General features: G+C 60.6%; 50 protein-coding genes, 1 tRNA gene and 1 pseudogene (1 of these 52 running past the window's edge). 25 read left to right on the top strand and 27 right to left on the bottom strand.

The window, feature by feature from the left end:
- From C1896_08585 to C1896_08540, 10 genes are all read left to right on the top strand, one after another.
- On the top strand, window positions 1-555 hold the 3' portion of the coding sequence (locus C1896_08585; protein ID AZZ44959.1) for an alkyl salicylate esterase. 207 nt of this gene lie to the left of the window's left edge; 555 of the gene's 762 nt are visible here — the last part of the coding sequence; the start codon falls outside the window, past its left edge; its stop codon occupies window positions 553-555.
- A gap of 40 nt (window positions 556-595) precedes the next feature.
- Entirely contained in the window at window positions 596-1,576 is a 981-nt protein-coding gene (locus C1896_08580; protein ID AZZ44958.1) for a sulfonate/nitrate transporter, read from the top strand.
- Between the two features lie 4 nt (window positions 1,577-1,580).
- Window positions 1,581-2,381 carry an ABC transporter gene (locus C1896_08575; protein AZZ44957.1) on the top strand — a complete coding sequence of 267 codons (801 nt, stop codon included), beginning with the start codon at window positions 1,581-1,583 and terminating at the stop codon, window positions 2,379-2,381.
- Window positions 2,371-3,144 (top strand): ABC transporter permease, encoded by a 774-nt coding sequence (locus C1896_08570; GenBank protein AZZ44956.1) that lies wholly within the window; start codon window positions 2,371-2,373, stop codon window positions 3,142-3,144. The genes C1896_08575 and C1896_08570 overlap by 11 nt, the downstream gene beginning before the upstream one ends.
- Before the next feature lie 37 nt (window positions 3,145-3,181).
- Window positions 3,182-3,652 carry a nucleoside deaminase gene (locus C1896_08565; protein ID AZZ44955.1) on the top strand — a complete coding sequence of 157 codons (471 nt, stop codon included), beginning with the start codon at window positions 3,182-3,184 and terminating at the stop codon, window positions 3,650-3,652.
- Between the two features lie 127 nt (window positions 3,653-3,779).
- Window positions 3,780-4,517 (top strand): oxidoreductase, encoded by a 738-nt coding sequence (locus C1896_08560; GenBank protein AZZ47583.1) that lies wholly within the window; start codon window positions 3,780-3,782, stop codon window positions 4,515-4,517.
- A 10-nt stretch (window positions 4,518-4,527) separates the two neighbouring features.
- Window positions 4,528-4,983, top strand: a complete 456-nt coding sequence (locus tag C1896_08555) for a carboxymuconolactone decarboxylase family protein (protein AZZ44954.1) — start codon at window positions 4,528-4,530, stop codon at window positions 4,981-4,983.
- 243 nt (window positions 4,984-5,226) lie between these two features.
- Window positions 5,227-6,771, top strand: coding sequence for an ABC transporter (locus C1896_08550; protein ID AZZ44953.1), 1,545 nt, complete (start codon window positions 5,227-5,229; stop codon window positions 6,769-6,771).
- A gap of 10 nt (window positions 6,772-6,781) precedes the next feature.
- Window positions 6,782-7,888 carry a sugar ABC transporter permease gene (locus tag C1896_08545; protein ID AZZ44952.1) on the top strand — a complete coding sequence of 369 codons (1,107 nt, stop codon included), beginning with the start codon at window positions 6,782-6,784 and terminating at the stop codon, window positions 7,886-7,888.
- A gap of 55 nt (window positions 7,889-7,943) precedes the next feature.
- Complete coding sequence (locus C1896_08540) at window positions 7,944-8,870, top strand: ABC transporter permease (GenBank protein AZZ44951.1); 927 nt, start codon at window positions 7,944-7,946, stop codon at window positions 8,868-8,870.
- An 84-nt stretch (window positions 8,871-8,954) separates the two neighbouring features.
- Here C1896_08540 and C1896_08535 read toward each other — a convergent pair whose 3' ends face one another.
- Window positions 8,955-11,669 carry a carbonate dehydratase gene (locus C1896_08535; GenBank protein AZZ44950.1) on the bottom strand — a complete coding sequence of 905 codons (2,715 nt, stop codon included), beginning with the start codon at window positions 11,667-11,669 and terminating at the stop codon, window positions 8,955-8,957.
- A 201-nt stretch (window positions 11,670-11,870) separates the two neighbouring features.
- Here C1896_08535 and C1896_08530 point away from each other — a divergent pair, with 201 nt between their 5' ends.
- The 3 genes from C1896_08530 (at window position 11,871) to C1896_08520 (ending at window position 15,037) form a co-directional block, all read left to right on the top strand.
- Entirely contained in the window at window positions 11,871-12,551 is a 681-nt protein-coding gene (locus C1896_08530; GenBank protein AZZ44949.1) for a short-chain dehydrogenase, read from the top strand.
- A gap of 267 nt (window positions 12,552-12,818) precedes the next feature.
- Window positions 12,819-13,910, top strand: coding sequence for a BMP family ABC transporter substrate-binding protein (locus C1896_08525; GenBank protein ID AZZ44948.1), 1,092 nt, complete (start codon window positions 12,819-12,821; stop codon window positions 13,908-13,910).
- Between the two features lie 152 nt (window positions 13,911-14,062).
- Window positions 14,063-15,037, top strand: coding sequence for a 2OG-Fe(II) oxygenase (locus C1896_08520; GenBank protein ID AZZ44947.1), 975 nt, complete (start codon window positions 14,063-14,065; stop codon window positions 15,035-15,037).
- 119 nt (window positions 15,038-15,156) lie between these two features.
- Here C1896_08520 and betA read toward each other — a convergent pair whose 3' ends face one another.
- From betA to C1896_08505, 3 genes are all read right to left on the bottom strand, one after another.
- Window positions 15,157-16,833 carry a choline dehydrogenase gene (betA, locus tag C1896_08515; GenBank protein AZZ44946.1) on the bottom strand — a complete coding sequence of 559 codons (1,677 nt, stop codon included), beginning with the start codon at window positions 16,831-16,833 and terminating at the stop codon, window positions 15,157-15,159.
- A gap of 55 nt (window positions 16,834-16,888) precedes the next feature.
- A complete protein-coding gene (locus C1896_08510) occupies window positions 16,889-18,361 on the bottom strand; it encodes a betaine-aldehyde dehydrogenase (GenBank protein AZZ44945.1) in 1,473 nt (490 codons plus the stop codon).
- Between the two features lie 96 nt (window positions 18,362-18,457).
- Window positions 18,458-20,524, bottom strand: a complete 2,067-nt coding sequence (locus C1896_08505; protein AZZ44944.1) for a high-affinity choline transporter BetT — start codon at window positions 20,522-20,524, stop codon at window positions 18,458-18,460.
- Between the two features lie 415 nt (window positions 20,525-20,939).
- Between C1896_08505 and tsaA the strand changes: the two genes are divergently transcribed.
- On the top strand, window positions 20,940-21,638 hold the full coding sequence (tsaA, locus tag C1896_08500; GenBank protein AZZ44943.1) for a tRNA (N6-threonylcarbamoyladenosine(37)-N6)-methyltransferase TrmO: 699 nt from the start codon (window positions 20,940-20,942) through the stop codon (window positions 21,636-21,638).
- A gap of 95 nt (window positions 21,639-21,733) precedes the next feature.
- Window positions 21,734-22,333 carry a DJ-1/PfpI family protein gene (locus tag C1896_08495; GenBank protein AZZ44942.1) on the top strand — a complete coding sequence of 200 codons (600 nt, stop codon included), beginning with the start codon at window positions 21,734-21,736 and terminating at the stop codon, window positions 22,331-22,333.
- A 42-nt stretch (window positions 22,334-22,375) separates the two neighbouring features.
- Here the strand turns inward: C1896_08495 and C1896_08490 are convergent, their stop codons facing one another.
- The 8 genes from C1896_08490 to C1896_08455 form a co-directional block, all read right to left on the bottom strand.
- A complete protein-coding gene (locus C1896_08490; GenBank protein ID AZZ44941.1) occupies window positions 22,376-24,913 on the bottom strand; it encodes a penicillin acylase family protein in 2,538 nt (845 codons plus the stop codon).
- A 61-nt stretch (window positions 24,914-24,974) separates the two neighbouring features.
- Window positions 24,975-25,439, bottom strand: coding sequence for a DUF2489 domain-containing protein (locus C1896_08485; protein ID AZZ44940.1), 465 nt, complete (start codon window positions 25,437-25,439; stop codon window positions 24,975-24,977).
- Between the two features lie 7 nt (window positions 25,440-25,446).
- Window positions 25,447-25,644, bottom strand: coding sequence for a zinc chelation protein SecC (locus C1896_08480; protein AZZ44939.1), 198 nt, complete (start codon window positions 25,642-25,644; stop codon window positions 25,447-25,449).
- Window positions 25,645-25,652: 8 nt separating this feature from the next.
- A complete protein-coding gene (locus tag C1896_08475) occupies window positions 25,653-26,108 on the bottom strand; it encodes a hypothetical protein (protein AZZ44938.1) in 456 nt (151 codons plus the stop codon).
- 235 nt (window positions 26,109-26,343) lie between these two features.
- The gene (locus C1896_08470) at window positions 26,344-27,081 is read right to left on the bottom strand and encodes a 5'-methylthioadenosine phosphorylase (protein ID AZZ44937.1); all 738 of its coding nucleotides are present in this window, start codon (window positions 27,079-27,081) and stop codon (window positions 26,344-26,346) included.
- A gap of 14 nt (window positions 27,082-27,095) precedes the next feature.
- Complete coding sequence (locus C1896_08465) at window positions 27,096-28,094, bottom strand: beta-N-acetylhexosaminidase (protein AZZ44936.1); 999 nt, start codon at window positions 28,092-28,094, stop codon at window positions 27,096-27,098.
- A 16-nt stretch (window positions 28,095-28,110) separates the two neighbouring features.
- Window positions 28,111-28,635, bottom strand: coding sequence for a hypothetical protein (locus tag C1896_08460; protein AZZ44935.1), 525 nt, complete (start codon window positions 28,633-28,635; stop codon window positions 28,111-28,113).
- 39 nt (window positions 28,636-28,674) lie between these two features.
- The gene (locus C1896_08455; protein AZZ44934.1) at window positions 28,675-29,382 is read right to left on the bottom strand and encodes a TetR/AcrR family transcriptional regulator; all 708 of its coding nucleotides are present in this window, start codon (window positions 29,380-29,382) and stop codon (window positions 28,675-28,677) included.
- A gap of 195 nt (window positions 29,383-29,577) precedes the next feature.
- Here C1896_08455 and C1896_08450 point away from each other — a divergent pair, with 195 nt between their 5' ends.
- On the top strand, window positions 29,578-30,186 hold the full coding sequence (locus C1896_08450; GenBank protein AZZ44933.1) for a repressor LexA: 609 nt from the start codon (window positions 29,578-29,580) through the stop codon (window positions 30,184-30,186).
- Window positions 30,187-30,196: 10 nt separating this feature from the next.
- Window positions 30,197-30,676 carry a cell division protein gene (locus C1896_08445; GenBank protein ID AZZ44932.1) on the top strand — a complete coding sequence of 160 codons (480 nt, stop codon included), beginning with the start codon at window positions 30,197-30,199 and terminating at the stop codon, window positions 30,674-30,676.
- A gap of 76 nt (window positions 30,677-30,752) precedes the next feature.
- Here C1896_08445 and C1896_08440 read toward each other — a convergent pair whose 3' ends face one another.
- Window positions 30,753-30,989 carry a hypothetical protein gene (locus C1896_08440; protein ID AZZ44931.1) on the bottom strand — a complete coding sequence of 79 codons (237 nt, stop codon included), beginning with the start codon at window positions 30,987-30,989 and terminating at the stop codon, window positions 30,753-30,755.
- Window positions 30,990-31,166: 177 nt separating this feature from the next.
- Here C1896_08440 and C1896_08435 point away from each other — a divergent pair, with 177 nt between their 5' ends.
- Entirely contained in the window at window positions 31,167-32,006 is an 840-nt protein-coding gene (locus C1896_08435) for an EamA family transporter (GenBank protein ID AZZ44930.1), read from the top strand.
- Window positions 32,007-32,044: 38 nt separating this feature from the next.
- Here C1896_08435 and C1896_08430 read toward each other — a convergent pair whose 3' ends face one another.
- From C1896_08430 to C1896_08405, 6 genes are all read right to left on the bottom strand, one after another.
- Window positions 32,045-32,563, bottom strand: a complete 519-nt coding sequence (locus tag C1896_08430; GenBank protein AZZ44929.1) for a PasA protein — start codon at window positions 32,561-32,563, stop codon at window positions 32,045-32,047.
- A 76-nt stretch (window positions 32,564-32,639) separates the two neighbouring features.
- On the bottom strand, window positions 32,640-35,252 hold the full coding sequence (topA, locus tag C1896_08425) for a type I DNA topoisomerase (GenBank protein ID AZZ44928.1): 2,613 nt from the start codon (window positions 35,250-35,252) through the stop codon (window positions 32,640-32,642).
- 303 nt (window positions 35,253-35,555) lie between these two features.
- A complete protein-coding gene (locus C1896_08420) occupies window positions 35,556-35,783 on the bottom strand; it encodes a DUF1653 domain-containing protein (protein AZZ44927.1) in 228 nt (75 codons plus the stop codon).
- 79 nt (window positions 35,784-35,862) lie between these two features.
- The gene (gene fadA, locus C1896_08415; GenBank protein ID AZZ44926.1) at window positions 35,863-37,038 is read right to left on the bottom strand and encodes an acetyl-CoA C-acyltransferase FadA; all 1,176 of its coding nucleotides are present in this window, start codon (window positions 37,036-37,038) and stop codon (window positions 35,863-35,865) included.
- Window positions 37,039-37,055: 17 nt separating this feature from the next.
- On the bottom strand, window positions 37,056-39,203 hold the full coding sequence (gene fadB, locus C1896_08410; GenBank protein AZZ44925.1) for a fatty acid oxidation complex subunit alpha FadB: 2,148 nt from the start codon (window positions 39,201-39,203) through the stop codon (window positions 37,056-37,058).
- Window positions 39,203-39,535 (bottom strand): hypothetical protein, encoded by a 333-nt coding sequence (locus C1896_08405; GenBank protein ID AZZ44924.1) that lies wholly within the window; start codon window positions 39,533-39,535, stop codon window positions 39,203-39,205. Before C1896_08405 ends, fadB begins: the two co-directional genes overlap by 1 nt.
- 122 nt (window positions 39,536-39,657) lie before the next feature.
- On the opposite strand from C1896_08405, the gene C1896_08400 reads away from it, so the two are divergent.
- Both C1896_08400 and C1896_08395 read left to right on the top strand, forming a co-directional pair.
- Entirely contained in the window at window positions 39,658-41,691 is a 2,034-nt protein-coding gene (locus C1896_08400; protein ID AZZ44923.1) for a peptidase S9, read from the top strand.
- A 121-nt stretch (window positions 41,692-41,812) separates the two neighbouring features.
- Complete coding sequence (locus C1896_08395; GenBank protein ID AZZ44922.1) at window positions 41,813-42,172, top strand: DUF2892 domain-containing protein; 360 nt, start codon at window positions 41,813-41,815, stop codon at window positions 42,170-42,172.
- Window positions 42,173-42,453: 281 nt separating this feature from the next.
- Here C1896_08395 and C1896_08390 read toward each other — a convergent pair whose 3' ends face one another.
- The 5 genes from C1896_08390 to C1896_08370 all read right to left on the bottom strand — a co-directional run bounded on the left by C1896_08390 (window position 42,454) and on the right by C1896_08370 (window position 47,284).
- On the bottom strand, window positions 42,454-43,446 hold the full coding sequence (locus C1896_08390) for a succinylglutamate desuccinylase (protein ID AZZ47582.1): 993 nt from the start codon (window positions 43,444-43,446) through the stop codon (window positions 42,454-42,456).
- A gap of 10 nt (window positions 43,447-43,456) precedes the next feature.
- Window positions 43,457-43,744 (bottom strand): topoisomerase II, encoded by a 288-nt coding sequence (locus C1896_08385; protein AZZ44921.1) that lies wholly within the window; start codon window positions 43,742-43,744, stop codon window positions 43,457-43,459.
- A 69-nt stretch (window positions 43,745-43,813) separates the two neighbouring features.
- The gene (locus tag C1896_08380) at window positions 43,814-45,034 is read right to left on the bottom strand and encodes an aspartate aminotransferase family protein (GenBank protein AZZ44920.1); all 1,221 of its coding nucleotides are present in this window, start codon (window positions 45,032-45,034) and stop codon (window positions 43,814-43,816) included.
- A gap of 118 nt (window positions 45,035-45,152) precedes the next feature.
- Window positions 45,153-45,848, bottom strand: coding sequence for an enoyl-CoA hydratase (locus C1896_08375; GenBank protein AZZ44919.1), 696 nt, complete (start codon window positions 45,846-45,848; stop codon window positions 45,153-45,155).
- Between the two features lie 131 nt (window positions 45,849-45,979).
- Window positions 45,980-47,284, bottom strand: a complete 1,305-nt coding sequence (locus C1896_08370; GenBank protein ID AZZ44918.1) for a DUF3391 domain-containing protein — start codon at window positions 47,282-47,284, stop codon at window positions 45,980-45,982.
- A gap of 225 nt (window positions 47,285-47,509) precedes the next feature.
- Between C1896_08370 and C1896_08365 the strand changes: the two genes are divergently transcribed.
- From C1896_08365 to C1896_08355, 3 genes are all read left to right on the top strand, one after another.
- Window positions 47,510-47,599: transfer RNA gene (locus C1896_08365), tRNA-Ser, on the top strand.
- A gap of 687 nt (window positions 47,600-48,286) precedes the next feature.
- A complete protein-coding gene (locus C1896_08360; protein AZZ44917.1) occupies window positions 48,287-48,655 on the top strand; it encodes a sulfurtransferase in 369 nt (122 codons plus the stop codon).
- Between the two features lie 133 nt (window positions 48,656-48,788).
- Window positions 48,789-49,910: a mechanosensitive ion channel protein MscS gene (locus tag C1896_08355; protein ID AZZ44916.1), complete on the top strand. Its 1,122-nt coding sequence runs from the start codon at window positions 48,789-48,791 to the stop codon at window positions 49,908-49,910.
- A gap of 45 nt (window positions 49,911-49,955) precedes the next feature.
- On the opposite strand, the gene acs is transcribed toward C1896_08355, so the two are convergent.
- Window positions 49,956-51,914, bottom strand: a complete 1,959-nt coding sequence (acs, locus tag C1896_08350; GenBank protein AZZ44915.1) for an acetate--CoA ligase — start codon at window positions 51,912-51,914, stop codon at window positions 49,956-49,958.
- A 254-nt stretch (window positions 51,915-52,168) separates the two neighbouring features.
- Between acs and C1896_08345 the strand changes: the two are divergent.
- Together C1896_08345 and C1896_08340 are read left to right on the top strand one after the other, a co-directional pair.
- A pseudogene (locus C1896_08345) lies at window positions 52,169-53,513 on the top strand (DUF2254 domain-containing protein).
- Between the two features lie 288 nt (window positions 53,514-53,801).
- The gene (locus C1896_08340) at window positions 53,802-55,004 is read left to right on the top strand and encodes a formyl-CoA transferase (protein ID AZZ44914.1); all 1,203 of its coding nucleotides are present in this window, start codon (window positions 53,802-53,804) and stop codon (window positions 55,002-55,004) included.
- 133 nt (window positions 55,005-55,137) lie between these two features.
- Here C1896_08340 and ihfB read toward each other — a convergent pair whose 3' ends face one another.
- The gene (gene ihfB, locus C1896_08335) at window positions 55,138-55,422 is read right to left on the bottom strand and encodes an integration host factor subunit beta (GenBank protein AZZ44913.1); all 285 of its coding nucleotides are present in this window, start codon (window positions 55,420-55,422) and stop codon (window positions 55,138-55,140) included.
- A 447-nt stretch (window positions 55,423-55,869) separates the two neighbouring features.
- Entirely contained in the window at window positions 55,870-57,531 is a 1,662-nt protein-coding gene (locus tag C1896_08330) for an ATP-dependent RNA helicase (protein ID AZZ44912.1), read from the bottom strand.
- Window positions 57,532-57,671 lie beyond the last annotated feature (140 nt).

The following is a 57,671-nucleotide window of genomic DNA, read 5'->3' as shown; positions in this document are numbered from 1 at the left end:
CCCGTGCAGTTGGTGGCGCACTCCGGCGGGGGGATGACGGCGACAGCCGTGGCCGAAAAGCGCGCCGAACGCATCGCAGGCGTCACCTATGTAGCCGGCATGATGTTGCCCAGCGGCCTGTCCTTTGCCGATGCCTGCGCAGAGCTGGTCAGCACGGCGCCGGAAGTGTCCGGTGTGGGGCCGTTCCTGCAACGCAGCGCTGACGGACTCGGCACTCGCGTTCCCGCCGAGATTGCCTGTGCGCTGTTCTTCCATGACGTACAGCTGCCGCAAGCATTGGCCGCCGCGCAACGGCTGGGCTCACAACCGGACGGCGGGCGCGCAGTCGTGGCGCGCTGGACAGCCGAGCGCTTTGGTCGCCTGCCACGCCTGTACATCGAATGCGGTACGGACCGCTCGGTAGTCCCGGCCGTTCAGCGCTGGATGCAAGAGCTGGTGCCGGGCGCAGAGCGGGTCACCCTCGACTGTGGGCACGCACCGCAACTGGCCGCCCCGGAGTTATTGCTCGCCAGCTTGCTGCCGTTCTTTTCACGTCATCCCAACCCCGTTTTCTGATCGACACCCTCTCGTGACGCCTATCAAGGAGCGACGCCCCATGTTCAAGAAAACCCTGATCGCCAGTTCACTGCTGGCCCTGTTCTCCCAAGCGGCGCTGGCGGCCGATAACGTGCGCTGGTTGAACGACTGGCTACCTGCTGGCGACAAGGCGGTGATCTATCTTGGTGTCGACAAGGGCCTGTTCGCCGAGCAAGACATTGAAGTGGAAATCGCCAGTGCACGCGGCGGCAGCGACGTGGTCACCAAGCTGGCAACCGCCAGCGCTGACTTTGGCAGCGCTGGGCTGGCCTCGGTGCTTCAGGCACGGGCGCAGGGGCCGGTGCCGGTGGTCGCCGTGGCACCGATCTACAACAAACAACCAGACGCCTTCTTCACCGCCGAAGGCTCGGGCATCGAACAGTTCAAGGACATCGCCGGCAAGACTGTCGCCACCCCAACCTTTTCTGCTTCGAATGTGGTGTTTCCGCTGGTCCTGGAAGCCAACGGCATCCCTCGCGATGGGGTAAAGCTGCTCAAGCTGGACCCCGGCGCGCTAGCGCCCATGCTGGCCACCGGCAAGGTTGACGCGACCATCAACTGGGTCACCGTCGCGCCCGGTTTTGCCCGTTCGATGCAGGAAGCTGGGAAACAGCTCAAAGTCATCCCGTGGTCGGACTATGGCTTCGACGGCTATGGCCTGTCGTTGATCGCCTCCGAGCGCTTCCTGAAGGACAAACCCGAGGTCGCCAAGAAATTCATCAAGGCCTACCGCCAGGCCCAAGAAATGGCTATTGCGGACCCGGCTGCAGCCGCGGCTGCGCTCAAGAAAATGGTCCCGGAGATCGACGAGCAGCAGGCCGTGGAGCAGTTCGAGGCGTCAGTTCCGCTGATGCAGAACGAGATCAGTGAAGCCGAGGGCACTGCCAAGTTCGATGCCAAGCGCCTGGAGACCACTTGGCAATGGGTCGCCCGCGCACAGAACCTGCCGAGCGACAGCCTCGACCCGGCTCAGGTCATTGCCAACGGCTTCGTCGAGTAATCGCATGAATCAGACCGAAACCCGCTCGGCTGCCCGGCCGAGCATCACCTTCGAGCAGGTTCGGCAGGTGTTCACCGCCTCGGACGGCAGCGAAGTAGTCGCCCTCGACGACACCAGCTTCGCCATCGATCGCCACGAGTTCATCGCGGTGATCGGCCCTTCGGGCTGCGGCAAGTCGACGTTGCTGCGAATCCTCGCTGGCCTCATTCGTCCCACTAGCGGCCAGGTGAGCATTTACGGCAAGAAACTCGATGGCCCGCGGGACGAAGTCGGCATCGTGTTCCAGAAGCCCACCCTGCTGCCCTGGTTGACGATCCGCGACAACCTGACCTTTCCGATGAAGCACAAATACGGCAGGGTCACCGCGCAAGAGCGTGAGCGCGGCGAAGAATTGCTCGAGCTGGTCGGCCTAAAGGAATTCGGAGGGAAGCGCCCGGACGAGCTGTCCGGCGGAATGCAGCAGCGCGCCGGAATCGCCCGCGCGCTGCTACACGACCCCGAAATCCTGCTGATGGACGAGCCTTTCTCGGCGCTTGATGCTCTGACGCGCGACGAGCTCAGTCTGGAACTGCTGAACATATGGACCCAGCGTCCGAAGACGGTCTTGTTCATCACCCATTCGATCCCCGAAGCGCTGCTGCTGGCTGACCGCATTCTGGTGATGTCGGCGCGCCCAGGGCGGATAACCGAGATCATAGATGTCGAACTGCCACGGCCACGGTCCCTTGACACCCTTACCGAGCCCCGCTTCAACGAGCTCGCCAACCATATCCGTCGCAAGGTGTTCAGCCGCCATGGCCTTTAATCGAGCAATGGGCGAACGCTTCGCCCCAGGGCTGGCGCTGCTCGGCCTGTTACTACTCTGGGAAGCGGCCTGCTGGGCGTTCAGCCTGCCCGCTTTCGTGCTGCCCTCCCCCAGCGCCATCCTCACCGCTACCTGGAAACTTGACCCAACGATCTGGGCCGAGCACATTTTCGCGACCCTGCGCGTCACCCTGCTCGGCTATGGCCTGTCGATTCTGATCGGCATTCCGCTGGCCATCGCCCTCGCCTCGTCCAGGCTGTTGTCTCGCACCCTCTACCCGCTGCTGGTGATCGTCCAGTCCACGCCGATTGTCGCCGTCGCGCCGATCATTGTCGTGGTGATGGGCGCTGGTGACTTGCCACGGGTGTTCATCACCTTTCTGATCGCCTTTTTCCCGATCGTGGTGTCGACAGTGACCGGCCTGCTGGCGACGCCGCCGGAGCTGATCGAACTGTCGCGCTCGCTGGGCGCATCCCGGGCACGCGAGTTCCGCAACATCCGCCTGCCCTATGCGATCCCTCACCTGTTCTCGGCACTGCGCATCTCCATCACCTTGGCCGTGATCGGTGCAGTGGTCGCCGAGTTCGTCGCGGCGGACAAAGGGTTGGGTTACTTCATCAACTTCTCGACGTCGATGTTTCAGGTTCCGCAGGCGTTCGCCGCTCTGATGATGCTGGTGATCATCAGCCTGGGCCTGTTTCAACTGGTCGGCCTGGTGCAGCGCCTGCTGTTCACCTGGAGCGTGCCGAAGAACGAAGGCTAACCCCGCCGCCTCTTTACTATTCCATGGACATTTCGACATGCCCTTAGACGACGCTGCCCTGCTACGCAAAAGTTTCGATGTCGCCCGTCGCGCCCTGGCCGAGGGCACGCACCCCTTCGGCGCCATCTTGGTGGGCCCCGACGGTGAAACTCTGCTCGAACAAGGCAACGCCTACATGCCCGATCACGACATGACCGGCCACGCCGAACGCGTGCTGATGACGCGCGCCTCGACCCGCTACACACCGGAATTTCTCTCCCGCTGCACCATGTACACCTCCGCCGAGCCCTGCGCTATGTGCGCCGGCGCCGCGTACTGGGTGGGCCTTGGGCGGGTGGTGTACGGCCTCTCCGAACGCAGCCTGAAAGCCATTACCGGTAACCATCCGGAAAACCCGACGCTGGATCTGCCCTGCCGCGTGGTCTTCGAAGCCGGCCAACGCAAGGTCGAAGTGATCGGTCCTCTGCTTGAAGAGGAAGCGGCTGCATTGCACGACGGTATCTGGTGAGCTGCACAGGGCCAGAATCAGGCAAGCCCTCGGCAGGATCGACATAACGCCAGGTGCGACCCTCTGCCTAGCATTCAAATCACGGCGCATGGGCGTCGATTCGAATGACCTAGCGGAGGTGCTGCACATGTCAAACAGCAACGGAAAAATCGTACTCATCACCGGCGCCAGCAGTGGTATCGGCGAAGCGACGGCGCGGCTGCTGGCCGCCGAAGGCGCCACGGTCGTACTGGGCGCACGACGCGTCGAACGACTAGAGAAACTTGTCGCCAGCATCACCGAAACAGGCGGTATCGCGGCCTGTCGTGCATTGGATGTGACCCGCCGCGAGGATACCCAGGCCTTCGTCGATTTCGCCGAGCAGCGCTTTGGTCGGGTCGATGTGATCATCAACAACGCCGGGGTAATGCCCTTGTCGCGCCTCGATGCCCTGAAGGTCGACGAATGGGACCGGATGATCGACGTGAACATCCGTGGCGTGCTGCATGGCATCGCGGCCGGCCTTCCGCTGATGCAGCGCCAGCGTTCAGGTCAGTTCATCAACATCGCCTCCATCGGTGCTTACGCGGTCAGCCCTACCGCCGCCGTCTACTGCGCCACCAAGTACGCGGTACGCGCCATTTCCGAAGGGCTGCGTCAGGAGGTCGGCGGGGATATTCGCGTCACGCTGGTGTCACCCGGCGTCACCGAATCGGAACTGGCCGAAAGCATCTCCGATGAGGGCGCGCGGGCAGCCATGGATGACTTCCGCCGGATTGCCATTCCCGCCGAGGCCATCGCTCGGGCCATCGCCTACGCCGTCGAGCAACCGGCTGATGTCGATGTCAGCGAACTGGTGGTTCGTCCGACCGCCAGCCCCTACTGAGGACGCCGCGATGAATCTACTCACTGGTAACGCATTGAGCGCGGTCTGCCTGGGGTTGCTCGGCTCGCTGACATTTGCCTCGCTGGATGCGGTCGGCAACGAGCGCCACACCCGCGGCGTCGAGGTCATGGATCATCTGTCTGGCGGTGCTGGTCAGCCCGTACTCGAAGCGCTGCGGGAGGACTATCCGTTTCTAGCGGACGGCATCACCCGTTATGCGCTGGGCGATGTCTGGGGGCGCAGCGGCCTGGATGATCGAACCCGCCAGCTGGCCGTAGTCGCCGCTTTCGCCGCGCAGGGCAACCTGCCCTACATGAAGGTGTACGCCGGTTACGCGCTGCGTCTTGGCGTTACACGGGATGAACTGAAAGAAGTGGTGTACCTGACCACCGTCACCGCGGGTTTTCCTCGAGCCATCGATGCGGCGCAGGCGTTGCGCGAGGTGCCCGACCCAGTCGCGCCGTAGCACGCAAACGCCGCGCCTGCCGGCGCGGCATGCTTCACGATCCGTGCATTCAGTTGCCACGCCCTGCAACGGTGCACATGACAGACCCATCCGACAAGCAAGCACCAAAGCGAAGCACCCACAGCGCTCGGTTGACCAACGTCCAGCGGCGTATCTGCGCTACCCCGTTCTTCTCGGCATTTCCTGACTAGCTGGCCAGCTTTTTGCTACTGGCATGCCATGAGAATTTCAGCGGACGCCGACATGCCCGAACCACAGACCGCACGCCTGCAACTGACCGGTATCACCAAAGCGTACCCAGGTTGCCTGGCCAACGACCGCATCGATCTTTCGATCCAGGCCGGCGAGATCCACGCCCTGCTCGGCGAGAACGGCGCAGGCAAAAGCACGCTGATGAAGATCATCTACGGCGTGACGCAACCCGACGCCGGCAGGATCTGCTGGGAAGGCCAGCCGGTGATCATGCGCGACCCGGCGCAGGCGCGCGACCGGGGGATCGGCATGGTGTTCCAGCACTTTTCGCTGTTCGAAACCCTGAGCGTGGCCGAGAACATTGCCCTGGCGCTGGGCACCGGCGCGGGGACACCAAGACAGCTGGAGCCGAAGATCCGCGAGGTGTCGCAGCGCTACGGCATGCCGCTGGAGCCGCAGCGGCTGGTGCACAGCCTGTCGATCGGCGAACGCCAACGGGTGGAGATCGTTCGTTGCCTGATGCAGGACATCAAACTGTTGATTCTCGATGAGCCGACGTCAGTCCTCACGCCGCAAGAGGCCGACGATCTGTTCGTCGTGCTGCGCCGGCTTGCTGCCGAAGGCTGCAGCATCCTGTTCATCAGCCACAAGCTCAACGAGGTGCGCGCGCTCTGTGAGAGCGCGACGGTGCTGCGTGGCGGCCGTGTCTCCGGCGATTGCGTACCGGCGCAGTGCACCGATATGGATCTGGCGCGGCTGATGGTCGGTGATGCCGAGGGGCTTGAAGCCGAATACTCGAAAGCCCGCGGTGGCACGCCGTTCCTGCGCGTCGAATCGCTGTCCTGGCACAACGCCGATCCGTTCGGGGTCTCGCTGCGGGACTTGATGTTGGACGTCTGTGCCGGGGAGATCGTGGGCATCGCCGGTGTCGCCGGTAACGGTCAGGACGAGCTGCTGGCCCTGCTGAGCGGCGAGCAACGGCTAAGCCGACAGCAGGGTCAGCACATCCGTTTTCTCGACGCTCCGGTGGCGCATTTGCGCCCCGATGCGCGACGCCGTCATGGCATGACCTTCGTTCCAGCCGAGCGGCTCGGCCATGGTGCGGTGCCTGAACTGAGCCTGGCCGACAACGCATTGCTCACCGGTTTCCAGCAGGACGGAATGGTGCGAGGTGGCTTGATCCGGCACAGCCGCGTCGAGGCGTTCGCGCGACGCATCATCGAGACATTCGCAGTGAAGACGCCAAGCAGCCACACCCCGGCACGCAGCCTGTCCGGCGGCAATCTGCAGAAATTCATTCTCGGCCGCGAAATTCTCCAGCAACCGAAGCTGCTGATCGCCGCGCATCCGACTTGGGGCGTCGATGTCGGAGCCGCGGCCGCGATCCACCGCGCACTGATCGAGCTGCGCGACGCCGGCGCCGCCATCCTGGTGATATCCGAAGACCTTGAAGAGCTGTTCCAGATCAGTGATCGCATCGCCGCCCTGAGCCACGGCCGGTTGTCGGCCTTGCGTGCCACACGCGAGACCAGCCCCACGGACGTGGGTCGCTGGATGGCCGGTCAGTTCGATCAACCCACGCCCACCGCTGCCTGAGAGCCTTCGTATGTTGTTATCCCTAGAACCACGCGGCTATGAATCGCGACCAATGCTCTGGCTGTCGCCACTGCTTGCTGCGTTGCTGACGCTGATCAGCGGCGCGCTGTTGTTCGTCGCACTGGGTCACCCGCCGCTGGAGACGCTGCGAGTGCTGCTGATCGATCCGGTCAGTGACCTCTACGGCGTCTCCGAACTCTTGGTCAAGGCGTTACCGATTCTGCTCTGCGCCCTGGGCCTGGCCGTGGTGTACAACGCGCGTATCTGGAATATCGGTGCCGAGGGTCAGTTGCTTATCGGGGCGTTGGCCGGCAGTGCGCTGGCGGTGAACATCATCGATTGGGACTCGCGCTGGGCGCTGCCCCTTACGCTCGCGGCGGGGACCCTCGGCGGCTCCGCCTGGGCTGGTCTCTGCGCCTGGCTGCGCACTCAGTTCAATGCAAACGAAATCCTCACCAGCATCATGCTCAACTACATCGCGCTGAACCTGTTGCTGTTCGCGGTGCATGGGCCGTTGAAAGATCCTGAAGGCTTCAACTTCCCCGAGTCGGCGATGTTCGGCGACGCCACCCGTCTGCCCCAGCTGTTCGAAGATCTGCGCGTGCATGGCGGTTTCTACTTCGCCCTGCTGGCATTGGTGGTGATATGGGTGCTGCTGCACAGGAGCTTTCTCGGCTTTCAGATCAAGGTACTTGGCCTCGACAAGCGTGCCGCCGGCTTCGTCGGCTTTCGTGAGAAGCGCCTGGTGTGGATTGCCCTGTTGATCAGCGGCGCATTGGCTGGACTGGCCGGAGTTGCCGAAGTCACCGGCCCGATCGGTCAATTGGTGCCCCAGGTATCGCCTGGCTACGGGTATGCCGCCATCACCGTCGCCTTCCTCGGCCGGCTCAATCCCATCGGGATTCTGTTTGCGAGCCTGCTGATGGCATTGCTCTATCTGGGTGGCGAAAACGCCCAGATGGCGGCCAACCTGCCGCAGTCGATCACTCAGCTGTTCCAGGGCATGGTGCTGTTCTTCCTGCTGGCCTGCGACGTGTTGATTCTCTATCGGCCGCGCCTGAAGGGCTGGAGCCGCAAGCCGCACACTTCGGCGCTCGAGCCGGAGCCAGCCGCATGAGCCTCATGCCCCACTTCTCTTTTGCTTTGCCGCTTACAGCTCGAGGGCTGATTTGATGGATATCGACCTACTCACCAACATCTTCTACGCCATGATCCGGACCGGAACGCCGCTGCTGCTGGTCGCACTCGGCGAACTGGTCTGCGAAAAGTCCGGCGTCCTCAATCTCGGTCAGGAAGGCATGATGCTGTTCGGCGCAGTGGCCGGATTCATCGCCGCCTTTGCCACTGGCAACCTCTGGTTGGGCGTGGTGTTTGCCTGCCTGGGCGGCATGCTGCTGTCGCAGCTGTTCGCGCTGGTGGCGCTGGGCTTCAATGCCAACCAGGTGGCTACCGGCCTGGCGCTGACCATCTTTGGCGTCGGCCTGTCCTCATTCATCGGTGCCGGCTGGGTCGGCAAGCCGCTGGCCGGTTTCGAACCGATCGCCATTCCTTTCCTGAGCGACATTCCGTTGATCGGTCGCATGCTGTTCGCCCAGGACCTGCTGGTCTACCTGTCCTTCGCGCTTTTCGCCTTGGTTGCCTGGGTGCTGTTGAAAAGCCGCGTCGGCCTGATCATTCAAGCAGTCGGTGAGAACCCCAACGCGGCAAGCGCCATGGGCCTGCCGGTCCTGCGGGTTCGGGCGTTGGCGGTGCTGTTCGGAGGCGCCATGGCCGGGTTGGCGGGTGGTTATCTGTCGCTGGCCTATACCCCGATGTGGGCCGAAAATATGACTGCCGGGCGCGGCTGGATCGCCCTGGCGCTAGTGGTATTCGCCAGCTGGCGTGTAGGGCGTGTGCTGCTTGGCGCCTATCTGTTCGGCCTTGCCAGCATCCTGCATCTGGTGGCTCAAGGGATCGGCTTGTCGATCCCCGGCAACCTGCTGGCGATGCTGCCGTATGTGGCAACCATCGTCGTGCTGGTGCTGCTCTCACGCGACGCGATTCGCACCCGCCTGTATGCACCGGTGTCGCTGGGGCAACCTTGGAAAGCCGGTCATTGATCGGCCAGGAAAGCGGGCCTTCCAGGCCTCGCTTTCCATCTGCGGCCATTCGTTTCCATGCGCTCCCTGCGCAATACGTCGTCCCTACAGGCCGAGGCCCAAACGCCGTAGCAGCGCCTTTTCGATCTCCAGAATGACCAGCACCGCCACCCCGGCAAGTACCACGAACATGCCAGTGGTCAGCGACAACGCCTCGGAGGCGAACAGTGACTGCATGAACGGCGCATAGGTAAACATCAGTTGCAGGAGGAAAACGCCGAATACTGCCATCAGCACCCGCGGCGTGCCCTTCACGCCTTCCGCAGTGAACGAGGGCGCCTTCAGGTAGCGCACGCTGAACAGGTAGAACACTTCCATGCAGACCAGCGTATTGACCGCCACGGTACGCGCTGCCTCAACCGTAGCGCCTTGAGCGCGCATCCACTCGAACATGCCGAAAATGCCCGCCAGGAACAGCGCGGAGACTAAGAAGATCCGCCAGATAACGAATCGCGACAGCATCGGCTCGTCCGGCCGGCGCGGCGGACGCTGCATGACATCCGCCTCGGTGGGTTCGAACGCCAAGACCATCGCCAGCGCCACCGAGCTGACCATGTTCACCCACAGCACCTGCACCGGCGTGATCGGCAAGGCGATGCCGAGCAGCACGGCCAGCAGCAACGACAACGACTCGCCGCCATTGATGGGCAGAAGGAAAGTCACCGTCTTGCGCAGGTTGTCGTAAACGGTGCGGCCTTCTTCCACGGCATGCGCGATCGAGGCGAAGTTATCGTCCGCCAGCACGATCGCACCGGCCTGCTTGGCCGCCTCCGTCCCCTTCATGCCCATGGCGACGCCCACATCGGCCTGCTTCAACGCCGGCGCGTCGTTGACGCCATCGCCGGTCATGGCGACCACTTCGCCATTGGCCTGTAGCGCCCGCACCAGGCGCAGCTTGTGCTCCGGGCTGGCGCGCGCGAACACCCGGGCTTCGGCCACTGCCTGACGCATCGCCGTTTCGCCCATCCGTTCCAGCTCAGGTCCGGTGATGGCCTTGATGTCATCCCCCATCCCGAGCTGTCTGGCAATGGCACTCGCGGTGACGCCGTGGTCGCCGGTAATCATCACCACCCGAATTCCGGCAGCGCGACACTCCGCAACTGCGCGTATCGCCTCCTCGCGCGGCGGGTCGATAATGGCGACCAGCCCGAGCAAAGTGAGTCCGTTGGCGACGTCGGCGTGCTCGAGCATGTCCTTGTCGGCGGGCAATTGGCGCCGAGCGAGCGCCAGAACGCGGCGACCGGCTTGCGCCTGCGCCTCGACCTGCTGATGCCACTGAGCCTGTTCAAGCGACAGCTCCTCGCCATCGGCCATAAGCTGATGTGAGCACATGGCCAGAATGCGCTCCGGCGCGCCCTTGACCAGCACCTCGCTGCCGCTATCGGTAGCGTGCAGCGTCGCCATGAAGCGGTGCTCGGACTCGAAGGGAATCACATCCAGCCGAGGATGATCGACATGGAGATTGGTCGGTGACAACCCCGCTTTCATTGCAAGGGTCAGCAGTGCGCCCTCGGTGGGATCGCCGGCCAGCGTCCACACCTGATCCTTCTCGTGCAGGCTGGCGTCGTTGCACAACGCTGCCGCATGCATCAGTGCATTGACCGCTGGCGATCGGGCCAGCAACGCAGCCGGCTCGATGGGCACAGCATCGACCAGCAGCGCGCCATGCGGTGCATAGCCGGCACCTTCGACCTCCAGCGATTGGCCGGCGCAGATCACCTCCTGCACGGTCATTTCGTTGCGTGTGAGGGTGCCGGTCTTGTCGGAGCAGATCACCGTCACCGAACCCAGCGTTTCGACCGCAGGCAGTCGCCGAATCACCGCGTTTCGCGTCGCCATCCGCTGTACGCCAATGGCCAGGGTGATGGTCATGATCGCCGGCAGCCCTTCCGGGATTGCCGCTACCGCAAGCCCCACCGCCGCAATGAACATTTCGCCGGCGCCCATGCCGCGTACCAGCGTGCCGAACAGGAAGAGCACGGCGCTGGTCGCGAGGATCACCATCGTCAGGATGCGGCCGAATTGCTCCATCTTGCGCAGCAGCGGCGTCGTGCCCTGCTCGACCGACTCCAGCATGCGACCAATGCGGCCGATCTCGGTAGCCGCCCCGGTGGCAACGACCACGGCGCGCGCTTGACCTTGGGTTACCAGCGTACCGGCGTAGCCCATGCAGAGCCGATCGCCGATGGGCGCGTCATCGGCCACGGTGTCGACTTGCTTGTCCACCGGGACGGATTCACCGGTGAGCGCCGACTCGTCGATACGCAGGTTGCGCGCCTGCAGCAGCCGCACGTCTGCCGGCAGGCTGTCGCCGGACGCCAGCAGCACCACGTCACCGGGGACCAGTTCAGCCGCATCGATATCCTGCTGATGTCCGTCGCGGAGCACCACCGCATGGGGCGCCAGGAGGTGGCGGATCGCCTGTAATGCTTTCTCCGCCTTGCCTTCCTGCACGAACCCGATGGCGACGTTAAGCACCACCACGACCAGGATCACGAAGGTATCGACCCAGTGCCCCATCAAACCGGTCACCACCGCGGCAGCAATCAGCACGTACAGCAGCACGTTGTTGAGATGACGCATCAGCCGTTGCAGCACGCTTGCAGGTTTGGCTTCGTCGAGACGGTTCGCTCCGTATCGAGAGAGCCGTTCCTCTACGCTTTGGCGGGTCAGTCCGGTAGCCGACGATTCAAGCTCACACAACGTCTCGTCAGCCTCGCAGGCATGCCAGCGGCGCGATTGGATTTGCGGTTCGGGCATTGGATCCCCCTGGTGTTGATTCGCGGTGCCGAATCCGGCAACACAGTGGTCTCATGAGAGCCCAATAAAGATCAACATAGCTATCGCAGGGACACGCGTTGCAACACAGAGGCAGCGGTCGAATGTCGCAGCCGCCCCGCACGCGCTGATGTCGTTGCGCCGCGCTATGCTCGAAACCCCCTTCCACCACAAGGATCTCTCATGCAAAAAACCGTACTCGTGATTGGCGCTTCCCGCGGTCTGGGCCTAGGCCTCGCCAACCAATTTTCCAGCGAAGGCTGGCAGGTCATTGCCACGGTTCGCAACTCGCAGCAGGCCGACGCGCTCAGCCAGATTCCACGAGTGAGCGTGGAAACACTCGACATGAACGATGCGGCAAGCGTAGATGCGCTGGCCAAGCGGTTAGAGGGCACACAGCTGGATGTGCTGTTCGTCAACGCTGGCATTGCCGGGCCGCAAGACAAGCCGGCCACCCAGGCCACCGAGGCGGAAGTGGGTCAGCTGTTCTTCACCAATGCTGTCGCGCCGCTGCTCCTGGCCGAAAAATTGCGACCAGCGGTCAATCCCGAGCGAGGCGTCATTGTGTTCATGAGCTCCATCCTCGGCAGCGTCGAGACCGGTCCCGGCATGGGCATGTCGCTCTACGGCGCGAGCAAGGCCGCGCTCAACCATATGACCCGCACTTTCGTATCCGAGCTGGGCGAGACCGGGTTGACCGTATTGTCCATGCACCCCGGTTGGGTGAAGACCGACATGGGTGGTGACCAAGCGCCGTTGGATGTTCAGACCAGTACACGCGGAATGGTCGAGCAGGTCACCCTGGCGCTGGGCCGTGGCGGGCATCACTACCTCGACTACAAAGGCGATCAACTGCCCTGGTAATGCAACAAGGTGCCCCGGCTGCTCGACTTGCATCAGAGCCGGCGCTGACGCTTGAGAGCTGGTAGCCCCTGCCGAGCAAGCAGTGCACAGCCCTGGGGCAGCCCGAACGAATGACGCACCACTAGCGCTCCAGTGCACAGCGCTTGTGGGCACTTCCTGACATCCGCGAGCCGGCAACACGGCGATCTGTCCATCTGGTCAGCTTTTTGCAATCGGACAGGCAGCCGCTACGGCCCTCGCGTCATGACACACAGGAGCGTCATTCACATGCAGAAGAAACCACGGAGCGCCTTGCTGCGCAGCCTTGCCGTTGCCATCGGCTTTACCAGTGCCCTTTCCACTGGCGCAGCCTTCGCCGCTGATCCGCTGAAGGTCGGCTTTGTCTACGTAGGCCCGATCGGCGACCACGGCTGGACTTACCAGCATGAGATGGGCCGCCAGTATCTGGAAAAAGAGCTCGGCGAGCAGGTCGAGACCACCTTCGTCGAGAACGTTGCCGAAGGCGCCGATGCCGAGCGAGTGATCCGCAACATGGCCAAGGGTGGCTATGACCTGATCTTCACCACGTCCTTTGGCTACATGAACCCGACGCTCAAAGTCGCCAAGCAATTCCCCAAGGTGACCTTCGAGCACGCCACCGGCTACAAGCAGGACAAGAACCTCGGCACCTACCTGTCGCGCTCCTATGAAGGCCGTTACGTCGGCGGCTTCCTCGCGGCAAAGATGACCAAGAGCAAGAAGATCGGCTACATCGCCTCCTTCCCGATTCCTGAAGTGATCCGCGACATCAACGCCATCCAGTTAGCGCTCGACAAGTACAACCCCGGCACCGAAATCAAGGTGGTGTGGGTGAACTCCTGGTTCGATCCGGGCAAGGAGGCGGATGCTGCCAACGCACTGATCGACCAGGGCGTCGATGTGGTCTTCCAGCACACCGACAGCCCGGCGCCGATTCAGGCTGCCGAGCGCCGCGGCGTCTATTCGGTCGGCTATGCATCGGACATGTCCCACTTCGGCCCGAAGGCCGTGCTGACGTCCATCGTCAACGACTGGGGGCCGCACTACAGCAAATCGGCAAAGGCAGTCGTCGACGGCAGCTGGAAGCCGCAGGACTTCTGGGGTGGTCTGGCAGAGGAAACCATCAGCTTGCCGATCAGCGATCTGGTACCCGCTGAGGTGAAAACCGAGGCAGAAGACATCATCGCCAGCATCCGCAGCGGGGCGTTTCACCCATTCACCGGCCCGATCAAGGATCAGACCGGCACCGTGCGTATTGCCGAGGGTGCCACCGCCAGCAACGGCGAGTTGGCCTCGATGAACTACTACGTCAACGGCATCACTGCCGATCTGCCGAAGTAACCCAGCGGCCGCTGCGCAAGCCGCGCCAGCACAGGCGCGGCACCTGGAATTTGCCGTGCCGTCCCTCCTTCCGGAGAACCGCTGGCAAGGGGTGAACCCCTATATGGCTGACGGTACGAGAAGACCGCAGCGAGCATTCCTCGGAGCTATCCATGCACACACCACTCCCCATTATCGACATCGCGCCGCTCTACGCCTCGGATGTTAAGGGCTGGCACGAAGTGGCCCGTCAGATCGACACGGCTTGCCGTGACTGGGGTTTTTTCTATATCCGCAACCATCCGATCAGCGCCGAGCGTATCGCCCAGCTGAAGGGTGCTGCCGAACAGTTCTTCGGACTGCCCGTCGAGCAGAAACTACAAATCGATATCACCAAGAGCACCCATCACCGCGGTTACGGAGCGATTGCGACCGAACAACTCGACCCCGCCAAGCCAAGTGACCTCAAGGAAACCTTCGATATGGGTTTCCATATGCCTCCCGATCATCCGGAGGTGCTGGCGGGCAAGCCGTTGCGGGGGCCGAATCGCCATCCCGAGCTCGAAGGATGGCCGGCGCTGTTCGAACAGCACTATCAAGACATGCATGCGCTGGCCTGCACCCTTCTTCGCGCGGTAGCCAACGCACTAGGTGTCGAGTCGGGCTTTTTCGATGAGCGCTTCATCGAGCCGATCAGCGTGTTCCGCATGATCCACTACCCGCCACGCCAGACTGCAACGGCGCCCGAGCAACAAGGTGCCGGCGCTCATACCGATTACGGCTGTATCACGCTGCTCTACCAGGATCAGGCTGGCGGCTTGCAGGTGCAGAATGTGCGCGGAGAGTGGATCGATGCGCCGCCAATCGAGGGCAGCTTCGTGGTCAACATCGGCGACATGATGGCGCGCTGGAGTAACGACCGGTACAAGTCAACGCCGCATCGAGTGATCAGCCCGCTGGGCGTCGATCGCTACTCGATGCCCTTCTTTGCCGAGCCCAACCCGGACACGATCATTAGCTGCCTGCCCGGTTGCCAGAGCCGGGACAATCCGCCCAAGTATCCGGACACAACCTGTAGTGCCTATATGATTTCGCGTTTCGCCGAGACCTACGCCTATCGCCGGGAAGCTTCAGCTGCAGTGAATTGACCGCCCTGCACCAAGGAGATGAGCCGCAAGCATCCTTGGCAGGAACGCCGTTCAAGCGTCCAGCAAAGAACTGGCGGGCACATCACGTGCCCGCCAGCCTGTACCAACCCCGGCGATACTTAGCCCCGCACAGGTGCCTTGCGCACCGGTGCATCCTTGGCGACGTAGTAAGCCGCTGTGCTGCGCGGCAATGGCTGCCGGCCACGAATCCGGTCAGCGATCTTCTCGGCGATCATGATGGTGGTGGCATTGAGGTTGCCGGTAATGATCTGCGGCATGATCGACGCATCCACAACACGCAAGCCTTCCACGCCGTGCACGCGGCCCTGCCCATCGACGACGGCCATGTCGTCCGTGCCCATCTTGCAGGAACAGGACGGGTGATAAGCCGTCTCCGCATGCTCACGGACGAAAGTATCCAGATCCGCATCGCTCTGAGCATCAATGCCAGGGCTCAGCTCCTTGCCACGGAAGGGATCGAGCGCCGGCTGATTGATGATCTCGCGGGTCAGGCGAATGCCATCACGAAACTCCTGCCAGTCCTGCTCATGGGCCATGTAGTTGAAGAGGATACTCGGATCGACGTTCGGGTCGGTCGAACGAATCTGGATCCGTCCGCGACTGGGCGAGCGCATCGAACCGACATGCGCCTGGAAGCTGTGGCCATCGTGGGCGTTGCTGCCGTTGTAACTGACCGCAACGGGCAGGAAGTGGAACTGGATATTCGGCCACTCGAACTCATCGCGACTGCGAATAAAGCCGCCCGCCTCGAACTGATTGCTGGCGCCAATACCCGTGCCACCGAACAGCCACTGAGCGCCGATTGCCGGCTGGTTCCACCATTTCAAAGCGGGATACAGCGAAACCGGTTGCTTGCATTCGTACTGCAGGTACATCTCGAGATGGTCTTGCAGGTTTTGGCCGACGCCAGGCAAGTCGTGAACCACCTCGATACCAAGCCCCTTGAGCAATGCTGCGGGACCGACGCCGGAGCGTTGCAGCACCTGAGGCGAGGCAATGGCACCGCCGCAGAGCAGCACCTCGCGGCGCGCTCGTGCAGTGGTCGCCTGCTCACGGCCGCGCAGATATTTCACGCCGACAGCGCGCCTGCTTTCGAACAGCACGCGGTCCGTTACGGCGTGAGTGACGATGGTCAGGTTCGGGCGGTCCTTGGCCTGGTCGAGGTAGCCACGTGCCGTGCTGGCACGACGGCCATTGGGCGTGACGGTGCGGTCCATCGGGCCGAAGCCTTCCTGCTGGTAGCCGTTCAGATCCTCGGTCTTGGGATAGCCGGCTTGTACGCCCGCCTCCACCATGGCGTGGAACAGGATATTGTTGCCGGGCTTTGGCGTGGTCACGCTGACCGGCCCATCGCCGCCGTGATAGTCGTTGGGGCCGATGTCGCGGGTTTCGGCCTTGCGGAAATATGGCAGGCAATCCAGGTAGGACCAGCCCTCGAGACCGGGCATGGTCGCCCAGTTGTCGTAGTCCAACGCGTTGCCTCGGATGTAGCACATGCCGTTGATCAGCGACGAGCCGCCCAGACCTTTGCCGCGGCCACAGTCCATGCGGCGGTTGTTCATGTGGGGTTCTGGGTCGGTCTTGTAAGCCCAGTTATAGCGCGTGCCTTGCAGCGGGTAGGCCAGTGCTGCCGGCATCTGGGTGCGGAAATCGAGGCGATAGTCAGGACCGCCGGCTTCCAGCAGCAGGACACTGACATCCGCGTCCTCGGTCAGGCGTGCAGCCAGGGTATTACCCGCAGAGCCGGCACCGATGATGATGTAGTCGTATTCCATGAATCCTCCTGTCGCGTTGGCGAGCGCTGTCCTGCGCTCGTCTCAGCCTGCTCGCTTAGAAAACCGACGCGAACTCGCCCAGCTCTACCTGTACGGACTTCAACCGCGTGTAATGCGCCAGCGACGAGATACCATTTTCGCGGCCAATCCCGGACTGCTTGTAGCCGCCGACGGGCATCTGCGCGGCGGATTCACCCCAGGTGTTGATCCAGCAAATTCCGGCTTCCATCTGATGAATGATGCGGTGGGCGCGCGCCAGATCACGGGTGACAACACCAGCAGCCAGACCGTAGTCACTGTCGTTGGCGCGACGCACTGCCTCGTCTTCATCGTCGTAGGCCAGCAGACTGAGCACCGGGCCGAAGATCTCTTCACGGGCGATGATCATGTCGTCGGTGCAGTCGCTGAAGATGGTCGGCTCGATGTAGGCGCCACGGCCGAACTCGCCATTAGTGGCGCGCTCACCGCCGCAGAGCAGGCGCGCGCCCTGCGCCTTGCCTTTGGCGATATAACCGAGCACGTTCTGCATGTGGGCGAAGCTGACCATGGGGCCGAAGGTGGTCTGCTCGTCTTGCGGATCGCCCATGCGGATGCGTTTGACCCGCTCGAGCAGCTTCGCTTCGAACTCGCTCAACAAGGCGCGCGGCGCGAATACGCGGGTGCCGTTAGTGCAGACCTGACCGGAGCTAAAGAAGTTGGCCATGACAGCGATGTCGGCGGCGCGGTCCAGGTCGGCATCGTCACAGACGATTAACGGCGACTTGCCGCCCAGTTCCATGGTGACGTCCTTGAGCGATGAGCTGGCCGCACTGGCCATGACTTTCTTGCCCGTCGCCACGCCGCCGGTAAAGGACACCTTGGCGATGCGCGGATGCTCAGTGAGCAACGCACCGATCTCCGCCCCGGTGCCGGTCAGCACGTTGAACACGCCCGCCGGCAAGCCGGCTTCGGTGAAGATCTCTGCCAGCTTGAGCGCGCTCAGCGAGGTCACTTCGCTCGGTTTGAAGATCATCGCGTTGCCGGCAGCCAGAGCGGGTGCGGCTTTCCACAATGCGATCTGGATCGGATAGTTCCAGGCGCCGATTCCGGCCACTACACCCAACGGCTCACGGCGGGTATAGACGAAGCTGGTGTCGCGCAGTGGAATCTGCTCGCCTTCGATGGCCGGCGCCAGGCCTGCGTAGTACTCGAGCACATCAGCACCGGTGACAATATCGACGCTACGGGTCTCCATCAGCGGTTTGCCGGTATCGAGGGTTTCCAGCAGCGCCAACTCATCGTTGCGCTCACGCAGGATGTCGACCGCTTTGCGCAGCACACGCGAGCGCTCCATGCCGGTCAGTGCTGCCCAGATCTTCTGACCTGTCTCAGCGCTGACCACCGCACGCTCAAGATCGGTCCGCGAGGCCTGCGCCACTTCGGCGAGAACCTCGCCGTTGGCCGGGTTGACGCTCTCGAAGACGTCTCCACCGCTGGCCTCGACGTAAGCGCCATCGATATAGAGTTGTTGCCGTGGATAACGGGCCATGATTTACCTCTTCGAATGTCCAGGTGGCAACGACCGGATAGGTCACTGCCACGTTTCAGGTGCCACGACGAACCTGTAGGTCCGTCGTGGTCGCAGTCAGGTGGCGCTTGCGGTACCGGGTTCGGACGAGCCGTCCGCCAGGCTGCCTTTCTCGCGCTGCAGGTGCAGGAACTGCATGTGGTGCTCGTAGTGATCGAGGATGTCTTCGATCAGCTGGCGCTTCGAGTAGCCCATCAGGTCGTAACCAAGGCTCCCCTGTCGCAGGTGCACTTCAAGCCGGTAATAGTGCGCACTGCTGCTGGATGTGCGCACCGCGAAAGACGGCATCGAGCTGCGAACAGGCCAGATCTGGTAGGTGAAGTCCATTTCGCTGCCAAGATTCACGTTGAGAATCAGGTGCTCGTTGCCAGCCTCGCCTTCGATAATTTCCACCGGCACGCCTTTCTCGCCGAGCGCTTTCTGGATCTCCTCCATCGCTGGCCGGCATGTCTCTTTCAGGTAGCGGCGAATCTGCGACAGGCTCGGGAAACTCATCGCCCGGGACAGCCGCTGACTCCAGTTCATGTGGGCATGCTCAAGCGTCGCACGGCCTGACAGCTGTCCCGAGAGGCTCTTCTGATAACTGTCTGCCATCACGCCTTCGACGTGCAGCGCCTTGAACAGACCCACCATCATGAACAGAAGCACAATGGAGAACGGCAGCCCCATGATGACCACGGTGCCCTGCAGCGCACTCAGCCCGCCGGCAATCAGCAAGGCCAGGGTCAGCACGCCGATGATCGCGGCCCAGAGTATGCGCATCCAGACCGGCGCATCGCTATTGGCGTCCTTGAGAATCGAGGTGAAATTGGACAGCACCAGCGAGCCCGAATCACCAGATGTCACGAAGAACACAATGGCAAGGATGGTCGCCACGGCAGTCGTCAGGCCGGCCCAGGGCAGGCTCTGCAGGAACAGGTAGATCGAAGATCCCGGATTACTCACCGCCTGCGCGCCGAACTCAACGGCACCGTTCATGACCATGTCGATGGCGCTGTTACCCATGATCGACATCCACGCCATCATGAAAGCCAGCGGCAACAGCAACGTACCAATCACGAACTCACGGATGGTGCGCCCCCGCGAGATACGCGCCAGGAACAGCCCGACGAAAGGCCCCCATGCAATCCACCAGGCCCAGAAAAATACCGTCCAGGCATTCAGCCAATCGGTGGGCTGGCCATAAGCGTAGGTATCGAACGACAGGCTGATGAAATTGGAGAGGTAGTCGCCAATGTTCATCACCAACGCGTTCAGCAAAAAGGTGGTCTTGCCGGCGAACAACACGAATAGCAGCAGCAACACTGCGAGAAGCATGTTGAACTCGGAGAGCCGACGGATGCCCCGCTCCACCCCGGTCGCCGCCGATATCGCGGAGAACACGACGATCAACACGACCAACACCGACTGGGTCAGCGTGCTTTCAGGTACGCCGAAAATGTAGTTGAGGCCGAAATTGAGCTGAATGATGCCAATGCCGAGGCTTGTGGCGATTCCGAACACGGTGCCTAGCACCGCGGCCGTGTCCACGGTATGCCCGATGGGGCCGTAGATGGCCTTGCCGAAAATCGGGTACAGCGACGAGCGGATCGAAAGAGGAAGCCCTTGGCGAAAGCTGAAGTAAGCCAGCGACATGCCCACCAGGGTGTAGACACCCCAGCCAGACAGCCCCCAGTGCAGGAACGTCAGCTCCATGGCATGCCGCGCCGCCTGCGCGGTGCCGCCTACGCCTACCGGCGGTTCCAGATACTGCGTGATTGGCTCAGCGATACAGAAAAACAGCAAGTCGATGCCGATACCGGCGGAGAACAGCATCGCCGCCCAGGTAACGACATTGAATTCCGGTTTCGAATGATCAGGGCCTAGCCTGATTTTGCCGTAGCGCGTGGTTGCAATGACAATCACGAACAGTAGGTACACCAGTACGGCTAGAAAGTAGAACCAGCCAAAGGTGTTTGAAATCCAGCCTAGGACGGTATTGATGACCGTCAGGGATGGCTCCGTGAAAAACATCGTCCAGATCGCAAACAGTACGATGGCAACCGCCGAACTGTAGAAAACGACCGGATTGATGCGATCTCGGGTTGGGTCAGTGTGACTGGGTGAGAGCTCAGCCTCGTTCATCAGTTCTATCTCCTGAACTTGTTCTGGCTTTTAGGACATCGCGACGCGACGAAATGCGGCTGCCACGTTTTGCGACTGCCAAAGCGGCTGCACTGCTGCTGCCTGTATGCGGGGCTGCGTCAGGGGCGACGCGCCAAAAACTGCCGTAAAGCGCTGGCGAGCGCGGCACTGGAAAAGAGTGAAGCGTACAGCCGTAAAACAAACGTAGCCTATGTTCGAAAAAAGGGCGGTTACCCTACACGAATTATCGAAACTCTGCATGGGGCCGCAGATAGCGAGCTGACGCAAAGGGGCTCATGCGTACGCACCGGTCGGGCTCTGAAGCTATTGCAGAGTGCTGCGCCAGCCTTGCGCGTAGGCGCGATCCGCCACCGCAACGGGTAAGATGGCGCCCCTCCGCGCCTGGCTAATCACCATGTCCTACTCCGTTTCTCCCATCGGCTTCGTCCGCTCCTGTTTCAAGGAAAAGTTCGCCATTCCACGCCAGCCGCAACTGGCACCCGCCGCTCGAGGCGTACTGGAACTGGTCGCACCGTTCGATCAGGTTCATGCTCTGGAGGGACTGGAACAGGTGAGCCATGTCTGGCTGCTGTTTCTTTTTCATCAAGCTTTGGAGGCCGAACCCCGTCTGCGAGTACGGCCACCACGTCTAGGTGGCAACCGAATGGTTGGCGTATTCGCGACACGGGCGACGCACCGGCCGAACGGCATCGGGCAGTCGGTGGTGAAACTGGACCGGATCGAGCCAGGCCGTCTTCATCTGTCGGGAATCGATCTGCTCGATGGGACACCGGTGCTGGACATCAAGCCTTATGTCCCCTATGCCGACGTGGTGACGGATGCCCATAACGGCTTGGCCGAGGACGCACCCAACCTCATTGCAGTGCGCTGGACCGAGGCCAGCCTGCAACAGGCGCACTGCGAAGCGGCGCGGCTGGGCGAGCCGCTGCAAGCCTTGATCGAACAGTGCCTGGCACAGGACCCACGACCGGCCTATCAGACGCCAGCACCGGAACGCCGCTACGGCACCCGGCTCTGGGATGTCGAGGTCCGATGGCACTACCCAGAGCCATCAACCATCACGGTATTGGAAGTGACACGAGCAGCCAGCTAGGCTGACCTAGACCTTCGCAAGACCATTCAGGAATATCCTGCATACCGGCTCGAATAATCGCCTCTTAAGCTCAGCGCATACGACAGGTGCCCGTCATGCCCACATTCGTCGGTATCTACGTTTACCCCGACGTCGAGGTGCTCGATTTTACGGGACCTTACGAGGTATTCACCACCGCGACGCGGCTGGCGCTGCGCGACGGTCAGCCACCGCCCTTCTCGACGTCAACCATCGCTGCGCGCAAGGGGCTCGTGCGCGCCAGGGCGGGCCTGGTCGTCCAACCCAACTACAACTTTGCCAACCACCCCACCATCGACTTGCTGATCGTCCCGGGCGGAGTGGTCACTAACGAACTGGAGAACCCAGAGGTGGTTCGGTGGATCGAGAAAACCGCCGCGCAGGCCGGACTCACCGCCTCGGTGTGCACCGGCGCCTTCCTGCTGGCGAAAGCCAACGTGCTTTACGCGCATAAGGTGACCACGCACTGGGAAGACATCAGCGAACTGAAAGCGATGTTCCCGCTGCTCAAAGTGGTCGAAGGCTGCCGCTGGGTTGATACCGGCCGCTACGTAACCTCGGCAGGTATTTCGGCCGGTATCGACATGAGCCTGCACTTGGTCGAGCGTATCGCTGGCCGCGAACTGGCCGAAGCCACCGCCCGACAGATGGATTTCGACTGGCGCAAGAACAGCTGACCCGAAACAGCACCAGTACTGCTTCGTCCATCGATCAGTGGGCTATTTAGGCGCCGGCGTGAGCAGCAATCGCTGGGTGCCGTAGACCTTGTCGAGATTCTCCGATTTAAATGGGAAGCTCATGTAGCCGCCTTTCAACCAGGCCTCGATGCCGTCTGCGTAGTGGGGGCTGGCCGGGTTGCCCGACTGACCGGTGCTATTTAGCCCGATCATCGGCTCATCACGACCGAAGTCGACAATGATCCGCATTGCCGGAATCAGCCAGGTATCGAAATTGTCGCCCCAGCGGTAGGCCGACACGTTCAGCGTGCTGTGATCGCCACCAGCCGCTACCGGCCCCCGATCCAGATAGCCGTTGATCGCATTGATGCCGGCACGCTGGCTGGGCGACATGTAAGGCGCCAGTTGAGTAGTGCCGCTCTTCCAGGTGTAGGTATGCAGCTGCCCCCACTGCCAGGCACTTCGATCAGCACCCAGGGCAGTTTCCATACGACTGACCGAAGCGGCAAGTGAGCGCGCCAGAATGGCCGGCTTGTCTTCCTGTTGGGACGTACCGATATCGTCCCAGAACGGGCTGTCGTCGCGGCCGAGCAGATGATCGGCCTGTGCCGAATAGGAGGCGTTTGCGGTCTCGACCAGCGCCTTCCAGGCGGCGCTACCCTCCGGCCCCAGCTCGTCGAGAAAGGTCTGGCGTGCCGCCTCCATCAGGAAGGTTTCATACAGCGCTGCGTCCGCAGAGCCAGCAGCGAGCTTGCCATCGAAGCGCAGAAGGGTCGAAAGCGCTTCACGTGCCCGGCGCCGCTCAGGCTCGGCAAGCGTATCGATGGCGGCTTTCAGCGGCTCCGCCATTCCCGGCGCCTGCAGCATGGTCTGCAGCTTCGCCGCAAAGGTTGTCGTCTGGTCATACTGCATTGCGATCACACTGCGGGTGTCCTGCTTGCCCCGACCAAGCAGCTCGGCAATACGCTCGGCACGCTCCGGGTAGTACCAGGAATTGGACAGCTGCATGCCATAGCCCTTAGGCACGGTGCGATGATTGGCGGTCCCTAGCCAGCCTTGTATCGGATCCTGATCATAGGGGTGAAGCATGGGATCGGCGTAACCGTCCCAGTCATAACGCCCTTCCCAACCGGGCGACGGAAGCAGGCCCAACCCCTCGCGCCGGTTCGGATAGCGTCCGGTGACCTGCCAGCCGGTACTTTGCTGGTCGGCAAACACGATGTTCAGTGCCACAGCACGGATGTCGCGGGTCGCCTCGAACGCCTGGTCGACGGATTTCGCACGGGTCAGGTCGAAAAATGCATCCAGCGTCTGATCAGCCTCGAACTGGTTGGTCTTCAGAGCCAGCCCGTAACCACTGCTCAACTGCAGCGGCTGCAAGGGGTGTTTGCGCTCCCCTAGAACGCTATTGAGCAACGGCCCGTTGCGTGTCTCGTAGATCGTTTCTCGGACAGGGCGCGCGCCCTTGATAAAGAAGGTCTCATTTCGCTCGCGAGCCGGCACCCACTTGCCATCGGCCAGATACAGCAAGCGGGTGCCCTCGCGCCGTACCTGCTCGAGAAAGAGGTCCTGGGTATCGCCCATGACCATGGTCATGCCCCAGCCCAGCTTGCCGTTGAACCCGGCGACCACAGCAGGCACGCCAGCAATCGTCACGCCTGCAGCCTGAAACTTCGGCGAGCGAATCTGCACGAAGTTCCAGTACGACGGCATGGACAGCGGCAAGTGCGTGTCATTGGCCAGGATCGGCTTGCCACTGCGCGTATTGCTGCCGGAAATGGCCCAATTGTTCGAAGCGGCGACCCCCAGCATGTTGAGCGAGGCAACTTGAGCGGCAGCGCTCTCAAGCTCAGCAAGCCCAGCAATATCGCCGGTAAGCTTCAAGCCTTTGAGCTTGTCGGCCTCCTCAAATGGCAACGCCTCGTCTGGGTAGGTGGGCAGCAGCCAGGCGACGTTGTCCGCACCGACTTTCTGCGCCATGACCAGCGATGCGATTTCTTCCTGAAGATTGACCGCCAGGCCGAAGTTCAACAGACAGAACACCAGTGCCGAATCTTCAGCCTTCCAGTACTCAGGCGTATAGCCTGTGACGGCAAGGTCCATCGGCAACTTGTCGCGATGACGGAACAGGTAGGCGTTAACGCCTCTGGCATACACCTCGAAGAAGCGCTTCATCCGCGGCGAGCTTTCCCGATACAGCACCGCAGCGCTTTGCCGAAGGTTTACCGCACGCATGAAGCGGTCGACCTCAAGCACTCCAGGCCCGGCCATTTCAGCCAAGCGCCCTTGGGCCATGAGCCGCATGCTGACCATCTGACTCAGCCGGTCAGTGGCATGTACGTAACCCAACCCGAACAGCGCATCATGAAAGTTCGCCGTTTCAATCAGCGGCATACCCAGCGTGTTGCGACGGATGCTTACGCTCTTGTCCAGCCCCGTAATCGCCTGGACGCCCTGGGCAGGCGGCAGACTGTCGCTGTAGCGACTGTCCAGATAGGCCTGGCAGCCGCTAAGGGCTCCGCCCACAAATACGGCGCCCAACGTCAGGCGAACCAGAAAAAACGGCAGGCGCAGTGGCATCAACGGCTCCTTGCGGGCAGGGCAGTAGAGATATGAAAAAGGATGTGGTCTGCCGTCGCGCTCAGGCGGCTTGGTGATTCTTTGGCAGTGCTTCATCAAGCAGCCAGCGGGCGGAGCGGCGCGCCTCGGCCTTGTGCTGCAGTTCGAGCGCACTGAAGCGTGCCTCATGATGGCGACGCTCAGAACGATCCAGCGCTTTCCAGGCGTCATGAGTAGGGACTTGCGAGGTCTCCTCGAAGAGCACCTGAAAAACCTGACAGCGCGGGTCCTGACCCAGCGCGGAATCGAAGTTATCCAGCAGCACCTTGATCCGGATAGCACCTTCGATCAGAGGGACCTGTTCTTCGAGCAGGCTGCTCGCGAGCACGCGTAGGTCTGCGGCAAGCGCTGCGTGCTGCTGCGCCTGCATCTCCGCTAGCTGTTGCTCTCTTCGCCATACCCTGCGCCATAGATGCAGGGCGTATCCCGCCAGGGCCGCGATCAGCAGCAGGGCAGCTATGAGCAACACTATGGCGAAGGGTGTCATGCGCGGATCAGGCTCCGTGGCACTTCTTGAATTTTTTCTGGCTGCCGCATGGGCAGGGATCGTTCCGACCGACATCCTTCAGCGGATTACGCACCGGATCGTGGCTGTGGTTGCAATGCGGGCCGTGTACATGCCCGTGGTCCTGGTGTGCGTGATCATGATCATGATTGCAATCGGGACCGTGCACGTGTGTTTCGTGGTTCATCGGTACTGCTACTCCGGGATAAAGTTGCCGGGGATTATCTCGCCATTGGTTGAGATGTGCACGCGCCGTCCGAGCATTAGACCGGTTTTCAACTCACCATCCAGACGATAGGCAATCGGGCGATCCGGCTTTTCCAACAGACGCACAATGTACTTCATGTGCCGCCAGAGATTGGTATGTATCGGCACCTCGTAATACTCGAAGCCGTTTCCTGGAACGGTTGTCCAGCCGCTGGACTCTCCGCTTGCCAGCTCGATGTCGTTGAGGTGGACGGTATACACCAAACCGCGAACCGGCAGGCTCTGCTCGTTGGGATTGTCGATGCGAAAGCGCAGCATGAACTCCTGTTCGAGCAGCCTGGCTTTGATGATTTCGACGTTTTTAAGTTGGACGCGGGGATCCCGGAAATCACTGCTGAACCAGGTGGAACAGCCTGCAAGGCCGGCCAGCAGACTCAACAACATCACCGTTCTGGATATTCTTCTTATGGGTGCGTGGCAAAGCATTCCGGTACTCCAAAGGACGGCCAAGTGTAGCAAGCAGCGGATCGCCCGCAACGGGTTGTTTGGCGAAACTAGCAGCGACGTGCTACGTCTTTGCGACCACACTGACGACGCCTGGCGAAGCCGTCAACGCCGTTACCGCCGTTACTGCCAGCATGCCACTGGCTAGCCACGGCACCAGCTGGCGGGACTGCAATCAACTAGCCAGCGCGCGAGCCAGCACCGCACGTACCTTCACGATCCCTTCAGCCAGCGCAGCCTCGATTTCCGCCATAGTGATGATCCCACTGCTTTTGCCCGCAGCCGGATTGACCACCAGCGCCAGACAGGCGTAGGGCAGCTCCAGTTCACGCGCAAGCACCGCCTCGGGCATACCGGTCATCCCGACGATGTCGCAACCATCGCGCTCCATCCTGGCGATTTCAGCGACCGTCTCCAGCCGCGGCCCCTGAGTACAGCCATACACGCCATGACTGCTGAACAGGTAACGTTCAGCAGCCAGACCGGCGATCAGGCGCTGGCGCAAGGACTCGTCATAGGGATAGCTGAAGTCGACATGGGTGACATGCTCGATGTCTCCTTCGAAGAACGTGTGCTCGCGGCCGTAGGTGTAGTCGATCAACTGATGCGGCACGCAGAGGTGACCGGCCCCCATGGCCGAGTGGATGCCTCCGACCGCATTCACTGCGATAACGGCCTGCGCGCCGGCACGCTTTAGCGCCCATAGATTGGCGCGATAGTTGACCTGATGTGGCGAAACCCGGTGCGGGTGACCATGCCGAGCGAGAAACAGCATCTCGCGACCGGCGTACTCTCCACGCAAGATGTCGGCCGACGGCGGACCGTAGGGCGTTTGCATGGGTATCGCCTCAAGCAGGGTCAGCCCAGGCAGCTCGGTAAGCCCCGTGCCGCCGATAATGGCATGGACTGTCATCTGTGTTTCCTTGGTCAAGCGATCAGTTCGGCGGCTTTGAGTGCAGCGACGGATGCGCGCCAGCGTGGATCCTGTTTGTATTCCAGAGAGCCGCAAGCCCGGTTGCGCATTCTGCCCAAAGCCGGCGATGGCTGCGCCCCGAGCCGCTGCAACGCCGACAATGCAAGCTCAGCAGCCCCGCGATCGTTACACACCAGCCCCATATCGCAACCCGCCATCAGCGCCGCCTCGATGCGGCTCGCCGCATCACCGACGACATGCGCACCAGCCATCGATAGGTCATCACTGAAAATCAAGCCGCGGAATCCCAACTCATCGCGAAGGACATCCTGCAGCCAACGCCGAGAAAAACCAGCGGGCCTGTCATCTATTTGCGGGTAGATAACATGGGCGGGCATCACGGCATCAAGCTCGGCGGCCAGCTTGCGGAAAGGAACGAGATCCTGGCCGCGCAGTTCATCCAGCCCGCGCTCATCGACCGGTATTGCGACATGAGAATCCGCTTCGGCCCAGCCGTGACCCGGGAAGTGCTTGCCAGTGGCCGCCATTCCGGCGCTGTGCATGCCCCTGATGAAAGCGCCGGCCAGCTCGCTGGCCCGTTGTGGATCACCCTCGAATGCACGCGAACCAACCACAGCGCTGCGCTGGTAATCGAGATCCAGCACTGGCGCGAAACTGAAATCGAGACCGACTGCGAGCACTTCAGTCGCCATCACCCACCCGCAAATTTCTGCCAGCTCCTGCGCATTGGGACGGGAGGCGAATTCGCGCATCGCCGGTAACCGGACGAAGTCACGCCTCAGCCGCTGGACGCGCCCCCCTTCCTGGTCGACCGTCAGCAGCAGATCAGGCCGCACCGCTCGAATCGCTCGGCAAAGCTCCTGGACCTGAAGCAGGTTTTCGATATTCCGGGCAAATAAAATAAGCCCGCCTACTTCCGGTTGGCGTAGCAATTGTCGGTCCTCGGCGGTCAGCCAAGTACCGGCAATATCCAACATCAAAGAGCCATGCATGTTAGTGAGCGAATCCTTATATCAGCGTTGCGCTTGACCAATCCGGGCATGCAGCTTCGCCGATATACACGGCACAGCCAGCGGGCACACGGGGAAAAAGTTCGAGCAGGTCGGCATTGCGTAACCTGATGCAGCCGTGGGAGAGCGGTATTCCCATAGGCTCCGAATCCGGCGTGCCATGCAGATAGATGTAGCGGCGAAAAGTATCGACTGGACCCATCCGGTTGTACCCCGGCTCGCAACCGCTGAGCCAGAGGATCCGGGTCAGGATCCAGTCACGGCCAGGAAACCGTTCATGCAGATCGGCATCCCATACCTCCCCGGTCCAACGCCGTCCGCGCAAAACGGCTCCCGGAGGCAAGCCCTCACCAATGCGCACGCGCACCTGATGGAGGCCTCGCGGCGTACAACCGGAGCCATTGCGTTCACCAGCACCATTACGCGCGGTTGAAACCGGGAAACGGAGGCACAGGCAGGAATCGGCAAACCCGTAGAGCGTCTGGTCAGCGATCGAGATATGGAGGAAATCGAGGTCATTCATGGGCGGCTAGCTTAGCCGATCGCCCCGTGAGGATGCACCCTAGCCCTTGGCTGGCATTGCCAAGGCGTTGCGTCGGGCAATTGGATGGGCCTGCGCCAGGCCTGGATCTGCGACACCCGAGTCGGCCCGCATACCCGCCGCAAGAAACGGGACCATCATGCGCATGACCTGCTCAATCGAGGTTCTTGCGCCGAAATCGTTCTCGGCGATAGCCCTTAACGCTTTGATACCCGACATACTGAAAGCCGCAGCGCCCAGCATGAAATGCACACGCCAGAACAATTCGATCGGCGGGATCGACGGCGCGGCCTCGTGTACTCGATGCATGTAACGGCGAAACACCTTGCCGTACATGTCCTCGAGATAGCGACGTAGATGCCCCTGGCTCTGACTGAAGGAAAGCCCCAGCAGACGCATGAAGATGGACAGGTCATCGCCGCTACGCGGCGTCACTGCCAGCGCTTGCTCGACCAGGATCTCCAGTAACTCTTCGAGGCTTTCCTTCCTGTCAGACTGCGCTTCGCGCCTATCCAGCTCCCGCTCGAGGCTGATGCAGAAGGGCCCTAGAAAACGCGAGAAAACTGCCTGAATAAGTGCCTTTTTCGAACCGAAGTGATAGTTCACTGCGGCCAGGTTGACGCCGGCTTTGCTGGTGATCAGACGCAGCGACGTCTCGGCGAACCCCTTCTCAGCGAATAGCTGCTCCGCCGCATCCAGGATACGCTCGACTGTTTCGGACTGCGCCATGCCCTCTCCCCCGACAAACATCTGTTTGAAACTTACGTTTCAACCTACACCAAGTCAACCGACATAGCGCCGAAATGCTTCGGCGCCCCTTTACTGCGCGTACAGCCTACCTGTCGCCCAATCAAACAACGATTGCCAAGCATTCGGTACTGTATATAATCCCAGTCACTGTATAAAAGAACAGAGACCCTTTTGATGATCAAGCTGACCCCTCGCCAGTCGGAAATTCTCGCCTTCATCAAGCGCTGCCTTGAAGACAACGGCTACCCGCCGACACGTGCCGAGATCGCTCAGGAGCTGGGTTTCAAATCTCCCAACGCCGCAGAGGAGCACCTCAAGGCTTTGGCTCGCAAAGGCGCCATCGAAATGACGCCCGGCGCCTCTCGCGGGATACGTATTCCAGGCTTCGAACCGGCTACCGAGGACAACGGCCTTCCGGTAATCGGCCGGGTTGCTGCCGGTGCGCCAATTCTGGCGCAGCAACATGTTGAAGAATCTTGCCAGATCAATCCTTCATTTTTCCAGCCGAAGGCTGATTACCTACTGCGCGTCAACGGTATGAGCATGAAGGATATCGGCATATTTGATGGGGATCTGCTAGCGGTCCATACCACGCGTGAAGCACGGAATGGACAGATAGTCGTGGCCCGAATCGATGACGAAGTAACTGTTAAACGTTTTAAACGTGAAGGCAGCAAGGTCTGGCTGCTTGCCGAAAACGCCGAGTTTGCGCCTATTGAAGTTGATCTTGAACAGCAAGAGTTGGTTATCGAAGGTTTGAGCGTCGGCGTAATACGCCGCTAAGGAGAGGTTCATGCAGTACCATCCCCAACCCACCGCAAGCAAACCACCGCAGCTTTCCTTGTTCGAAGGGCTGATCGCGCATCGCCTGACACCGTTCGCAGAGATAACGCACGCCCCACAGCCCGCCGACGACTGCCTGAGTGAAATGACCCTGACCGGTAGCGGGGATCACTGCCGCCAGTTGCTGGCTCCCATGCTGCGCGAGCTCAGTGAGGCAGCGGATACTCGCTGGCTCACGTTGATCGCACCGCCTGTATCGCTTTCACAGAGTTGGCTGCGAGAAACCGGACTGAATCGTGACCGCATTCTGTTGCTCCAGGCCCGCGATAGCCAGACTGCGCTTGAGCTGGCATGCAAGGCGTTGGTATCAGGCTGCAGCCACACGGTCATTACCTGGTTCCCACGCATCGACAAGGCGGGCCGCCTGAAGCTGCGCGTGGCGGCAGCCCAGGGCAATGCACAGAGCTTGAACATACGTCTGGGTAGCTAATACGCCCCAACCGGTTGGCATAAGGATGTGCCGAAACCCGCCAGGAGCCGCAAAGGCGACCAGGCGTCTTTACCCCTCAATGCAACACGCGCGGCCCTTCTTCCTCCCGCTCGAAATCACCCTCCGATACGCGCCCCGCCATCTGCACGCCAATGTTGAACATGGCCTTAGCGACCTCAACATGCTGACCTTGCAGGAACGCCTTGGCATCATCAGAAAAATCCAGCGTGACCAACACGCCTTCGTCCTCGGCACGACGCAGCACAATGCTGCCGTCGGGTAGCTCGACGATTTCCAGAAAAGACGTTGGCATTGGCATGCTCCCCTTGAAACCGCGCATTGTAACAGCCGACCGCCCAGGCGGCAGCCTTTGGGTTTAGCTGCCAAAACACGATGCTGAACTGCTACATAGTCTCGCGCAGGCAGGAAGCAGATGCGCGTTAACGCGACGGCACAGTAGGATGGCTGCCTATTGAGACCGGACCGCAGGATGACCATAAGAACCTTGCTACTGACCGCGCTGGCCATGCTCGCCTTCGCCGGCAATTCGCTGCTTTGTCGCGCAGCTCTGCGGGACAGCCAGATCGATCCGGCCAGCTTCACTGCGCTACGCCTATTTGCCGGTGCACTGGTGTTGTGGCTTTTGTTGTGTCTGCGAGGGAGGTCTTCTTCAAGCTCAGGCAGCTGGCGGGGCGCCCTCGCGCTCTTCGCCTATGCGACTTCGTTCTCTTATGCCTACCTCGACCTTGACGCTGGCGCCGGCGCGCTGCTGCTGTTCGGAGCCGTGCAGCTAAGCATGATCACCTGGGGGATGCTGCACGGTGAACGCTTGCATCGCGGGCAGACAGCCGGGATGCTCCTGGCAGGAGCAGGGCTACTTGTGCTTCTGCTGCCAGGAACAAACACACCGCCGCTATCGGCATCACTTCTGATGGTGCTGGCAGGAGCGGCGTGGGGGGCCTATTCGCTACTGGGTAAAGGAACGCCGGACTCACTTGCCGCTACTGCGGGCAATTTCATTCGCACCCTGCCAATCGCCGTCCTGTTATGCCTGCTTGCGTTGAACACGCTGGAGTGGGACAGCGCCGGATTGATCTATGCGCTGCTGTCTGGCGGTTTGGCCTCTGGCATCGGTTACGCCATCTGGTACGCAGCGCTCCCCGGCTTGGGGGCCATCCAGGCGGCCAGCGTGCAACTGAGCGTGCCACTTCTTACCGCCTTGGCGGGGAGCCTGCTGCTAGGGGAGCCCTTGACCGGGAAGCTGCTGGCCGCCGGCCTTGCGATTCTTGGAGGCATTGCGCTAGTCATGCGTCTTAAACCAAGCACTTGATCCACTACCAGACACAGCAACGTTGCACGTCTATTCGCTTACCACTCGGTAAGCGACTCGCGAAAGCGTAAGGCCAGCTCCTTCAGCCTGCGCCGCCAAGCCTCCAGCTCTTCACGCGCCAGCGCCGGGACCTGCGCATCTACACTGACCGCCTCGATCAACGGCATGGTTGGATCGGTTTTGGTCTTAGCAGGCGCACGAGGTGGCTCGAAGAGTGCTGAGTACGCTTTCAGCAGTTGTGCCAGCCAGGTTTCAGGATGCTCGGCCAACTCAATCAGCTCGGCGAGCTCCGGGCTCGATGACGAGCCCTGCACTGATGGCATCAGCAATAGCTCTGGACGCGGTGCGCTAGCGCCAGGCAGGCGGTAGTAGCCAGCAATCTCGTGACATAGCCCCAGCAGCGCGCCATATAGATGAAAAAGACTAGCCTCGCGCTCGGCCTGGATCAGGCCTGGCGCATTCAGCGCGCCTTTCTCCTCGGCCCGCCGCCAATTCTCGAGTGCGAGTCCGGCGAAGTAAATTTTCTGGTTGGTACGGGTGTACAGCTCATGAGCCATGGCGACGCTCTCCCAAGACTTGAAACGCTACAGGTCGAAGCCCGCGACAAACCTGGCTCCGACCCGAGGCTGCCAGTTACTTACCGGTGCTTTTGTCCTCTACTTTCCACTTGCTGCCATCGAAGAAGGCTTTCCAGCCAGTCGGCTTGCCGTTGACCTCAGTTTGCACGTACTGCTCCTTGGTCTTGCGGCTGAAGCGGATCACAGCCGGGCGGCCTTCCGGATCCTTCTGAGGCGCACTCAGCAGAAAGTGATACTTCGGGTCGATCTCATCCTTGTGAGGAATCAACTCCAGTACTAACGGTGCCCGGGTCTCGCGATTCTTCGGAAACTGGCTGGCGGCCAGGAACAAACCGGAAGCGCCATCGCGCAGTACATAGGTGTCGTCGACCTTTTCACATTTAAGCTCAGGCATCTTCACCGCATCCATCTTCGGCGGAGCCGCCTCACCGCTTCTGAGCAACTTACGCGTGTTCTTGCATTCGCCGTTGGTGCAACCGAAGAACTTGCCGAAACGGCCCGTCTTGAGCTGCATTTCACTGCCGCACTTGTCGCACTCCAGACTCGGCCCCTCGTAGCCCTTGATGCGGTACTGGCCCTCTTCGATCTCGTAACCCGTGCAATCGGGGTTGTTGCCACAGATATGCAGCTTATGGGTTTCGTCGAGCAGGTAAGCATCCATCGCCGTGCTGCAGATCGGGCAACGATGTTTGCCCAACAGCACGCGAGATTCGGACTCCCCTTCGTCATCAGCGGCAATCTCATCGCCCGGAATGAGGTTGACGGTGGACTTGCAGCGCTCTTTAGGCGGCAGGCTGTAGCCGGAGCAACCGAGAAAGACCCCAGTGGAGGCTGTGCGAATCATCATCGGACGTCCGCAGACCTTGCACGGAATGTCGGTCAGCGTGGGCTGGTTGGCACGCATCCCGTTCTCGCTTGCCTCAGCGACCTCCAGCTTCTTTTTGAAGTCACCGTAGAACTCGTCGAGTACATGTTTCCACTCGCGCTCACCCTGTGCGACATCGTCGAGATTCTCTTCCATGCCGGCAGTGAAACCATAGTCCATCAGGTTGTTGAAGCTTTCCGAGAGGCGCTCGGTAACGATGTCGCCCATCTTCTCGGAATAGAAACGGCGGTTATGCAAAGAGACATAGCCGCGATCCTGGATCGTCGAGATGATCGCCGCATAGGTCGACGGCCGACCAATTCCGCGCTTTTCCATCTCCTTGACCAGGCTCGCTTCGGAGAAGCGCGCAGGTGGCTTGGTGAAGTGCTGGCTCGGGTCGAGCTTGATCAGCTTCATCCCGTCGCCCTTATTCATGTCCGGCAGGACGTCGTCTTCACCGCTCTTGCTCTGCTGCGGCATGACCTTGGTGTAACCGTCGAACTTGAGGATCCGACCCTTCGCGCGCAACTCGTAATTTCCGGCGGTCACTGTGACGCTGGTTGAAAGATACTGAGCCGGCGGCATTTGGCAGGCGACAAACTGGCGCCAGATCAGGTCATAGAGGCGCTCGGCGTCCCGTTCCATGCCGGTCAGCTGTGCCGGGCGCAAATTGACGTCCGAAGGACGAATCGCCTCGTGCGCTTCCTGAGCGCCTTCCTTGCTGGAATAGAAGTTCGGTTTCTCAGGGAGATACTTGTCGCCAAATTCGTCTTCAATAAAGCCACGAACCATGCTCAGAGCATCAGCCGACAGGTTGGTCGAGTCGGTACGCATGTAAGTGATGTAGCCGGCTTCGTAGAGCCGCTGCGCCATCATCATGGTTTTCTTCACGCCGAAGCCTAGGCGGTTACTTGCGGCCTGCTGCAGGGTCGATGTGATAAACGGCGCGGACGGCTTGCTGCTGGTCGGTTTGTCTTCACGCTTGGTGACACTGTAAGTGGAATCCTTGAGCTGCTCGAGCGCCGCCATTGCATGCGCTTCGTTGAGCGGCTTGAAGGCTTCGCCATTTTCGCGAGCAACCTCGAAGCGGACCTTGGCATTGCCGCTCGTGTTGAGGTCGGCGTGTACTTCCCAATATTCTTCAGGCACGAACGCACGGATCTCGCGTTCCCGCTCGACTACCAGCTTCACCGCAACAGATTGCACGCGTCCAGCAGAGAGTCCGCGAGCGATCTTTGCCCAGAGCAGCGGGGAAACCATGTAGCCCACCACCCGGTCGAGAAAGCGCCGCGCCTGTTGCGCATTGACCCTGTTAATGTCCAGATCGCCCGGCTTGGAGAAGGCCTCCTGGATCGCCTTTTTGGTGATCTCGTTGAATACCACGCGCTTGTAACGGCTGTCGTCGCCGCCAATGGATTCGCGCAGGTGCCAAGCGATGGCCTCCCCTTCTCTATCCAAGTCGGTCGCGAGATAGATGGTGTCGGCTTCCTTGGCCAGGCGACGAAGCTCATCGATAACCTTTTCTTTGCCAGGCAGGATTTCGTACTTCGCCTTCCAGCCGTGCTCGGGATCGATGCCCATGCGGGTAAAAAGCTGACGCTTGGCTTTCTCCTTCGGCGAAAGCGCCGGGGCTTCGGCCGCTGCAGCCTTGCCGCGCTTGACCGGCTCCTTGTTGGCAGAGCCGCTGGTGGGAAGGTCGCGGATGTGGCCGATACTCGACTTCACCACGTATTGGTTGCCCAAATACTTGTTGATTGTCTTGGCCTTGGCCGGTGATTCCACGATGACCAGCGATTTACCCATGGAGAGGAGAGTTCCTGAATCGAGAGGTGAACTGAGAGTGTTGAACCGGCCGCAGCCCGACGTCGAAACGTCACCCGGCCTGCCGGTTAAGAAGCGAAGCAGCCTAGCCAGCCTGCGAAGAGCAATCAATTGCTCCAGAAATCATCCGTACCCAAATCCATTGGCAGCCTAACTGCCTGGCAGGGGTTTTATCGTCCGAAACCGAGGGGAGTCGTCTTCACTCGGTTCGAAAGCACCGCTATATATAGTGGCGATAGAGCCGAGGTCAAGCGCAGGGCTTAAGCCAGCTCGTCCGGGCGACGCCTAAAAACGGCTGGACTCGGCTTCGATCAGGGCGAAACGGGGAAGCGTTTCACCGTCGACCTCCACCGTCTCGGTGAACATCGAAAGCGGGCGCACCCATAAGCCGTAATCCCCGTATAGCGCCTGGTAGAAGACTAGCGACTCTTCCGTTTCGGAGTGCCGAGCCACTGCATATACGCGGTACTCGGGGCCTTTGTAATGGCGGTAACGGCCTGGCGTGACGTGCATCGCGGCTGCCTCTGAAAAAAATCGCTCATCAAAATGAAAACCGGGGCACGAGGCCCCGGTTTTCGTGTCGCCAACTAGCTTAGACGCGTTCGAACACTGTGGTGATGCCTTGGCCAAGGCCGATACACATTGTGGAAACGCCCAGCGTACCGCCGTTCTGCTTCATCACGTTCAACAGGGTGCCCGAAATACGAGCGCCCGAGCAACCGAACGGGTGACCCAGCGCGATGGCGCCGCCATGCAGGTTGACCTTCTGCTCCATCTTGTCGAGCAGCTTGAGATCCTTCAGCACAGGCAACGCCTGAGCGGCGAAGGCTTCGTTCAGCTCGACGAAATCAATGTCGTCCATGGTCAGACCAGCACGCTTGAGCGCCTTCTGAGTCGCCGGCACCGGGCCGTAACCCATGATTGCCGGATCCACGCCTGCCAGGGCCATGGAGCGAATCACGGCCATCGGCTGGATGCCCAGATCCTGTGCGCGCTGAGCGGACATGACGATCATGCAGGACGCACCGTCGGTGATCTGCGAAGACGTACCTGCAGTCACGGTACCGCCCTTGGGATTGAAGGCCGGCTTGAGTGCCGCCAAGCTTTCGAGGGTGGTCTCGGGACGAATGGTTTCATCGTAGTCGAAGACTTTGAGGAAACCGTTTTCGTCGTAGCCTTCCATCGGGATGATTTCATCCTTGAACATGCCGTCGACGGTGGCCTTGTGGGCCAGACGATGCGAGCGCTCGCCGAATGCATCCTGCTGCTCACGGGTGATGCCATGCATCTTGCCCAGCATTTCTGCAGTCAGGCCCATCATGCCGGACGCCTTGGCGGCATACAGCGACAGTTGCGGGTTCGGATCGACACCATGCATCATGCCGACGTGGCCCATGTGCTCGACACCACCCACGACGAAGACATCACCGTTACCGGTCATGATCGCCTGAGCGGCGGTGTGCAATGCGCTCATGGAAGAGCCGCACAGGCGGCTGACGGTTTGCGCGGCACTGGTGTGCGGGATGCGAGTCAGCAGCGAGGCCATGCGGGCCACGTTCCAGCCCTGCTCGAGGGTCTGGTTGACGCAGCCCCAGATCACATCTTCCACTTCGGCCGGGTCGACCTTGGAGTTGCGTGCCAGCAAGCCATCGATCAGGTGCGCAGACATGGTCTCGGCGCGGGTATTGCGGTGCATGCCGCCCTTGGAACGACCCATCGGGGTACGGCCGAAGTCGACAATGACGACGTCTCTCGGATTAAGGCTCATATCTCTTTATTCCTCAATTAACCGTAGAAGCTCTGGCCGTTGGCAGCCATTTCACGCAGCTTCGCAGTCGGCTGATACAGCGGGCCCAGGTCGGCGTACTTGTCGGCCAAGGCCACGAACTCGGCGACACCGATCGAATCGATGTAGCGCAGTGCACCACCACGGAAGGGAGGGAAACCGATGCCGTAGATCAAGCCCATATCAGCTTCGGCAGCGGTTTCGACGATGTTGTCTTCCAGGCAGCGGACCGTTTCCAGGCACAGCGGGATCATCATGTAGTTGATGATGTCCTCGTCGGACAGCTCGCGAGTCTCGCTGACCACCGGCTTGAGCAGCTCGTAGGACTGCGGGTCGACTACCTTCTTCGGCTTGCCCTTCTTATCCATCTCGTAGACGTAGAAGCCTTTGCCGTTCTTCTGGCCGAGGCGGTTGGCGTCATACATGACGTCGACAGCCGTGCGGGTGTCGTCCTTCATGCGATCCGGGAAGCCTTCAGCCATCACGTCACGGCCGTGGTGGCCAGTGTCCATGCCGACCACGTCCATCAGATACGCCGGGCCCATGGGCCAGCCGAACTTCTCCATCACTTTGTCAGCGCGAACGAAATCCACACCGTGAGCGATGGCACGGGCGAAGCCGCCGAAGTACGGGAACAGCACACGGTTGACCAGGAAGCCCGGGCAATCGTTGACCACGACCGGGCTCTTGCCCATTTTCTTGGCGTAGGCAACGGTGGTGGCGATCGCGGTTTCGCTGGTCTTCTCGCCACGGATCACTTCCACCAGCGGCATCATGTGCACCGGGTTGAAGAAGTGCATGCCGCAGAAGTTTTCCGGACGCTTGAGCGCCTGGGCCAGCAGGCTGATGGAGATGGTCGAGGTGTTAGAGGCGATGATCGCATCATCACGCACCAGGCCTTCGACTTCAGCCAGCACGGACTGCTTGATCTTCGGATTTTCGACAACGGCTTCGACGACGATGTCGACGTGACCGAAGTCGCCGTAGGACATGGTGGGACGAATGGCATTGAGGGCTTCGGCCATCTTCGCCGGAGTCAGGCGACCTTTTTCGACGCGCTTGCCGAGCAGCTTGGAGGCCTCGTTCAGCCCCATCTGGATGCCTTCTTCGCGGATATCCTTCATCAGGATCGGTGTGCCTTTGACAGCCGACTGATAGGCGATACCACCACCCATGATGCCGGCGCCGAGCACGGCAGCCAGTTTCACGTCACGGGCTTGCTTATCGTAGGCCTTGGCCTTTTTCTTCAGCTCCTGATCGCTCAGGAACAGACCGACCAGGCTCTGCGCAACAGAGGTCTTGGCCAGTTTGACGAAGCCAGCGGCCTCGACTTCGATCGCCTTGTCGCGGCCGAAATTGGCGGCTTTCTGAATGGTCTTGATCGCTTCGACCGGCGCCGGATAATTCGGGCCCGCCTGACCGGCCACGAAACCCTTGGAGGTTTCGAAAGCCATCATCTGCTCGATGGCGTTGAGCTTGAGCTTGTCCAGCTTCGGCTGACGCTTGGCCTTGTAGTCCAACTCGCCGGAGATGGCGCGCTTGATCAGATCCAACGCGGCGGCCTGCAGCTGCTCGGGGGCAACCACGGCATCTACGGCGCGAACCTTGAGCGCATCTTCGGCACGGTTTTCCTTACCGGACGCAATCCACTCAACAGCGTTGTCCACGCCGATCAGACGCGGCAGTCGAACGGTACCGCCGAAGCCTGGGTAGATGCCCAGTTTCACTTCTGGAAGGCCGACCTTAGCAACAGTGGACATGACGCGGTAGTCAGCGGCCATGCACATCTCGAAACCACCACCCAACGCGATGCCGTTGATGGCAGCGACGGTCGGGACACCGAGGTCTTCGAAATCGCTGAAGATCTTGTTCGCTTCGAGGTTACCGGCGACCAGCTCCTCATCGGACATCTTGAAGTTATCGACGAACTCGGTGATGTCCGCACCGACAATGAAAACATCCTTGCCGCTGGTAACGATGACGCCCTTGACCGAAGCGTCCGCCTTGATGGCGTCGACTGCCTGGCGAAGGTCGTTGAGGGTGAGGCGATTGAACTTGTTGACGGACTCACCCTTGAGGTCGAAATTCAATTCGACGATGCCGCTCTCAAGAGCCTTAACCGTGATGGCTTTACCTTCGTAAATCATCAACTGATCTCCACGGTATGGAAGCTGAACGTTACGTGTCGCACGTCATTGGTCCGAAGACCGTCACCGTTACCGGTGAAACGACACCCACCGACACGATAAACCGGGCTGACGGCATTTGCGTGGCAAACGCTCGATTCATACGCCCGTTTGATTTGGGTGAGCACACCTTCTTTGAAAAGCACCGGAATGTCAATCGACAGGCCAAGCCGCGAAGACGCTTCACCCGGACCAAGACCAATAAGCCTAGCCAAGACCAGGCCCTCGCGCGGCCAGCAGGCCCAGCTTTTATTGCATGGGCGGGCATTCATGCAGCTGATCCCAACCGCCATCCCTGATGGACCACTTCTTCCGCCCAGCGTCACAACCAGCCTGGCTTGCTTGTACACTCACCGCCTGCACCCAAAATCTCGTTCAGCTGCGCCAGTGCGTAGCCGCGCTCCAGGAGTTACGCATGTCTGCCCCCATTGCCCGCGTCGAAACAGGCCAGGATCCATACAAGTGGCTGGAGAACCGCGACGCACCCGAGGTGCTCGATTACCTGAAAGCGGAAAACGCCTATCTGGAAGAACAGCTGGCTGACCAGGCCCAACTGCGTGAATCGTTGTTTCTCGAGATCAAAGGCCGTATCCGTGAGACTGACCTTTCGCTGCCCTCCCCTTGGGGACCCTGGCTCTATTATCAGCGCACCACGGCTGGCGATGAATATCCGCGCCACTACCGCTGCGCGCGCCCAATGGATGGCTCATTCGCCGTGGATGAAGCGAGCGAGCAGCTTTTGCTCGATCCCAACGAGCTGGCGGCGGGAGGATTCCTGTCGCTGGGCGCGTTCAGTGTCAGCCAGGACCACAGCAAGCTGGCTTACAGCCTCGACACGCAAGGCGACGAGATCTATCAGCTGTTCATCAAGGACCTGCACACAGGCGAGGTGACCGCCCTGCCCTTCGAGGATTGCGACGGCAGCATGACCTGGGCCAACGATAACCAAACCCTGTTCTTCGGCGAACTCGACGACACCCACCGCCCCCACAAGATCTACCGTCACCGGCTCGGCGACAACGATCGCACCGAGGTCTATCACGATCCGGACGGGCGTTATTTCGTGCATTGCTACCGAGCCAGCTCAGAGCGCCAGCTGGTTATCCTCTCCAACAGCAAGACCACCAGCGAAGCCTGGGTGCTGTCAGCGAATGAACCCGAAGGAAACTGGGTTTGCTTGGCACCACGCCAAGACGACCACGAGTACTACCCCGACCATGGCCTTCTCGATGACGAGTGGAGCTGGTTGATTCGCAGCAACCAGGCAGGCATCAATTTCGCGCTGTATCAGGCTCCGGAGTGCACGCCGCAGCGCGAGCACTGGAACGAGCTGATCGGCCACAGTGACTCGGTAATGTTGGAAGATATCAGCCTGAACGCCGGCGCGGTCACGCTGAGCCTGCGCGAGGCCGGACTGCCTATCATCGAGGTTCGCCCATCAACCGGCGCGCCCTACCGGTTGCAACTGCCGGATGCAGCCTACAGCCTCCATGTACACAACACGCTTGAATTCGATAGTCCGGTGATCCGGCTGCGCTACGAAGCACTGAACCGCCCGGCTCAGATTCGCCAGCTGAACCTCTCCGACGGTAAGCAGGAGGTACTCAAGGAGACTCCGGTCGAAGGCCCCTTCGATGCCGATGCCTATGAGAGCCGACGTATCTGGGCAACAGCCGACGATGGCACTCAGGTGCCGATCAGCCTGGTCGGTCGTCGAGAGCAATTTGGCAAACCCGCGCCCCTGTATCTTTATGGCTACGGCGCCTACGGCCACAGCCTGGACCCCTGGTTTTCCCACGCCCGACTGTCACTGCTAGATCGCGGCTTTATCTTCGCCATTGCCCATGTCCGAGGTGGTGGTGACCTTGGCGAGGCCTGGTACCGGGCTGGCAAGCTGGAGCACAAGCCGAACACCTTCAGCGATTTCATTGCCTGTGCCGAGAGACTGATAACCGACGGCTACACAGAACCGGCTCGACTCGCCGTCAGCGGCGGGAGCGCCGGCGGTCTGCTGATCGGCGCCGTGCTCAATCTGAGGCCGGACCTCTTCGGTGCGGCGATCGCCGAAGTGCCATTCGTCGACGTCCTGAACACCATGCTCAACGCCGACTTGCCTTTGACAGTGACCGAGTACGACGAGTGGGGCGACCCGAATCAGCCCGAGGTGCATGCGCGCATCAAGGCCTATGCGCCTTATGAGAACGTACGCAGCCAGCCTTACCCGGCAATCCTTGCGGTCGCTGGCTACAACGACAGCCGAGTGCAGTACTGGGAAGCCGCCAAATGGGTCGCCAAGCTGCGCGCCCAAAAGACAGACGACAACCTACTGCTACTGAAAACCGAGTTCGGTGCCGGACACGGCGGCATGAGCGGTCGTTATCAGGCGTTGAAGGACGTGGCGCTGGAATATGCCTTTGTGCTCAAGGTCTTTGACAGGACAACCCGCTAGCAGCGGTGCTGCACAGTTGCCGCCCGCTCCTTGCTGGCGGCGCGGCCTTGCCGACTTGCGGTCGGAACGAGACCCGCTCGCGGGGGTCATCTATCACACCATCGTTTCGGAGTGATTACCCATGAGCAGGACATCTGACCAGGCTTCACAGAACGTGCACGGCTGGGAGCGCGCAGCATCGATTATCGGCGGCCTGTACTTCCTTGGTAAAGGCCTTGGGCGCGGCGGCTTGGGTGGCGTCCTGCAGCTGGCGGTAGGCGGGATGGCATTGGCGCGAGGCGTTTCCGGCCAGTGCGAAGCCAAGCGCATGCTCAGTGAGGTGAACGAACAAGCCAGAATGGCCGAGGGCAATTCACGAAGCATGCCGCTCGAGCGCAGTGAGGCAGATGACGTGCGCCTGAAAACCAATGCCCAGGCGGCCACCGGCACTGCGACGGTGACCGGCAACGACTCGCTCGACAATCCGCGAGCGGGCGTCTGATCGGGCTTCTGCTACGCGAGCGGTAATTGCTCCAAACCCGCTCGCATGGAAAGCTCGCCCCGCCAGCGAAAGCGGGCCGTCTTGCTGGCCAAAAACGAAAGCGGCGCCCCGAGCCAGCATCCCCACACTAATCAAAAAGCAGAACCGCTCCCGAGCCCTGTGTAAAAGGCGCGCCTTGGGGCGGTAGGTCTTTCAGAGCGGCTCCCGCCGAATCGAAGCGAAAGCCAAATCTTCTTCGCGTTGAGACAGGTGTGCCGTAAAGCGATCAAATAGATCGCAGCTCAGTCACGTGGAACGACGATCAGCCCGGCACGTTCGCCGATCGCAACATCCGATAACGGAAACAGGATCCTCGCATCCTGCTCCTCTGCCAGCCAGCGCACACCTTTCTCGTCCTCCGCCAGCAGAGTGCCGGGCGACAGCGGGGCAAAGTTCTGGATATCAGCAGGGAGCCGCAGAACGAACTGATCACTCTGCTTGATGATTTCACGCGCCAGCCGAAACTTCAGCAAGGGCCGATGGTGCGACTCGTCCCGTACCGGTTCAACCGCTTCGATCCAGCCCCGAGCGGTCTGCAGGAATTCGTCTAGACACTGAGGCCATACGCCCTCTGGGGCTTCGGCCATTTCCAGCGTAAAAGCCTCAGCTCCATGTCGCGTCGCCGTGTAAGCACTGAAGGTTCCGGAAGGCTTTTCCTGAAATAGCACTGCATCGACCGCAGCGTGCTGAAGACGTGTCAGGCTTTGCGGGGCGACTTCGCGACCGTCTACCCAAGGGCAGACGGCGAACTGCGGCAGCACCGATGCACGCATGGCCGAGTGCAGGTCGTAATGCCAGCGCCGACGGCCAGGCTCTTGGAAAAACGCTGCAACCCACTCCTCCAGCTGCGCCGCGCGGCGCGTCTCGTCGCCAGGTTCGCTCGCCGCGTGCTTGCCACAAAAAAGCCGATTCAGATCCTGACCTAAACGACGCACGCCCTGCCGCATCGCGGGCGGGTTGCAGAACAGCAACAACAGCCGCGCGCGGGGGCGAATCTCGTTGCGCGCGATCGCCCGTATCAAGAGATCCAGTAGCTCAATCGGAATCACTTCACAGCCATGCACGCCCGCCGATAGCACCAGATCAAGCCCCAGATCCTGACCGCGCGCCGGAGTGACCTCTAAGGCACCCTCTCCCAGCCATTGCAGCCGGGCCCCGCCATCAGTGAACTGGACGCTCTCCGCCGGCACCTCACCCGAAACCGTCAGCGCCAATAGCCGACCCAGCGTCGGCATTTCGGAGCCGTCAGTGGTCGTGGTTACAGTCTGGACCATGAACGTGCTCATCCTCGCCGGACTCAACCGGCTCCATCTCAAGCTCAAGGCTGACCAAGTTGGTCGCCAGCGGACGCAGCAGCAGATTGGCGTACTCAGTGTCGCCGTCCTCCACGTCGACACCGATCATCAGCTGGTTGTTGCCGACTTGCTGAATCCAGACCTCCCGACCCTGCCACATCACGGCAAAACGGGTGCACGACGTCTCAAGCTGGGTGCCGTCTACGTCTTCAAGGATCAATTGCAGGCTGTCGCTCATACTCAACACTCTCGATAAGGAAAAAAAGGCAGGACAAATCTCTGCCCTGCCGGTTTCAAAGCCTATGCCTCAGGCCTGGCTCAGTTTTGCCGCAGCACGCTCAAAACGGGCCAGCCCTTCAGCGATATCGGCCTCTTCGATGATCAAGCTAGGGGCCAGGCGGATCACATCGGGTCCGGCCTGCAGGATCATCAGCGCTTCGCGCTCAGCCGCATCGAAGATCTCGCGCGCGCGACCTTTCCAAGCGTCATCAAGTACACAGCCGATCAGCATGCCCATTCCGCGGACCTGGCTGAACAGGCCATGCCGCCGGCCGATCTCCAGCAGACCACGCTTGAAGCGCTCGTGCCGTTCCTTCACGCCGTTCAGCACCTCCGGCGTGTTGACAATATCGACCACCGCCTCGGCCACGGCGCACGCCAGCGGGTTGCCGCCGTAGGTGGTGCCATGAGTACCCACGCTGAAATGCGCAGCGATCTCATCGGTGGTCAGCATCAAGCCAATCGGAAAGCCGCCGCCAAGGCTCTTGGCATTGGTCAGGATGTCCGGCGTGACGCCATAGTTCATGTAGGCGTACAACTCGCCGGTACGGCCCATACCGGTCTGGACTTCATCGAAGATCAACAACGCGTTGTGCTGGTCACACAATTTGCGAGCACCTTCCAAATAAGCCTGATCAGCGGGCACAACACCACTTTCGCCCTGAATCGGTTCCAGCACCACGGCGCAGGTCTTGTCCGAAATCATCGCGGCGAGCGCATCGAGATCGTTATAGGGGACGTGGCTGATCCCCTGAATCTTGGGCCCGAACCCATCGGAATATTTCGGCTGGCCGCCCACCGTCACGGTAAACAACGTCCGGCCGTGGAAGCTGTTGATTGCGGAGATGATCTCGCATTTCTCCGGCCCGTGGTTGTCATGCGCGAAGCGGCGCGCCAGCTTGAAGGCCGCCTCGTTGGCCTCGGCGCCGGAGTTGGCGAAGAACGCCCGGTCGGCAAAGGTCGCTGCAGTGAGCTTTTTGGCCAGACGCAACGCCGGCTCATTGGTGAAGATGTTGGAGATGTGCCAGAGCTTGCCAGCCTGTTCGGTCAGCGCTGCTACCAGCGCCGGATGGGCATGACCGAGCACATTGACGGCAATGCCACCGGTAAAGTCGATCAGCTCTCGCCCGCTCTGATCCCAGACTCGTGAACCCTGGCCACGCACGGGAATGAAAGCGGCGGGTGCGAAAGTGGGAACAATGACCTGGTCGAAATCAGCGCGTTCTACCGGGGTATGCGGGGCGGACATCAGGACTCTCCTGGGAGGCGACACGAATAGGAAATAAAACGCCCCGCCATAGCGGGGCGTTGCATGCGCAGTTTAAACGCAGGCCCGCCAGCAATGGGCGGCCCGGCGAAAATTCTCTTCAGGACACGACTGAATGCTGCTGGTCGAGTTCAATGGCCCGTTCCAAGGTTTCGAGCAAGGCCTTGCGTGCCTTGAGCTTGGTGTTCTTGTGCGCGGTCATGTTGATCTTCTTCAACTGGGCCGCCGCCGCTTTGGCGGCATCCATCAGCTCACTGGCCGGGACTATCTTGTCGAGGAAACCCGCCTCGACTGCAGCTTGCGGACTAAAGATCTCACCGTTGATCACCGATCGCTGAAAGGCAGGCTTGGTTAAACGGTCTCGAGCCAGTTCGATACCCGAATGGTGCATGGTCATACCGATCTGTACCTCATTGAGGCCGATATTGAACGCGCCTTCGACACCAATGCGGTAATCAGACGAGAGCAGCAGGAAGGCGCCTTTGGCAATCGCGTGCCCCGGACAGGCCGCGACGATCGGGAAAGGATGAGCCAGCATTCGCAGCGTGAACTTCGAGCCCGTCGTCACCAGCGCAATGGCGTTCTCCGGCCCGGAGGTCATGACCTTGAGATCATAGCCACCGGACAGGATGCCCGGCTGGCCAGTGAGGATCACCACGGCGCGGTCCTGCTCGGCGCGGTCGAAAGCCGCATTGAGCGCGTCGAACATGGCCGGAGACAGAGCGTTGACCTTGCCGTTATTCAGCGTCAGCGTGGCGATACCGTCTTCGAGTTCGTAGGAAACCAGATCACTCATGATGAATATTCCTTGTTAAAAGTTCGCAGACGTTACCCAGCAGAACCCAAGAGGTAAAGCATCGTGACTGACCGACAAGTCATGGTTCGCAACCTTCGCTGGACGGGCGTCAGCGGGAAAAGCGAGCACGGTCAGTCGTCGACAGGCTCCGGCTCGAGCTCAAGGACAGCAAGCAGTTCGGGATGCAGGATCCTCTGCAATTGCGGATCAGCAATAAACAGTCCGTAGGACCCATCCGGGATCCCGCTACTGATCCGATATGGCGTCCCATCGGCATCGACAGTCAACTGGGACAGATCCAGATAACGAGGCTCGCAAGGCGTCTTGTTCGAACTCCGTAACACGACCACCTTCGGCCTGAGGTGCAAATGTGGGTGTTTCTCGAGCACCAACCCGACCTCACCCGTGTGCAGTTCCACCAAAGTTCCGACCGGAAACACGCCGAGCCAGCGGATAAATTCATGCACCAATGCTTCGTCAAACTGCTGCCCGGCACTGCTGCGCAACACGTCATACGCCGTCTGGATCGGGCGTGCGTCGTCGTAAGCTCGATGACTGGTAATCGCATCGAAGGCATCAACAATGGTGATCACCCGGGTCGTGAACGGGATTTGGTAATGCGCGAGCCCTTGCGGATAACCCTTTCCATCCAACCGTTCGTGATGGCCGTGCGCCGCCTGAATCGCAGCGGCAGGAATGTCTTCCTGGCTGCACAAGGCCTGATAACCAAACGTCGGGTGCAACTTGATGTGCTGAAATTCTTCCTCGGTCAGCTTGCCTGGCTTGTTCAGGATCGTCGGGTCGATTTTCATCTTGCCCACGTCGTGCAGCAGCCCAGCGATGCCCAATAGCTCGATCTTATCGTCGGCCAACCCAAGGTGCGTGCCAAATCCCATGGCAAGAATGGATACAGAAAGGCAATGCAGACTTGTATAGAGATCTTGTGACTTCAGGCGCGTCAGCCAGAGCATGGCGCTTTCGTTACGAAGCATGCTTTCGAGGTTTCGCTTAACCAGTGCCTGACAGGCCTTAGTATCGATCGCCCGCCCTTGCTGGACGTCCAGTAGCACCTGGTCCAGAACCAAGCTGCTGCTGAGATAGGCCTCCCGTGCTTCCTGCACCTCAAGCGAGAGCGGAATGCGGGTCATCTTGCGCGTCACGCGCAGCGGAGTCGCCGTTGGCACAATCATTTGGCCCTGATCGATCAGCACGCGCCGTGTGTCGTCAACGAACACGTAATCACAGCGTTCGCGCACCGCGTGGATATGCTCCAGCTTAAGCAGGGGGAACCCTTGAAAGAGAAAGTCTGTCTGCCGCCACGGGCGATCCAGCTCGCAGATATACATCCCAAGCTCTAAGTGGCTGACGTGCAGACGACGCTTGGTGGCGATCTCTACCACCTCCGGCCGTTTACGCTTTGTTTTGAATAACTTCATCAAAGCCTTTCCTGGCTCTCAATATTCACCACGCATGATTGCGCACAGGCACAGCATTTCTTTGTAGTTCGAACCCTAGAGCAACGATAGGTTCATTGCCACGCGCGCCTGTCGGGATTTCCAACAAACCCTTAAGCGCATGAAAAAACTAAAAAAGTTTTTGCCATCCGCATGCTCTTCCGCTACATTAGCGCGCCTCGAAGGACATCGCGTCTTTCGAGACCCGGTGAGGTGTCCGAGCGGTTGAAGGAGCACGCCTGGAAAGTGTGTATACGAGAAATCGTATCGTGGGTTCGAATCCCACCCTCACCGCCAGATCAAACACAAAGCCCCGCCTGTCGGGGCTTTGTCGTTTCTACCGCAAAGAATCCGTCCAGAATCGCGCTCAGCTGCCGGTCATAGGCCACGTCCTTCACCAGGATGAGCGCAGCGCTGAACGGCCCCACCGCTACCTTAGTGTTTCGATTCCACCCGTATTTGAAGCTGCAAAAAAATAGACGTTTCCAATCGAGTCAGTAGCCATTTGAGTTGGCGATGCGGCAAGCGAACATCCCGAGTGGCTTCTGCCAGGCCATGGAGCAAAAGCCTCGTCCCGACGACGCCCCGAATAAAACCAGCGTCAGCGGCAGACCAGGTGCACCAGCGCTCTAAACCGAACCGCCCTGACAGGCAGAGTGCCCCGCGGCGAAACCAGGCCACCTGCCCGCTCGCCCGCGAACCGTCGCCCGAACGACAAAGTTCGGAACATCCTCATCATTTTTTCATGGCCCGCATATTGCTTTGTTTAAGCTGAAGCTTAGACCAGAACTCGCCAAGCTAGCGACCGCTCTGTAACGGCTAAATTGCTCCGCCAGAACAATCAGAAAAATCAAAAGGCCGCCATCATGTTTAAACACAAAAAGGTCAGGCAGGCTACGATGATCCTGTTCGCCACCGCGGTGATTCTGATCCTGCCGAACCTCACTCGACTGATCAGCTAAGACTGCAAGAATGAGGGAACCAATGAAAAATCTGTACCGACTGTTGATTGTAATGATGGCAACGGTAACGGCCACTGCAGCCAATGCTGCCCAGGTCGATCAGTCTGCCGCGTTGAAAGCCTTGCAGCGCACGAACACCGTCTTGATCGACGTGCGCACCGAACAGGAGTTCGCCGAAGGCGCCCTACCCGGAGCAACACGTATCGAGACGGAGAATCTTGCCGAGCGCATCGCCGCGATTGCTCCGGACAGAGATGCTCCCGTAGTCCTCTACTGCCGTAGCGGCCGCCGAGCGGAAGCCGCGCAGGATCTGCTTCAGGAGCTGGGCTATAGCCAAGTGATCAACGCTGGCGGTTATCAGGATCTGAACGGGCTCGTGCCGCTTCGCTGAGAGCACGCGCCCTCACCGCGCCCCATCCTCGTTTCGCCTACCCTTATCGTGGGAACTAATGCGCCGCAGTGGCTACTGAAAAAGGAGCCACTGCTTAAGCGCTTGGTCACGCATACCGGGAGGAAACCACTTGATGAATTGGGATGTGGTGTTGAACGAAGGTCTTTGGATCAACATCGCCATAATTGCTGGCATCACGATTGCCAGCTATCTCATCCTGCAGACCATCCTGCGGATCATAACCAACCGCCTTCGCAAGATGGCAAAGGGCTCCAGAAGCGGTTTCGTTGGCCTTGCCGCGGAGATGCTCAGCCGCACCAGCCACATACTGCTGATTGCCCTATCGCTGCTGATCGCCCTCAAGGTCGTTGAGCTGCCAGAACGGTGGGAAACGGCGATGTCCCATGGCTGGTTCATCGCGCTGGCGTTCCAGATTGCACTGTGGATGGATACGGCCGTTCGCCTGTGGATGGAAAGCCTGACTCACGACGGCAAAGCTCGAAACCCAGTCACTACGACGATCATCGGGATCATGATCCGGATCGTGATCTGGACGATGATGCTGCTCTCGATCTTGGCGAACCTGGGCGTCGACATCACGGCTATGGTCGCCAGTCTTGGCGTAGGCGGTATCGCCATTGCCCTTGCGGTACAGACGCTGCTCAGCGATATCTTCGCTTCGCTGTCGATCGGCGTCGACAAGCCCTTCGAGATCGGCGACTTCGTCGTCTTTGGTGCAGTCGCGGGGAATATCGAGCACATCGGGCTGAAGACGACACGAATTCGCGCCCTCAGCGGCGAACAGATCGTCTGTTCCAATGCCGAGCTGCTCAAGCAGACCCTGCACAACTACAAGCGCATGAACACGCGCCGTATCGTGTTCAAGTTTGGCATTACCTACAACACACCGTCGGACAAGGTGCGCGAAGTCTCGGCGCTGGTGAGGCGGATCGTTGATGGTGTGGAGAATGCGAACTTTGACCGGGCGCATTTCCTTGCCTTCGATGACAGCCAGCTGACGTTCGAAGTCGTGTACATCATGCAGGTTTCGGACTACAACGCCTACATGGACGCCCAGCAAGAGATCAACCTGCAGCTGCTCGACGGCATCCGTGAGATGGGCCTGCAATTCGCCTTCCCGACCCGCAGTGTCGAGTTCATCGGTGGCAGCTTTCCCGAGGTGACGGTTGCCGGTGTCCCGAAGGAAAAACCCGCCGCCAACGAGGAGTCGGAACGCTCGCTGACAAATGGCTGACAGTCGGTGGCGGCGACCGGCCGAGAGCCGATCACCGCCGACCGCTCAACTCATCGGACGCATTTGCTTGTGGGTTTCGATCAGCTGCGGCACTACGCCCGGATCAGCCAAGGTCGAAATATCCCCCAGTGCGTCGTGTTCGTCTGTGGCGATCTTGCGCAGAATGCGGCGCATGATCTTGCCTGAACGCGTCTTGGGTAAGCCCGGCGCCCACTGGATGACATCGGGCACCGCAATCGGCCCGATTTCCTTACGGACCCATTGTTGTAATTCCTGGCGCAACTGATCCGAAGCCTCCTCACCCGCCACTAGCGTCACGTACACATAGATGCCTTGCCCCTTGAGCGGATGCGGCACGCCAACCACCGCTGCCTCGGCCACTTTGCGGTGGGCGACCATCGCGCTTTCGATTTCCGCGGTGCCCATGCGATGTCCGGAAACGTTCAACACATCATCGACCCGCCCGGTGATCCAGTAGTAGCCGTCCTCATCACGGCGGGCGCCATCGCCAGTGAAATACATGCCGCGAAAGGTCTTGAAGTAGGTATCGACGAAGCGATCATGGTCTCGATAGATGCTGCGCATCTGCCCAGGCCAGGAATCAAGGATGACCAGATTGCCCTCCGTTGCCCCTTCGAGCAGGTTGCCGAGATTGTCCACCAGGCCGGGCACTACGCCGAAGAAGGGGCGCGTTGCGGAGCCTGGCTTGAGTGCGGTCGCGCCTGGCAACGGGCTGATCAGAATGCCGCCCGTCTCGGTTTGCCACCAGGTATCGACGATCGGGCAACGCGATTTGCCGACCGTCTCGTAATACCAATGCCAGGCCTCAGGGTTGATCGGTTCCCCCACAGTACCGAGCAAGCGCAGACTAGACCCATCAGCCCCCTCCATCGCAGCCGGACCTTCGGCCATCATCGAACGAATCGCAGTCGGCGCGGTGTAGAGGATATTCACCTGATGCTTGTCGATGATCCTGGCGATTCGCGTGACATCCGGATAGTTGGGTACACCCTCGTAGATCAGGGTGGTGGCGCCGTTGGCCAGTGGACCGTAGATGATGTAACTGTGCCCGGTGATCCAACCGACGTCGGCGGTACACCAATAGACCTCACCAGGGCGGTAATCGAATACCCGCTCGTGGGTCAGGGCCGCGTAGAGCAAATAACCACCGGAGGTATGCAGCACGCCCTTTGGCTTACCGGTGGAACCCGAGGTGTACAGGATGAACAGGGGTTCTTCCGCGCCCATTTCCTTCGGTGCACAAACATCCCCAGCCACGCGCATCAGGTCTTCGTACCAGATGTCGCGATGCGGGTGCCAGCGGATGTCGCCGCCAGTACGCCGCACCACAATGATCTTCTGCACGCAGTGCGTCTGCGGGTTGGTCAACGCCTCATCCACATTGGCCTTCAGCGGCACCTTTTTCCCACCACGGAGCCCTTCATCGGCCGTGATCACTACTTTGGAATTGCCGTCGATAATCCTTCCGGCTAGGGCTTCCGGCGAGAAACCACCAAAGACCACGGAGTGGATAGCGCCGATACGCGCGCAAGCCAGCATCGCCACGGCGACCTCGGGAACCATCGGCATGTAGAGGGTGACCACGTCGCCCCGATGCACGTCCTGTCCGCGCAACGCGTTAGCAAACTTGCTCACCTCGTGATGCAGCTCGCGGTAGGTGATTTCGCGGTGATCTGCCGGATCGTCGCCCTCCCAGATGATCGCAATCTCATCGCCCCGGGTTTCGAGATGGCGGTCCAGGCAATTGGCCGAAACGTTCAGGGTGCCGTCGGCGAACCATTTGATATCGACATGGTGGTCGTCAAAGGACGTCTGTTTGACTCGGGTAAACGGCCTGATCCAGTCGATACGCTCGGCCTGCTCGCGCCAGAAGCCGTCAGGATTGACCACCGACTGTTGATACATGGCTTTGTAGGTGGCTTCATCGGTCAGCGACTGGGCCGCCACCTCTGGACTTACCGGATACAGGGACGCAGCACTCATGGCGAACACCTCATTCGTCGGTCTTGTTATCGTCTCGAATAACCTGCCTCACAGGCGAACCATACGAACCAAACCAAGCGCCTGAGCGACTTCACGTTCGAGCTACACGGGGCTAATAGCGTTCCAAAGACGTTAAGCCGTCGCGGAACACATCGCTGCTATAGAGCATAGACGCTTCGGCCAAGGCGTACTCCCTCCCGCTCCGTGGTCATATACCTGCCAGGGCCAAACGCCCGTCACGCCAGGTCTTAGTCATGTCTGCGCCAGCTAATGTGTTCTTTCGTGCGGTCAAACGCGTAACCGAAAGCATCGCCTTTTACCCAGTCCTGATTCCCGCAGTTTATGCGGTGCTGGCCATGTTGGTCTTGGCGTTCGAGTCGACCAGCCTTGCCCCCGCCCTTCGCGACAGGCTGCCCCCCCGGGTTGGTCGATGCAGACAACAGCCGGGAGGTTCTAAGCACGCTCATTACCGGCATCATTTCCCTTACCGTCTTCAGCTTCTCCATGGTGATGGTCGTGCTCAATGGTGCCGCGGCGCGCCTGTCACCCCGAGTGCTGCCCGGCCTCGTTAGCGATCTGCGCAACCAAGTGATACTGGGCATCTATCTGGGCAGCATCGTCTATTGCCTGATGATGATCGGCACGCTGAACGGCAAAGCTCCAGCAAGCGTGCCTGCACTCGGGCTACTGCTGGCACTGGTGTTCGGCATGTTTTGCATGGCGCTATTCGTCGTTTTCATTCGCTCGGTCTCGCAATCAATTCAAGTCGAATGGATCCTCAGCCAGCTCTACAACGACGCATCGGCCAATCTAAAGAAGCGCAAAAACCGCATCGCGGGCGTCGCTGACATTCCCGACGCCACCGACTGGTGGTGCCTGCCCGCAGCTCGACCGGGTTACCTGCGCGAGGTAAACGAACGCCGCCTGGGAAAGGTGCTGTGCAAGCACAACCAGACTGCAATGATTCAGGTAGAACCGGGTTTCTTCCTGATCGAAGGGCATCCGCTGATCAAGCTCAGCACCCGGCTAAGCGACACAGAGGCAAACGAAGTGCTCGATTGCTTCGACTTTCACGACAATGAATTCGCCGGCGCCAACGTCTCCTACGGCATGCGGCAGATTTCGGAAATCGCGGTCAAAGCGATCAGCCCAGCGATCAACGATCCGGGCACGGCGATGCGGGCGATCAATCTGCTCGGCGTATTGCTAAAACGGCTTGGCGGCGTACCCCCGTTTGACGTCGGTTGCTGCGATGGAGGTCGTCCACGGCTTTTCTATCCGCAGCTCGAGATGCCCCGCATGCTGCAAACCATCATCGCGCCGATCCGCATCTACGGTGGCCATGACCCGCAGGTGTTAGTCACGTTGTTGCAGTGTCTTAAGAACGCGCTGCATGGCAACCCGAGCGACGCGCAGCGGGAAGCGCTTCATGACGAAATTCGAGCCCTGCGCGACGACGCCGATGCCAAGGTGGGAAACCCGCTTGACCGTCAAGCGATAAACGAAGTGATCGAGCGCGTGGCGGAACTTCAGATCAGACAGCCGGCCGTAGCGCTTCTGCCGATCGACCGGGAGCGCCAAACAAGACCAACTGACTAGCACAGCCTGGTTCGGCTCGGCGGGCGCCTCTTTCAAAGGCTGGTATTGGAGCTCCGCGAACTGAGCGAGTGGCCGGTGCGGCAGGCGGGGTAGTCACTGCGCCTGGTTGGCCTCTTCGGCTGCCTAGTCAGATCGGACCGACTTGCCCTTTTGCCGGTCTGCAAGCGACGCGATGTTTCGATCGTCTCTCCTCCGTTTCGAAAGCCTTCCATGGCTATTCCGTAATTGCCCCCAGGGTGCCGCTCGGTCATCCTTCGAAGACAAAACGGCCGGGCATAAGGTGTTGCGATGAACGAACAGAATGAGAACAGCTTGCCCCTTCATGGCCTTAAGGTCATAGAAATGGGCCAGCTGATTGCCGGCCCCTTTGCCAGCAAGATGCTCGGCGAGTTCGGTGCCGAGGTGATCAAGATCGAGCCGCCGGGCATTGGCGACCCGCTGCGCAAATGGCGCAAGCTCAAGGACGGGACGTCACTCTGGTGGCACGTCCAATCGCGCAACAAACAGTCCCTGACGCTGGATCTGAAAGCCGCCGAAGGCCAGGAGATCGTCCGTCAGCTAGTCGCCGAAGCCGATGTGGTGGTAGAGAACTTCCGCCCCGGCACGCTCGAAGGTTGGGGTCTGGGCTGGGATGAACTGTCGAAGCTCAATCCCCGCCTCATAATGTTGCGCATCTCAGGCTACGGCCAGACCGGCCCCTACCGTGACCTGCCCGGCTTTGGCGTCATTGGCGAAGCCATGGGCGGCCTGCGCCACCTCACCGGCTATCCCGGTCAGCCCCCAGTGCGAGTGGGCGTCAGCATTGGCGACTCGCTGTCCTCGCTGTATGGCGTGATCGGGGTGCTACTCGCCCTGCAGGAGCGAACCCGCAGCGGTAAAGGCCAGGAAATCGACGTGGCGCTCTACGAATCGGTATTCGCCATGATGGAAAGCCTAGTGCCCGAATACGACGCCTTTGGGTATGTCCGCGAGCCGGCCGGCAGCGCTCTGCCGGGCATCACGCCATCCAACTCCTATCTGTGCAAGGACGGCGCATACGTCCTGATTGCCGGCAATGGCGACAGCATCTACAAGCGCCTGATGACACTGATGGGCCGTCAGGACCTGGCCGACGACCCACGCTTCGCCCACAACGATGGTCGCGCCTTGCACGCTGAGCTGATCGACGCGGCGATTGGCGAGTGGACCGTTCAACACAGTCGCGATGAGGTCATCGAAGCATTGAAGGAAGCCCGCGTCCCGGCCGGCTATCCCTACACGGCCGCCGATATCGTCAAGGATCCACATTACCTGGCCCGGCAGATGATCGAGCAGGTACAGACTTTCGCCGGGCCGCTAAAAGTGCCGGGCGTGCTCCCCAAACTCAGCCGCACCCCTGGCCGCATCGGAGCTGGCGGCCCGCAGCTTGGCGAGCACACCGAGGACGTACTGGCTGGGCTCGGTCTATCCGACGAACAAGTCCGAGGGCTGCGCGAGCGGGGAGTCATCTGAGCTCGCCCTTCGCCATGGTGCGTGCCTCCTGCAGCAGCTCATGGCGTGGCTGTCGGGGGGGCGGGCTTATAGCAAAGCTCGAAGCCCGCAAACATTCACGTCGGGCCACAGCTACCTGCGACGACTACCTTGGCTACTCGTCTTCATTAACCCGATCACGCAACTCCTTCCCCGGTTTGAAATGCGGGACGAATTTGCCATCAAGCGGGACGGACTGGCCTGTTTTGGGGTTTCGGCCGACGCGGGGGGCGCGGTAGTGGAGGGAAAAACTGCCAAAGCCGCGAATTTCGATGCGGTCGCCGGTGGCCAGTGCCTGGGCCATCTGTTCGAGCATGGTCTTGATGGCCAGCTCAACATCCTTGGACGAAAGAAGGCCTTGTTGGGTGACGATACGTTCGATCAACTCCGACTTGGTCATGGTTTTCCCTTCGTTTTCAAGCGGCTAGATCAATTAGGTTGCGCTCGTTTGTAGCATGTTGTTCAGAGTTTGAACAGCCTGAACGTTTGGGTCAGGTTTTTGAATGTAGTGCAGGGTTGGGACGTTTAGCTTTTGGCTCGCGGTAGGGTGAAGCGCGATTCACCCTACCCTTCCGCCAGCGGTACGAGTCGTTCCGGGGGCGACGGGTTTCATTCGCGTGGCACAATCCAGCCGAAAACCGGGCAATTACCGTAGGGTGGATGACGCTTTTTTAATTCACCGTAAGCCACTGCGGTGGCGTCGACTTGCTTGGTGGATCCGTGAAGCGTGATCCACCCTACCGTTCTCGCTTCAACGAGCTGAACGCCAAAAAAAAGGGTGGACCGAAGTCCACCCTTTCTATTTCTGACGAGGCCTAGCCTCATCGCGTGCCGCTAGATCCAAGCATCAATCTTCGCGATAGCGGCGCAGCTTGAGTTGCTTGCCGCCGACACGGGTGTCCTTGAGTTTGCCAAGCAGGCGCTCCAGACCCTCTTCCGGCAGCTCGACCAGGCTGAAGCTGTCGCGCACCTGGATGCGGCCGATGTCTTCGCGGGCCAGACCGCCTTCGTTGAGGATGGCGCCGAGCAGATTGCGCGCGGCGATGCCGTCGCGGGCACCCAATGCTGTACGGCAGCGGGCGCGACCTTCGGCCAAGGGAATCGGTGCACGACGCTCACGGTCGCCGCTACGCTCAGGACGATCGGAGCGCTCACGCGGGCTACTGGTCGGGACCAGCGGCTGCTCTTTTTCCACTTCAGCCAAGGTCAACGCCTGGCCGTTAGTGGCCTTGCGCAGCAGCGCAGCGGCGAGTGCGCGCGGGCTGCAACCGATATCCGCGACCAGCTTGTCGAGCAGTTCGCCATGACTGGCTTCGGCATCCGCTACCAGCGGTGAAAGACTGTTGGTGAGCTTCTTGATGCGCGCCTCGAGCACTTGCTGACCGTTCGGCAGGCGGGCTTCGGCTACTTTCTGGTTGGTTACACGCTCGATGACCTGCAGCATGCGGCGCTCACGCGGGGTGACCAGCAGCAATGCGCGACCTTCACGACCGGCACGGCCAGTACGACCGATACGGTGTACGTAGGACTCCGGATCGTAGGGCATGTCCACGTTGAATACGTGAGTAATACGCGATACGTCCAGGCCGCGAGCAGCAACGTCTGTGGCGACCACGATGTCCAGACGACCGTCCTTGAGGGACTCGATCACGCGCTCACGCTGGTTCTGGGCGATGTCGCCGTTCAATGCCGCAGCCTTGTAGCCCTTGGCTTCCAGCGCGGCCGCCAGGTCGAGGGTGGCTTGCTTGGTACGCACGAAAGCGATCAGCGCGTCGAAGTCTTCGACCTCCAGGAGGCGCAGGACAGCTGCGATCTTCTGGTCGGCATGAACCATCAGGTGCGCCTGCTCGATCCGAGCGACGGTCTGGGTCTTGGTGGCGACTTTGATGTGTTGCGGCTCGCGCAGGTGCTTCTCGGCGATGGCGCGAATGGAATGCGGCAGGGTCGCAGAGAACAGCACGGTCTGGCGACCTTCCGGCATGGCTTCGAAGATGACCTCCAGATCGTCCATGAAGCCGAGCTTCAGCATTTCGTCAGCTTCGTCGAGTACGAGGTACTGAATGGTGCCGAGCAGTGCGCTGTTGCGGCTCAGATGATCGACCAGACGGCCGGGCGTCGCGACGATGACCTGCGCACCCTGGCGAATGGCCTTGAGCTGCGGCCCCATCGGAGCGCCACCATAAACTGCAACGACGGTAAGGCCGGGCATCTGCTTGGAATAGGTTTCGAAGGCGGTGGCGACCTGCAGGGCCAGTTCGCGAGTTGGCGCGAGAATCAGCGCCTGCACTTCCTTACGCGCGGGGTCGATCTTGGACAGGATGGGCAGCGCGAAGGCTGCGGTCTTGCCGGTACCGGTCTGGGCCTGACCGATCATGTCGTGGCCGCCGAGAATTACCGGAATAGCCTGGGTCTGGATGGCCGAAGGCTCTTCGTAGCCGACTGCGATGACTGCAGCGAGTACGGAGGGATGAATACCGAGTGCGGCAAAGCCGCCGATTTCTTGGGTCATGGGTCTTTTCCTGATGCTCCGCAAAGACCCATGTTCCGAAGCTGCGCATGCCATGCAAAACCCGAAGGTCACCCTGGCAGCCTGGTCGGCGGGGTTTGCGAAAACGTAATGAATGATGAATCGTCAAGGACAGCCGCGAG

This window comes from Pseudomonadaceae bacterium SI-3, assembly GCA_004010935.1.
Classification (GTDB): domain Bacteria; phylum Pseudomonadota; class Gammaproteobacteria; order Pseudomonadales; family Pseudomonadaceae; genus Stutzerimonas.
This window is presented reverse-complemented; position numbering and strand designations above follow the sequence as displayed.

Excerpts from the sequence above, each read along its gene's own strand:
- C1896_08580 (AZZ44958.1), top strand. The coding sequence starts at position 596 with ATGTTCAAGAAAACCCTGATCGCCAGTTCACTGCTGGCCCTGTTCTCC.
- C1896_08575 (AZZ44957.1), top strand. The coding sequence starts at position 1,581 with ATGAATCAGACCGAAACCCGCTCGGCTGCCCGGCCGAGCATCACCTTC.
- C1896_08570 (AZZ44956.1), top strand. The coding sequence starts at position 2,371 with ATGGCCTTTAATCGAGCAATGGGCGAACGCTTCGCCCCAGGGCTGGCG.
- C1896_08565 (AZZ44955.1), top strand. The coding sequence starts at position 3,182 with ATGCCCTTAGACGACGCTGCCCTGCTACGCAAAAGTTTCGATGTCGCC.
- C1896_08560 (AZZ47583.1), top strand. The coding sequence starts at position 3,780 with ATGTCAAACAGCAACGGAAAAATCGTACTCATCACCGGCGCCAGCAGT.
- C1896_08555 (AZZ44954.1), top strand. The coding sequence starts at position 4,528 with ATGAATCTACTCACTGGTAACGCATTGAGCGCGGTCTGCCTGGGGTTG.
- C1896_08550 (AZZ44953.1), top strand. The coding sequence starts at position 5,227 with ATGCCCGAACCACAGACCGCACGCCTGCAACTGACCGGTATCACCAAA.
- C1896_08545 (AZZ44952.1), top strand. The coding sequence starts at position 6,782 with ATGTTGTTATCCCTAGAACCACGCGGCTATGAATCGCGACCAATGCTC.
- C1896_08540 (AZZ44951.1), top strand. The coding sequence starts at position 7,944 with ATGGATATCGACCTACTCACCAACATCTTCTACGCCATGATCCGGACC.
- C1896_08535 (AZZ44950.1), bottom strand. The coding sequence starts at position 11,669 with ATGCCCGAACCGCAAATCCAATCGCGCCGCTGGCATGCCTGCGAGGCT.
- C1896_08530 (AZZ44949.1), top strand. The coding sequence starts at position 11,871 with ATGCAAAAAACCGTACTCGTGATTGGCGCTTCCCGCGGTCTGGGCCTA.
- C1896_08525 (AZZ44948.1), top strand. The coding sequence starts at position 12,819 with ATGCAGAAGAAACCACGGAGCGCCTTGCTGCGCAGCCTTGCCGTTGCC.
- C1896_08520 (AZZ44947.1), top strand. The coding sequence starts at position 14,063 with ATGCACACACCACTCCCCATTATCGACATCGCGCCGCTCTACGCCTCG.
- betA (AZZ44946.1), bottom strand. The coding sequence starts at position 16,833 with ATGGAATACGACTACATCATCATCGGTGCCGGCTCTGCGGGTAATACC.
- C1896_08510 (AZZ44945.1), bottom strand. The coding sequence starts at position 18,361 with ATGGCCCGTTATCCACGGCAACAACTCTATATCGATGGCGCTTACGTC.
- C1896_08505 (AZZ44944.1), bottom strand. The coding sequence starts at position 20,524 with ATGAACGAGGCTGAGCTCTCACCCAGTCACACTGACCCAACCCGAGAT.
- tsaA (AZZ44943.1), top strand. The coding sequence starts at position 20,940 with ATGTCCTACTCCGTTTCTCCCATCGGCTTCGTCCGCTCCTGTTTCAAG.
- C1896_08495 (AZZ44942.1), top strand. The coding sequence starts at position 21,734 with ATGCCCACATTCGTCGGTATCTACGTTTACCCCGACGTCGAGGTGCTC.
- C1896_08490 (AZZ44941.1), bottom strand. The coding sequence starts at position 24,913 with ATGCCACTGCGCCTGCCGTTTTTTCTGGTTCGCCTGACGTTGGGCGCC.
- C1896_08485 (AZZ44940.1), bottom strand. The coding sequence starts at position 25,439 with ATGACACCCTTCGCCATAGTGTTGCTCATAGCTGCCCTGCTGCTGATC.
- C1896_08480 (AZZ44939.1), bottom strand. The coding sequence starts at position 25,644 with ATGAACCACGAAACACACGTGCACGGTCCCGATTGCAATCATGATCAT.
- C1896_08475 (AZZ44938.1), bottom strand. The coding sequence starts at position 26,108 with ATGTTGTTGAGTCTGCTGGCCGGCCTTGCAGGCTGTTCCACCTGGTTC.
- C1896_08470 (AZZ44937.1), bottom strand. The coding sequence starts at position 27,081 with ATGACAGTCCATGCCATTATCGGCGGCACGGGGCTTACCGAGCTGCCT.
- C1896_08465 (AZZ44936.1), bottom strand. The coding sequence starts at position 28,094 with ATGCATGGCTCTTTGATGTTGGATATTGCCGGTACTTGGCTGACCGCC.
- C1896_08460 (AZZ44935.1), bottom strand. The coding sequence starts at position 28,635 with ATGAATGACCTCGATTTCCTCCATATCTCGATCGCTGACCAGACGCTC.
- C1896_08455 (AZZ44934.1), bottom strand. The coding sequence starts at position 29,382 with ATGGCGCAGTCCGAAACAGTCGAGCGTATCCTGGATGCGGCGGAGCAG.
- C1896_08450 (AZZ44933.1), top strand. The coding sequence starts at position 29,578 with ATGATCAAGCTGACCCCTCGCCAGTCGGAAATTCTCGCCTTCATCAAG.
- C1896_08445 (AZZ44932.1), top strand. The coding sequence starts at position 30,197 with ATGCAGTACCATCCCCAACCCACCGCAAGCAAACCACCGCAGCTTTCC.
- C1896_08440 (AZZ44931.1), bottom strand. The coding sequence starts at position 30,989 with ATGCCAACGTCTTTTCTGGAAATCGTCGAGCTACCCGACGGCAGCATT.
- C1896_08435 (AZZ44930.1), top strand. The coding sequence starts at position 31,167 with ATGACCATAAGAACCTTGCTACTGACCGCGCTGGCCATGCTCGCCTTC.
- C1896_08430 (AZZ44929.1), bottom strand. The coding sequence starts at position 32,563 with ATGGCTCATGAGCTGTACACCCGTACCAACCAGAAAATTTACTTCGCC.
- topA (AZZ44928.1), bottom strand. The coding sequence starts at position 35,252 with ATGGGTAAATCGCTGGTCATCGTGGAATCACCGGCCAAGGCCAAGACA.
- C1896_08420 (AZZ44927.1), bottom strand. The coding sequence starts at position 35,783 with ATGCACGTCACGCCAGGCCGTTACCGCCATTACAAAGGCCCCGAGTAC.
- fadA (AZZ44926.1), bottom strand. The coding sequence starts at position 37,038 with ATGAGCCTTAATCCGAGAGACGTCGTCATTGTCGACTTCGGCCGTACC.
- fadB (AZZ44925.1), bottom strand. The coding sequence starts at position 39,203 with ATGATTTACGAAGGTAAAGCCATCACGGTTAAGGCTCTTGAGAGCGGC.
- C1896_08405 (AZZ44924.1), bottom strand. The coding sequence starts at position 39,535 with ATGGCGGTTGGGATCAGCTGCATGAATGCCCGCCCATGCAATAAAAGC.
- C1896_08400 (AZZ44923.1), top strand. The coding sequence starts at position 39,658 with ATGTCTGCCCCCATTGCCCGCGTCGAAACAGGCCAGGATCCATACAAG.
- C1896_08395 (AZZ44922.1), top strand. The coding sequence starts at position 41,813 with ATGAGCAGGACATCTGACCAGGCTTCACAGAACGTGCACGGCTGGGAG.
- C1896_08390 (AZZ47582.1), bottom strand. The coding sequence starts at position 43,446 with ATGCCGACGCTGGGTCGGCTATTGGCGCTGACGGTTTCGGGTGAGGTG.
- C1896_08385 (AZZ44921.1), bottom strand. The coding sequence starts at position 43,744 with ATGAGCGACAGCCTGCAATTGATCCTTGAAGACGTAGACGGCACCCAG.
- C1896_08380 (AZZ44920.1), bottom strand. The coding sequence starts at position 45,034 with ATGTCCGCCCCGCATACCCCGGTAGAACGCGCTGATTTCGACCAGGTC.
- C1896_08375 (AZZ44919.1), bottom strand. The coding sequence starts at position 45,848 with ATGAGTGATCTGGTTTCCTACGAACTCGAAGACGGTATCGCCACGCTG.
- C1896_08370 (AZZ44918.1), bottom strand. The coding sequence starts at position 47,284 with ATGAAGTTATTCAAAACAAAGCGTAAACGGCCGGAGGTGGTAGAGATC.
- C1896_08360 (AZZ44917.1), top strand. The coding sequence starts at position 48,287 with ATGAAAAATCTGTACCGACTGTTGATTGTAATGATGGCAACGGTAACG.
- C1896_08355 (AZZ44916.1), top strand. The coding sequence starts at position 48,789 with ATGAATTGGGATGTGGTGTTGAACGAAGGTCTTTGGATCAACATCGCC.
- acs (AZZ44915.1), bottom strand. The coding sequence starts at position 51,914 with ATGAGTGCTGCGTCCCTGTATCCGGTAAGTCCAGAGGTGGCGGCCCAG.
- C1896_08340 (AZZ44914.1), top strand. The coding sequence starts at position 53,802 with ATGAACGAACAGAATGAGAACAGCTTGCCCCTTCATGGCCTTAAGGTC.
- ihfB (AZZ44913.1), bottom strand. The coding sequence starts at position 55,422 with ATGACCAAGTCGGAGTTGATCGAACGTATCGTCACCCAACAAGGCCTT.
- C1896_08330 (AZZ44912.1), bottom strand. The coding sequence starts at position 57,531 with ATGACCCAAGAAATCGGCGGCTTTGCCGCACTCGGTATTCATCCCTCC.